Origin of the sequence: Sphingomonas sp. LT1P40 (assembly GCF_036663835.1) — a bacterium.
Classification (GTDB): Bacteria; Pseudomonadota; Alphaproteobacteria; order Sphingomonadales; family Sphingomonadaceae; genus Sphingomonas.
Window position 1 is genome coordinate 1,926,195 of record NZ_JAXOJT010000001.1, and the last position, 56,795, is coordinate 1,982,989.

Annotated in this window: 55 protein-coding genes (1 of these 55 only partly in view); 26 read left to right on the forward strand and 29 right to left on the reverse strand. The window is 64.8% G+C overall.

The annotated features are described in order from the left end of the window. Positions 1-459 (forward strand): transcription antitermination factor NusB, encoded by a 459-nt coding sequence (gene nusB, locus U1702_RS09630; protein ID WP_332723823.1) that lies wholly within the window; start codon positions 1-3, stop codon positions 457-459. A 184-nt stretch (positions 460-643) separates the two neighbouring features. On the opposite strand, the gene U1702_RS09635 is transcribed toward nusB, so the two are convergent. Together U1702_RS09635 and murA are read right to left on the reverse strand one after the other, a co-directional pair. Beyond that, on the reverse strand, positions 644-2,377 hold the full coding sequence (locus U1702_RS09635) for a bifunctional metallophosphatase/5'-nucleotidase (RefSeq protein WP_332723825.1): 1,734 nt from the start codon (positions 2,375-2,377) through the stop codon (positions 644-646). A 57-nt stretch (positions 2,378-2,434) separates the two neighbouring features. Next, positions 2,435-3,718, reverse strand: coding sequence for a UDP-N-acetylglucosamine 1-carboxyvinyltransferase (gene murA / locus U1702_RS09640; RefSeq protein ID WP_332723827.1), 1,284 nt, complete (start codon positions 3,716-3,718; stop codon positions 2,435-2,437). A 124-nt stretch (positions 3,719-3,842) separates the two neighbouring features. Between murA and U1702_RS09645 the strand changes: the two genes are divergently transcribed. Next, the gene (locus tag U1702_RS09645; RefSeq protein WP_332723829.1) at positions 3,843-4,577 is read left to right on the forward strand and encodes a Crp/Fnr family transcriptional regulator; all 735 of its coding nucleotides are present in this window, start codon (positions 3,843-3,845) and stop codon (positions 4,575-4,577) included. Between the two features lie 2 nt (positions 4,578-4,579). On the opposite strand, the gene U1702_RS09650 is transcribed toward U1702_RS09645, so the two are convergent. The 4 genes from U1702_RS09650 to U1702_RS09665 all read right to left on the reverse strand — a co-directional run bounded on the left by U1702_RS09650 (position 4,580) and on the right by U1702_RS09665 (position 8,258). Then, positions 4,580-5,131 (reverse strand): 2OG-Fe(II) oxygenase, encoded by a 552-nt coding sequence (locus tag U1702_RS09650; protein WP_332723831.1) that lies wholly within the window; start codon positions 5,129-5,131, stop codon positions 4,580-4,582. A gap of 22 nt (positions 5,132-5,153) precedes the next feature. Beyond that, on the reverse strand, positions 5,154-5,504 hold the full coding sequence (gene clpS, locus U1702_RS09655; protein WP_443026833.1) for an ATP-dependent Clp protease adapter ClpS: 351 nt from the start codon (positions 5,502-5,504) through the stop codon (positions 5,154-5,156). Between the two features lie 116 nt (positions 5,505-5,620). Further along, positions 5,621-6,433 (reverse strand): phasin family protein, encoded by an 813-nt coding sequence (locus tag U1702_RS09660; RefSeq protein WP_332723833.1) that lies wholly within the window; start codon positions 6,431-6,433, stop codon positions 5,621-5,623. Between the two features lie 94 nt (positions 6,434-6,527). Next, a complete protein-coding gene (locus U1702_RS09665; protein ID WP_332724670.1) occupies positions 6,528-8,258 on the reverse strand; it encodes a PHA/PHB synthase family protein in 1,731 nt (576 codons plus the stop codon). 229 nt (positions 8,259-8,487) lie between these two features. Here U1702_RS09665 and U1702_RS09670 point away from each other — a divergent pair, with 229 nt between their 5' ends. Further along, positions 8,488-9,693 carry an LL-diaminopimelate aminotransferase gene (locus U1702_RS09670; protein WP_332723834.1) on the forward strand — a complete coding sequence of 402 codons (1,206 nt, stop codon included), beginning with the start codon at positions 8,488-8,490 and terminating at the stop codon, positions 9,691-9,693. Positions 9,694-9,744: 51 nt separating this feature from the next. Here the strand turns inward: U1702_RS09670 and U1702_RS09675 are convergent, their stop codons facing one another. Then, positions 9,745-10,329: an outer membrane protein gene (locus tag U1702_RS09675; RefSeq protein WP_332723836.1), complete on the reverse strand. Its 585-nt coding sequence runs from the start codon at positions 10,327-10,329 to the stop codon at positions 9,745-9,747. Between the two features lie 172 nt (positions 10,330-10,501). Between U1702_RS09675 and U1702_RS09680 the strand changes: the two genes are divergently transcribed. Then, positions 10,502-10,918, forward strand: a complete 417-nt coding sequence (locus tag U1702_RS09680) for an acyl-CoA thioesterase (protein WP_332723838.1) — start codon at positions 10,502-10,504, stop codon at positions 10,916-10,918. A 98-nt stretch (positions 10,919-11,016) separates the two neighbouring features. Next, complete coding sequence (locus U1702_RS09685; protein WP_332723841.1) at positions 11,017-12,741, forward strand: sensor domain-containing diguanylate cyclase; 1,725 nt, start codon at positions 11,017-11,019, stop codon at positions 12,739-12,741. Between the two features lies 1 nt (position 12,742). Here U1702_RS09685 and U1702_RS09690 read toward each other — a convergent pair whose 3' ends face one another. Next, positions 12,743-13,237 carry a winged helix-turn-helix transcriptional regulator gene (locus U1702_RS09690; protein WP_332723843.1) on the reverse strand — a complete coding sequence of 165 codons (495 nt, stop codon included), beginning with the start codon at positions 13,235-13,237 and terminating at the stop codon, positions 12,743-12,745. A 147-nt stretch (positions 13,238-13,384) separates the two neighbouring features. Here U1702_RS09690 and U1702_RS09695 point away from each other — a divergent pair, with 147 nt between their 5' ends. The 5 genes from U1702_RS09695 (at position 13,385) to dacB (ending at position 20,362) form a co-directional block, all read left to right on the forward strand. After that, positions 13,385-13,696: a CC_3452 family protein gene (locus U1702_RS09695; RefSeq protein ID WP_332723845.1), complete on the forward strand. Its 312-nt coding sequence runs from the start codon at positions 13,385-13,387 to the stop codon at positions 13,694-13,696. Between the two features lie 101 nt (positions 13,697-13,797). Next, positions 13,798-15,888, forward strand: a complete 2,091-nt coding sequence (locus U1702_RS09700) for a RelA/SpoT family protein (protein WP_332723847.1) — start codon at positions 13,798-13,800, stop codon at positions 15,886-15,888. Positions 15,889-15,952: 64 nt separating this feature from the next. After that, positions 15,953-17,779 (forward strand): DUF885 domain-containing protein, encoded by a 1,827-nt coding sequence (locus U1702_RS09705; RefSeq protein WP_332723849.1) that lies wholly within the window; start codon positions 15,953-15,955, stop codon positions 17,777-17,779. Positions 17,780-17,903: 124 nt separating this feature from the next. After that, a complete protein-coding gene (locus tag U1702_RS09710) occupies positions 17,904-18,980 on the forward strand; it encodes a glycosyltransferase family 2 protein (RefSeq protein ID WP_332723851.1) in 1,077 nt (358 codons plus the stop codon). A 56-nt stretch (positions 18,981-19,036) separates the two neighbouring features. After that, positions 19,037-20,362, forward strand: a complete 1,326-nt coding sequence (gene dacB / locus U1702_RS09715) for a D-alanyl-D-alanine carboxypeptidase/D-alanyl-D-alanine endopeptidase (protein WP_332723853.1) — start codon at positions 19,037-19,039, stop codon at positions 20,360-20,362. Here the strand turns inward: dacB and U1702_RS09720 are convergent. Beyond that, on the reverse strand, positions 20,359-21,090 hold the full coding sequence (locus U1702_RS09720) for a class I SAM-dependent methyltransferase (RefSeq protein ID WP_332723855.1): 732 nt from the start codon (positions 21,088-21,090) through the stop codon (positions 20,359-20,361). The genes dacB and U1702_RS09720 overlap by 4 nt on opposite strands. 270 nt (positions 21,091-21,360) lie before the next feature. Next, positions 21,361-21,783, reverse strand: a complete 423-nt coding sequence (locus U1702_RS09725; protein ID WP_332723857.1) for a GtrA family protein — start codon at positions 21,781-21,783, stop codon at positions 21,361-21,363. Between the two features lie 62 nt (positions 21,784-21,845). Between U1702_RS09725 and U1702_RS09730 the strand changes: the two genes are divergently transcribed. Together U1702_RS09730 and U1702_RS09735 are read left to right on the forward strand one after the other, a co-directional pair. Beyond that, on the forward strand, positions 21,846-23,651 hold the full coding sequence (locus U1702_RS09730; protein ID WP_332723859.1) for an AcrB/AcrD/AcrF family protein: 1,806 nt from the start codon (positions 21,846-21,848) through the stop codon (positions 23,649-23,651). 492 nt (positions 23,652-24,143) lie between these two features. Continuing rightward, on the forward strand, positions 24,144-24,482 hold the full coding sequence (locus tag U1702_RS09735) for a DUF8220 family protein (RefSeq protein ID WP_332723861.1): 339 nt from the start codon (positions 24,144-24,146) through the stop codon (positions 24,480-24,482). Positions 24,483-24,499: 17 nt separating this feature from the next. Here U1702_RS09735 and U1702_RS09740 read toward each other — a convergent pair whose 3' ends face one another. Then, a complete protein-coding gene (locus tag U1702_RS09740) occupies positions 24,500-25,123 on the reverse strand; it encodes a MarC family protein (RefSeq protein ID WP_332723863.1) in 624 nt (207 codons plus the stop codon). Further along, positions 25,120-26,115, reverse strand: coding sequence for a UDP-glucose 4-epimerase GalE (galE, locus tag U1702_RS09745; RefSeq protein WP_332723865.1), 996 nt, complete (start codon positions 26,113-26,115; stop codon positions 25,120-25,122). Before galE ends, U1702_RS09740 begins: the two co-directional genes overlap by 4 nt. A 68-nt stretch (positions 26,116-26,183) precedes the next feature. Here galE and msrA point away from each other — a divergent pair, with 68 nt between their 5' ends. Genes msrA through U1702_RS09760 form a run of 3 tightly spaced genes read left to right on the forward strand, consistent with a single transcriptional unit; the run spans position 26,184 to position 28,537 of the window. Continuing rightward, on the forward strand, positions 26,184-26,729 hold the full coding sequence (gene msrA / locus U1702_RS09750; RefSeq protein WP_332723867.1) for a peptide-methionine (S)-S-oxide reductase MsrA: 546 nt from the start codon (positions 26,184-26,186) through the stop codon (positions 26,727-26,729). Positions 26,730-26,753: 24 nt separating this feature from the next. Continuing rightward, complete coding sequence (locus U1702_RS09755) at positions 26,754-27,797, forward strand: sensor histidine kinase (RefSeq protein WP_332723869.1); 1,044 nt, start codon at positions 26,754-26,756, stop codon at positions 27,795-27,797. A 2-nt stretch (positions 27,798-27,799) separates the two neighbouring features. Further along, the gene (locus U1702_RS09760; protein WP_332724672.1) at positions 27,800-28,537 is read left to right on the forward strand and encodes a LytR/AlgR family response regulator transcription factor; all 738 of its coding nucleotides are present in this window, start codon (positions 27,800-27,802) and stop codon (positions 28,535-28,537) included. 273 nt (positions 28,538-28,810) lie between these two features. Here the strand turns inward: U1702_RS09760 and aqpZ are convergent, their stop codons facing one another. Together aqpZ and U1702_RS09770 are read right to left on the reverse strand one after the other, a co-directional pair. Further along, complete coding sequence (gene aqpZ, locus U1702_RS09765; protein ID WP_332724674.1) at positions 28,811-29,557, reverse strand: aquaporin Z; 747 nt, start codon at positions 29,555-29,557, stop codon at positions 28,811-28,813. A gap of 256 nt (positions 29,558-29,813) precedes the next feature. Beyond that, positions 29,814-30,764: an L-threonylcarbamoyladenylate synthase gene (locus tag U1702_RS09770; RefSeq protein WP_332723871.1), complete on the reverse strand. Its 951-nt coding sequence runs from the start codon at positions 30,762-30,764 to the stop codon at positions 29,814-29,816. A gap of 47 nt (positions 30,765-30,811) precedes the next feature. On the opposite strand from U1702_RS09770, the gene U1702_RS09775 reads away from it, so the two are divergent. Beyond that, positions 30,812-32,518, forward strand: coding sequence for an acyl-CoA dehydrogenase family protein (locus tag U1702_RS09775; RefSeq protein ID WP_332723873.1), 1,707 nt, complete (start codon positions 30,812-30,814; stop codon positions 32,516-32,518). A gap of 5 nt (positions 32,519-32,523) precedes the next feature. Here the strand turns inward: U1702_RS09775 and U1702_RS09780 are convergent, their stop codons facing one another. The 4 genes from U1702_RS09780 to U1702_RS09795 all read right to left on the reverse strand — a co-directional run bounded on the left by U1702_RS09780 (position 32,524) and on the right by U1702_RS09795 (position 35,275). Next, on the reverse strand, positions 32,524-33,252 hold the full coding sequence (locus U1702_RS09780; protein WP_332723875.1) for an ATP-binding cassette domain-containing protein: 729 nt from the start codon (positions 33,250-33,252) through the stop codon (positions 32,524-32,526). Next, complete coding sequence (locus tag U1702_RS09785) at positions 33,249-34,169, reverse strand: hypothetical protein (RefSeq protein WP_332723877.1); 921 nt, start codon at positions 34,167-34,169, stop codon at positions 33,249-33,251. The genes U1702_RS09780 and U1702_RS09785 overlap by 4 nt, the downstream gene beginning before the upstream one ends. Positions 34,170-34,266: 97 nt before the next feature. Continuing rightward, positions 34,267-34,623 (reverse strand): GntR family transcriptional regulator, encoded by a 357-nt coding sequence (locus tag U1702_RS09790; protein WP_332723879.1) that lies wholly within the window; start codon positions 34,621-34,623, stop codon positions 34,267-34,269. A gap of 52 nt (positions 34,624-34,675) precedes the next feature. After that, the gene (locus U1702_RS09795) at positions 34,676-35,275 is read right to left on the reverse strand and encodes a nitroreductase family protein (RefSeq protein WP_332723881.1); all 600 of its coding nucleotides are present in this window, start codon (positions 35,273-35,275) and stop codon (positions 34,676-34,678) included. 185 nt (positions 35,276-35,460) lie between these two features. Here U1702_RS09795 and U1702_RS09800 point away from each other — a divergent pair, with 185 nt between their 5' ends. Together U1702_RS09800 and U1702_RS09805 are read left to right on the forward strand one after the other, a co-directional pair. Beyond that, complete coding sequence (locus U1702_RS09800) at positions 35,461-37,041, forward strand: peptide MFS transporter (RefSeq protein ID WP_332723883.1); 1,581 nt, start codon at positions 35,461-35,463, stop codon at positions 37,039-37,041. Between the two features lie 21 nt (positions 37,042-37,062). After that, entirely contained in the window at positions 37,063-37,755 is a 693-nt protein-coding gene (locus U1702_RS09805) for an NnrU family protein (RefSeq protein WP_332723885.1), read from the forward strand. Here U1702_RS09805 and U1702_RS09810 read toward each other — a convergent pair. Beyond that, positions 37,747-38,250: an O-acetyl-ADP-ribose deacetylase gene (locus U1702_RS09810; RefSeq protein WP_332723887.1), complete on the reverse strand. Its 504-nt coding sequence runs from the start codon at positions 38,248-38,250 to the stop codon at positions 37,747-37,749. The genes U1702_RS09805 and U1702_RS09810 overlap by 9 nt on opposite strands. Further along, positions 38,250-40,187 (reverse strand): acetate--CoA ligase, encoded by a 1,938-nt coding sequence (gene acs / locus U1702_RS09815; protein WP_332723889.1) that lies wholly within the window; start codon positions 40,185-40,187, stop codon positions 38,250-38,252. The genes U1702_RS09810 and acs overlap by 1 nt, the downstream gene beginning before the upstream one ends. A gap of 181 nt (positions 40,188-40,368) precedes the next feature. Between acs and U1702_RS09820 the strand changes: the two genes are divergently transcribed. From U1702_RS09820 to U1702_RS09835, 4 genes are read left to right on the forward strand one after another with little or no spacing between them, the layout of a single operon-like run. After that, entirely contained in the window at positions 40,369-41,853 is a 1,485-nt protein-coding gene (locus U1702_RS09820) for an efflux transporter outer membrane subunit (protein WP_332724676.1), read from the forward strand. Continuing rightward, complete coding sequence (locus tag U1702_RS09825; RefSeq protein ID WP_332723891.1) at positions 41,853-43,265, forward strand: efflux RND transporter periplasmic adaptor subunit; 1,413 nt, start codon at positions 41,853-41,855, stop codon at positions 43,263-43,265. Before U1702_RS09820 ends, U1702_RS09825 begins: the two co-directional genes overlap by 1 nt. Then, positions 43,258-43,968 (forward strand): ABC transporter ATP-binding protein, encoded by a 711-nt coding sequence (locus tag U1702_RS09830; RefSeq protein ID WP_332723893.1) that lies wholly within the window; start codon positions 43,258-43,260, stop codon positions 43,966-43,968. The genes U1702_RS09825 and U1702_RS09830 overlap by 8 nt, the downstream gene beginning before the upstream one ends. Beyond that, complete coding sequence (locus tag U1702_RS09835) at positions 43,968-45,176, forward strand: ABC transporter permease (protein WP_332723895.1); 1,209 nt, start codon at positions 43,968-43,970, stop codon at positions 45,174-45,176. Before U1702_RS09830 ends, U1702_RS09835 begins: the two co-directional genes overlap by 1 nt. A 130-nt stretch (positions 45,177-45,306) precedes the next feature. Here U1702_RS09835 and U1702_RS09840 read toward each other — a convergent pair whose 3' ends face one another. From U1702_RS09840 to U1702_RS09850, 3 genes are read right to left on the reverse strand one after another with little or no spacing between them, the layout of a single operon-like run. Continuing rightward, positions 45,307-46,164 carry an EamA family transporter gene (locus U1702_RS09840; RefSeq protein WP_332723896.1) on the reverse strand — a complete coding sequence of 286 codons (858 nt, stop codon included), beginning with the start codon at positions 46,162-46,164 and terminating at the stop codon, positions 45,307-45,309. Continuing rightward, the gene (locus tag U1702_RS09845) at positions 46,157-46,729 is read right to left on the reverse strand and encodes a nucleotidyltransferase family protein (RefSeq protein ID WP_332723898.1); all 573 of its coding nucleotides are present in this window, start codon (positions 46,727-46,729) and stop codon (positions 46,157-46,159) included. The genes U1702_RS09840 and U1702_RS09845 overlap by 8 nt, the downstream gene beginning before the upstream one ends. Beyond that, a complete protein-coding gene (locus U1702_RS09850; RefSeq protein ID WP_332723900.1) occupies positions 46,726-47,649 on the reverse strand; it encodes an XdhC family protein in 924 nt (307 codons plus the stop codon). The genes U1702_RS09845 and U1702_RS09850 overlap by 4 nt, the downstream gene beginning before the upstream one ends. 97 nt (positions 47,650-47,746) lie before the next feature. Here U1702_RS09850 and U1702_RS09855 point away from each other — a divergent pair, with 97 nt between their 5' ends. Genes U1702_RS09855 through U1702_RS09865 form a run of 3 tightly spaced genes read left to right on the forward strand, consistent with a single transcriptional unit; the run spans position 47,747 to position 50,193 of the window. Beyond that, positions 47,747-48,778, forward strand: a complete 1,032-nt coding sequence (locus U1702_RS09855) for a glycerophosphodiester phosphodiesterase (RefSeq protein ID WP_443026817.1) — start codon at positions 47,747-47,749, stop codon at positions 48,776-48,778. A 20-nt stretch (positions 48,779-48,798) separates the two neighbouring features. Continuing rightward, complete coding sequence (locus U1702_RS09860; protein ID WP_332723902.1) at positions 48,799-49,101, forward strand: hypothetical protein; 303 nt, start codon at positions 48,799-48,801, stop codon at positions 49,099-49,101. Positions 49,102-49,110: 9 nt separating this feature from the next. After that, positions 49,111-50,193 carry a JmjC domain-containing protein gene (locus tag U1702_RS09865; RefSeq protein WP_332723904.1) on the forward strand — a complete coding sequence of 361 codons (1,083 nt, stop codon included), beginning with the start codon at positions 49,111-49,113 and terminating at the stop codon, positions 50,191-50,193. A gap of 5 nt (positions 50,194-50,198) precedes the next feature. Here U1702_RS09865 and U1702_RS09870 read toward each other — a convergent pair whose 3' ends face one another. Beyond that, positions 50,199-50,921 carry an esterase/lipase family protein gene (locus tag U1702_RS09870; protein ID WP_332723906.1) on the reverse strand — a complete coding sequence of 241 codons (723 nt, stop codon included), beginning with the start codon at positions 50,919-50,921 and terminating at the stop codon, positions 50,199-50,201. Between the two features lie 85 nt (positions 50,922-51,006). Here U1702_RS09870 and phhA point away from each other — a divergent pair, with 85 nt between their 5' ends. Further along, positions 51,007-51,894 (forward strand): phenylalanine 4-monooxygenase, encoded by an 888-nt coding sequence (gene phhA / locus U1702_RS09875; RefSeq protein WP_332723908.1) that lies wholly within the window; start codon positions 51,007-51,009, stop codon positions 51,892-51,894. On the opposite strand, the gene U1702_RS09880 is transcribed toward phhA, so the two are convergent. The 5 genes in view from U1702_RS09880 to U1702_RS09900 are tightly spaced (at most 38 nt apart) and all read right to left on the reverse strand, a layout consistent with a single transcriptional unit that may run on beyond the window. Beyond that, positions 51,895-52,869 (reverse strand): 50S ribosomal protein L11 methyltransferase, encoded by a 975-nt coding sequence (locus U1702_RS09880; protein WP_332723910.1) that lies wholly within the window; start codon positions 52,867-52,869, stop codon positions 51,895-51,897. Beyond that, a complete protein-coding gene (bla, locus tag U1702_RS09885; RefSeq protein ID WP_332723912.1) occupies positions 52,866-53,726 on the reverse strand; it encodes a subclass B3 metallo-beta-lactamase in 861 nt (286 codons plus the stop codon). Before bla ends, U1702_RS09880 begins: the two co-directional genes overlap by 4 nt. Further along, complete coding sequence (locus U1702_RS09890) at positions 53,716-54,417, reverse strand: SDR family NAD(P)-dependent oxidoreductase (RefSeq protein WP_332723913.1); 702 nt, start codon at positions 54,415-54,417, stop codon at positions 53,716-53,718. Before U1702_RS09890 ends, bla begins: the two co-directional genes overlap by 11 nt. 38 nt (positions 54,418-54,455) lie before the next feature. Next, entirely contained in the window at positions 54,456-55,832 is a 1,377-nt protein-coding gene (locus U1702_RS09895; protein WP_332723915.1) for a methyl-accepting chemotaxis protein, read from the reverse strand. 15 nt (positions 55,833-55,847) lie between these two features. After that, on the reverse strand, positions 55,848-56,795 hold the 3' portion of the coding sequence (locus tag U1702_RS09900; RefSeq protein ID WP_332723917.1) for a methyl-accepting chemotaxis protein. The gene runs 378 nt beyond the window's last position; 948 of the gene's 1,326 nt are visible here — the last part of the coding sequence; its start codon lies off the right edge, out of view; it ends in the stop codon at positions 55,848-55,850.

Sequence of the window (56,795 nt, forward strand, 5' to 3'; positions counted from 1 at the left end):
ATGCCCAGCAACACTGCCAAAACCCGCTCCAAAGCCCGCGCCGCCGCGCGCCTCGCCGCCGTGCAGGCGCTTTATCAGCAAGAGATGGAGGGCATGCCCCTCGACCGCCTGTTGATCGAGTTTCACCAGCACCGGCTGGGCGCAACGATCGAGGGTGTTGAATATGCCGATGCCGACGCCGATTTCTTCGACGATATCGTCAAGGGCGTCGATGCCCGCCGCGGAGAGATCGACGCGCTGATTACCGCCAAGCTCACCGGCTGGACGCTGGAACGCATCGACCGCCCGATGCGCCAGATCCTGCGCGCCGGCACCTATGAACTACTCGCGCGGAAGGACGTGCCGACGGGTGCTGCGATCAGCGAATATCTCGACGTCACCGACGCATTCTACGACAAGCGCGAAAAGGGCTTCGTCAACGGCCTGCTCGACGCGATTGCGAAGGATGTTCGGGCCTGACGGTCTGTAGCCCTTGTAATGTTGGAACCGATTTGCTCGAATCAGAGTGCGCCAAACGGCCCGCTCTTTGACATCGAAACGCAAATTGTCGGCGGTTGACGGTCGCATGTGAAAACCGTGCAATGTGTCAATCGCCTCCCTCCAAGAGACGACAACTTCGTCAAACCAGGCAGGCGCGTTCCAGCTATTGTGGCGTGAGATTTTTCACCCGCCCCAGCGTCGCCGGACGCACCACTTCACCCCGCGCGAACCACGCTTCCAGCGCATCGAGATCGAGCATGCCGCCCGCCACGATCTTGCCGTCCTTGAACACGGTGAAGCCGTCGCCGCCGCTGGTCAGGAAACTGTTCACCGTCACGCGATAGACCGTCGCTGCATTCAGCGGCTTACCGTCCACCAGCGGCGCGATGATCCGCTGCCCCGCCGGTTTCGACCGGTCATAGCTATAGGTCAGACCCGCCGGAAACAGGATCATCGCGCTTGGCTCGCGTGCGAATTGCTGTTCCAGCACCGCCCGAATCTGCGCACCGGTCAGCTCGACCACCTGCACATTGTTGCCGAACGGCTGCACCACATACAGGTCGCCGAACGTTACGCTGCCATCGGCGGCAGGTTCGATCCCCGTGCGCACGCCGCCCGGGTTCATCAGCGCCATCTGCGCCCCGTTCGACCGTGTCGCCGCTAGCTGAGAATCGGCCACAAGCAGCCCGATCGTCGTTTCCCTGGTCACGTCCTTGTCCCAGACGAACGCCGCCGAAGCCTTGCCCACCACCCGTTTGGCCAGCGGTTCGGCGGCCTTGGCATAGCGAGCGACATGCGCCGCCACCGCCGGATCGGCGGCAAAGGTCGGGAATGCGGCGACCGGCTTGACCGGCCCCGCCGCGCTGGTCGCGCCGTCGCCCTGCACGATCACCTGTACCGCCCGCTTCGCCGTCACCCGCCTGGTGGCGGGGTCAAAGGTCAGGTCGATATCGGTCAGCATCGACCCGTTATTACCCGCGCTGGTCAGCAGCACAGGCCTGGCCGGATCGCTCGCGCCATAGTCGCAGATATAGGCCCGGTGGCTGTGCCCCGACACAACCAGATCAATCGCCGGATCAAGCTTCTGGACGATATCCACGATCGGCCCCGACAGTCCCTCGCACTTGCCCGGCTGGTCAGTGCGCGCCGGGTAGCCGCCCTCATGCACCAGCATCACGATCGCATCCGCACCCTGCGCCTTCAACGATTTCGCCAGCCGGTTCGCGGTCTCTGCCTCATCGGCAAAGGTAAAGCCCTTGATCCCGTCCGGGCTGACATAATTGCCGGTCAGCTTGGTCGTAATCCCGATAAAGCCGATCTTCACCGCCGCCTTGCCGCTGCCGAAGGTCCGCAACGTCGTTCCCGGCAACAGACTGCTGCCATCGGCCCGAACCGTGTTGCCCGCCAGATAGGCATAGGCCGCCCCCTTGAACGGCTCGAGCTGGCATGGCTTGACCTGAGTCAACTTGGCGCAGCCGCCATTCTGCAACCGTAGCAATTCTTCGGTTCCCCGATCGAATTCATGGTTCCCCGCCGCGTTGATCTCCAGCCCGGTCATGCTCAGCGCCTTGACCGTCGGCTCATCCAGAAACACCGACGACATAAGCGGACTGGCACTGGTCAAATCACCCGCCGCGACGACGACGCTGTGCGCCGCCTTCGCCTTCAGCGACTTCACCGCTGTTGCAAAATAGGCCGCACCACCCGCCGGCACCTTCACCACAGACCCATCGGCAATCTGCACGTCGATTGGCCGCCCCGGCGTTTCCAGCGCACCATGAAAATCATTGAACGCAATGATCTTGACCGTCAGCGGCGCGGGCGGACCATCAACCCGCTGCTGGGCACAGCCTGCCAGCGCCAGCGCCGCGAGCACCGTCAATCCAATCCGCTTCATTGAAATGCTTCCTGCGATTCGTCTGGCGCGACGGATAACAGGCCTATGTGACAGCCCCTAGCCGTCCCCGACCCGCTCGATATCCGCACCGACGCCCTGCAATTTCTCTTCCAGCCGCTCATACCCGCGATCGAGGTGATAAATCCGGCTGACCTGCGTCTCGCCCTCCGCCACCAGCCCGGCCAGGATCAAGCTCATCGAGGCCCGCAAATCGGTCGCCATTACCGGTGCGCCGACCAGATCGACCGATCCCCGCACCACTGCCGACCGCCCAGAAACGTGGATATCCGCCCCCATCCGCGCCAGTTCCGGCACATGCATGTAGCGATTCTCGAAAATCGTCTCGGTCAGCACGCTCGCCCCGTCCGCCTTGCACAGCATCGCCATGAACTGCGCCTGCATGTCGGTGGCAAAGCCCGGATAGGGCGCGGTCGACAACGTCAGCGGCTTCAGCGGCCCATTGGCGGCAACCCGCACCCCGGTCTTCTCCTCCTCGACCGTCACGCCCGCCTCGACCAGCGCGTCCAGCGTTGCCCGCATATCGTCGGCGTTGGCCCCGACCAGCTCGACATCGCCCCCAGTGATCGCCGCGGCACAGGCATAGCTGCCCGCCTCGATGCGATCCGGCATCACCTTGTGCGTCGTGCCGTGGAGGCGGTCGCGCCCTTCGATCGTCAGCGTCTCGCTGCCGATCCCGTCGATCGACGCGCCCATCGCCACCAGCAAATTGCACAGATCAACGATCTCCGGCTCACGCGCCGCATTCTCCAGCACGCTCGTTCCCTTGGCTGTCGCCGCCGCCATCAGCGCGTTTTCGGTTGCGCCGACCGACACGACCGGGAAGCGATAGCGTCCGCCCGCCAGCCGTCCGCCGGGTGCCGTTGCCTTTACATAGCCCGCCGCCAGCTCGATCTCCGCGCCCAGTGCCTCCAGTGCCTTCAGATGCAGGTCGATCGGTCGATTGCCGATGGCGCAGCCGCCGGGCAGCGAAACCGTCGCCTCCCCCGCCCGTGCCAGCAACGGCCCCAGCACCAGGATCGACGCCCGCATCTTGCGCACGATGTCATAAGGGGCCACGGTCGAGGTGAGGCGCGATGCGCGCACCGTCAGCACCCGCCCGAAATCATTCGGGCGCGTGCCCTCGATCGCGGTCGAAGCGCCAAGTTCGTTAAGCAGGTGGCCAAACCCGTCGGCATCGGCCAGCCGCGGCAGATTGCGCAGCGTCAGCGGCTCGTCGGTCAGCAATGCACACGGCATCAGCGTCAACGCGGCGTTCTTGGCGCCCGAGATTGCGATCTTGCCGGAAAGGCGGTTGCCGCCACGAATGAGAATACGGTCCATTTACGGGCTTCTACCGCCTCGCAATCCACACGCAAGCGCGGCAGACTGATTGGCGGCTTGATCGACTTTAATGCACTGATTCCATTGGACTGCTTTGCATCAACCATCAGGGGGAAGGTACAGCGTGTCAGGGAGTTGTTTCGCGGAGGTTCTCGGCGAGCTTGTAGCGCTTACGCCAGCGGAAACGGCTGCGCTTCAACGGCTTGAGGATCGTCAGCGCCACATCCGGCGCGGCGCGATCCTGTTGCGGGAGAATGAAGCGGGCGACGAGTTGTTCGTCCTGCGCAAGGGGCTGATGATGAGCTATGTGCTGCTGGACGACGGCAGCCGACAGATTCTGCGCTTCCTGTTTCCCGGCGATATGCTCGGCATTTCCAGCATGGTTTACCGCGAATCGCCCGAAACGCTTTGCGCACTGTCGGATTGCGTGGTCTGCCCGTTCGATCATTCGGCGTTTGGCGAGCTTATCACCGCCCATCCCCGGCTCTCCGCCCTGATCCTCGTGTTCAGCCAGATCGAACGCGTCGCGCTGACCGACCGTCTCGCCGCGCTCGGCCGCACCTCGGCCAAGACGCGCGTCGCGGCCCTCCTGCTCGATCTGCGCAACCGGCTCCGTTCGACCGACAAGTCGATCGACAAGGCATTTGCGCTGGGCTTGACTCAGGAGGAGATCGGCGACGCCACCGGCCTGACCTCGGTCCATGTCAACCGCATGCTCCGCCAGCTTGAGGAAGAGGGCATGATTGCCCGCGAGTCGGGCCGCGTCACGCTGCTTGACGACCGCGCCCTCGCCCGCGCCGCGAATTACGTGAACCGCTATGAAGGGCTTGACCTGAGCTGGTTGCCCGCAGCGCGATAGGCTTAGCCGCCGCGCAGTCCGGTCCACGCGACCAGCGCATGCCGAACCCCGCTGGTCACCGGCGTCACCCGATGGATCATCCGCGATGGAAATAATCGCGCGCCACCGCGCGGCAGGGTGCGCGGAACACCCATGATCGGCGCAATTTCGAGCGCGCCGCCACGATAGTCCGCAGCGTCAGACAGTTCGACCGACGCCGATATCCGCCGCGCCTCATGCCGGTCGGTGCCGGCATCCGAATGCCACTGCTGGAAATGCGCGCCGACGCCATAACGAAGGAACTGAATGTCCTCGAAAACCGGATCGACGGTCGTATCCAGCCGCGCCGCCGCATGCGAAAACAGCGCGTCGAGCCGGTCGTGGATCCAGTCATGGCCAGCGCGCGGCCAGTGGCAGCGTTCGGCCAGTCGTATCGCCGGATCGACATGGTCGCACGTTCCGCTCCACACCGTGGCAGGCGTCAGCGCATCCTTTTCGGCCAACGACAGCATCGCGTCGCACTCGGCGGACGTAAACGCGTCGGGATAGTCGAGCCAGGGAATGTTCAAGGCCACACCCACCCGCCGGTGACCGCGCTTAAGCCTTTTCCAGCGTGCATTGCAGCGGGTGCTGATTCTCGCGCGCGAAATCCATCACCTGCGCCACCTTGGTTTCCGCCACCTCGTAACTGAAAACGCCGCACACGCCCACGCCGCGCTGGTGCACCGCCAGCATCACCCGCGTCGCCTCTTCCATGTCCATCTTGAAGAAGCGCTGGAGCACCAGCACGACGAACTCCATCGGCGTGTAATCGTCATTCATCATCAATACGCGATACGGCGTCGGCTTCTTGGTCTTGGCGCGAGTGCGCGTGGCGACGCCGGTGACGTTGCCGCCATCCTCGTCGCGGTCGCCGTCCTCGGCCATCCGGATCTGCTGAAGGTTCATGGTCATCTAGGCTGCAAAAATATGTCAGCGCCCGTTCAAGGGCAAGTGCGCTAACCAAACAAAAAGGGCGGCTGCCGCAGCAACCGCCCCTTCTTGTTCCGTTAGCGCGGAAAGGTTCAGGCTGCTGCCTTCACCTTCTCGACTGCAACCGCGAAGCGGCTCGATACGGGCTGTGCGGCATCGCCGGCCAGCTTCATGAACGCTTCGGTGTTCTTCGTGCTCTCGGCAACCAGCGCGTCCATCGAGCTGCGAACGAAATCGCTCTGCAGCTTGAAGAAGTCGGCTGGCGACTTGACGGCCGACATGCTCTTCAGCGCGGCGGTCGCGCTCTCGAACGACTTGCGGCTATACTCGGCGGCGTCCTGACCGATGGTCTCAAGACCCTTGGCAGCGATCTTGCCGCTCTCGACCAGTGCTTCGACATTGCCCTTGGCGAACTCGGTCGCTTCGGCGACGAGCTTGGTATTCTTCTCGACCTGCACCTTGGCGCGGTCGTTCAGGTCGGCGAAAACGGCCTGGGTCTTTTCGATCGTTGCTTCCATGATATCAGTTCCCTTGTTTGCGACAGCCGCCAGTTCAGGAGCGGCATCCTTGATGAGGTTTTCGACGGGTTGAGCAACCTGCTCGACCGCCTCGGCTGCGGTTTCCGCCACGACATTGACGATTTCTTTGGAGGCGGTTTCTTCAACGGCTTCGATCGCAGCTTTCGGTGCGATTTCAGGCACGATGGCGGTCTTCGGCGCGGCCTCGACCGTCGCCGTCACTGCTTTGGCAACCGGCTCGATGGCCTTTGCCACGACCGGAGCCGCAACCACTTTGGGTTCCACCACAGCCTTCTTCTCCGCGACTGGCGAAGCGGTTGGCTTCGCCGGTGCGACGGTCTTCTTGAACGGCTTCTTGCCGCCGGCTTTTGATGCCTTGGTGACCATGTCACAGTCCTCGAAAAGCGTTGTTGCAATGCAGCATATACTGCACCAATAACGGGCTTTCAAGGGGTTTTTGTGCAGTGCAACAAAAATGCTTTTATCGGGTCGCTACGTAGCTTCCCGGTGCATCACCAAGCTCTTGATTTTCCTTTGGTTTCCGCGTTCCAATAGCCTTGACTCGGACATCGTCCAATGCCTCCAGCCAGTCGGACCAGTCGGGCCACCAGCTGCCTTTGGTCTCGCTTGCGCCCGCAACAAAATCGTCGAGCGATGCTGCACCCGCCTCATTGGTCCAATACTGATACTTCCCTGCCGACGGCGGGTTCACCACCCCTGCAATATGCCCCGATCCGGCGAGCACGAACCGCAACGGCCCGGTAAATTGTTCGGTGATCTTCCACACGCTTTTGGGCGGGGCGATATGATCCTCGCGCCCTGCCTGGACGTAGGACGGCGTCGCCACCTTGGTCAGATCGACGGGCGTTCCGCCGATACTCAGTGCCCCCGCCTGAACCAGCCGGTTGTCGCGGTACAAGTCGGTGAGATAACTCGCATGCCATTTCGCCGGCAGGTTGGTCACGTCCGAATTCCAGTGGAGCAAGTCAAACGGCATATAGTCTTCGCCGAGCAGGTAATTGCTAGTCACGTAATTCCAGATCAGGTCGCGCCCGCGCAGCAGGTTGAACGTCGCCGCCATATAGCGCCCGTCGAGAAACCCGTCGGTCGTCAGCGACTGGATCATCGCCAGCTGGTCGTCATCGACAAAGACGTTGAGGTCGCCCGCCTCGCTGAAATCGACCTGCGCGGTAAAGAACGTCGCGCTCTTCACCTTCGCCGCTTCACCCCGTGCCGCGAGCACGGCCAGCGTCGCCGCCAGCGTCGTCCCCGCCACGCAGTATCCGATCGTATGCACCGCCTCGACGTCCAGCAATTCGCGCACGGTATCGATCGCGTCGATCTGTCCTTGCTCAACATAATCGTCCCACACCACATCGGCCATCGTCGCGTCCGCCGACTTCCACGACACCACGAATACCGTCAGCCCCTGCTCCACCGCCCAGCGGATGAAGCTCTTCTCCGGCGTCAAATCGAGGATGTAGAAGCGGTTGATCCATGGCGGAAAGATGATCAGCGGCGTCTTGAACACGCTCTCGGTCGCGGGCGAATACTGGATCAGTTCGTATAAAGGCGTGCGCTTGACGACCTTACCCGGTGTCATGGCAAGGTTCCGCCCAAGCTCGAACGCGCCCTCTGCGCCCTGCGTCATCTGGCCCTTGCCCAGATCGCTCAGCATATGCTGCAGACCTTTGAGCAGGTTCTCGCCCTTGGTCGCAATCGTCTTTTCCAGCACCAGCGGATTGGTCATGGCGAAATTGGACGGGCTCATCGCGTCGATGAACCCCTGCGTCTTGAAGCGCAGCTGTTCCTTTTGCTTCGGCGGCATCCCGTCAATCGCCTCCACGCCCTTAAGCATATGGTCGGCGATTGTCAGATAGCTCTGGCGTATGAAGTCGAACAGCGGCTGTTCGCGCCATTGCGGTGCCTTGAAGCGCTTGTCGCGCGCCTGCTCGGGCGTTTCCTCGAACGGTGCCGCCTTGGCTGGGTCCAAGAAACGCTGCCACAAATTCATCGAATCAGCCCAGAAATCCGCCCCGGCGCGGATCATCGCGGCGGGATCGACCGGCAGGCTGGTCGGCATGGATGGCATTTGCGGCATTGGCGGCATTGGCGGCATTGGCGGCGTTGTTACTTTCAGGTCGAGCCCCTGCTCCATTATCATCTGCTGCGCGCGGCCCATCACCCAGGTCCAGTGCTGCAATTCCTCCAGCCCCGGAGCGGCGGCTTCAGCCTTTGGGGTTTCGACCTCGGGCGCGGCCTTCGCTTCGACCTTAGGCTTACGCGCAGTCGCCGGTTTACGCGGCTTTGGTGCAGCCTTCGGCGCTGCCTTGTTTTTCTTGTCCGCCGCCACGTGCCTCTCCTCTGGCTTGGTCGCCTGACCCCTGTATAACGAGCCCGCGCATCCCGCGCGACCACAGAGGAGCTCATCGAGCAAGAAGATGTCCGAAGAATTCTATCGCATGAAGCGCCTTCCGCCCTATGTCATCGCCGAAGTGAATGCGATGCGGGCCGCGGCGCGCGCGGGTGGAGAGGACATTATCGATCTCGGCATGGGCAATCCCGATCTGCCGCCGCCCGACCATGTCATCGAAAAACTGATCGAAGTCGCGCGCAAACCCAGCGCACACGGTTATTCGCAGTCCAAGGGGATTCCCGGCCTGCGTCGCGCGCAGGCGAATTATTATGGCCGTCGATTCGGTGTCGATGTCGATCCGGAAACCGAAGTCGTCGTGACGATGGGGTCGAAGGAGGGGCTGGCCAGCCTTGCCACCGCGATCACCGCACCCGGCGACGTCGTGCTTGCGCCGAACCCGTCCTACCCGATTCACACCTTCGGCTTCATCATCGCCGGGGCTACGATCCGCGCGATCCCGACCACGCCGGACGAGCGCTATTTCGAGAGCCTTGAGCGCGCGATGGCGTTTACCGTCCCGCGCCCCAGTATCCTGGTCGTCAACTATCCGTCGAACCCGACGGCGGAGACTGTCGATTTAGCCTTTTACGAGCAGCTGGTGGCATGGGCGAAGGAGAACAAGGTGTGGATCATTTCCGACCTCGCTTATTCCGAACTCTATTTCGACGGCAAGCCGACCGTCTCGATCCTTCAGGTGAAGGGCGCCAAAGACGTTGCGATCGAGTTCACCTCACTCAGCAAGACCTATTCGATGGCGGGCTGGCGGATGGGCTTTGCGGTCGGCAACAAGACGCTGATCGCGGCGATGTCGCGGGTGAAATCCTATCTCGATTACGGTGCATTTACCCCGATTCAGGCGGCCGCCTGCGCCGCATTGAATGGCCCGCAAGAGATCGTCGAGCGCAATCGCCAGCTTTATCACAAGCGCCGCGATGTGCTGGTCGAGAGCTTTGGTCGATCTGGCTGGGATATCCCGCCGCCCGCCGCGTCGATGTTTGCCTGGGCACCGCTCCCCCCCGCGCTCGCGCATCTCGGCAGTCTGGAGTTCTCGAAGCAGTTGCTCAGCCACGCCAAGGTCGCGGTCGCCCCGGGTGTTGGCTATGGCGAAAATGGGGAAGGATTCGTGCGCATTGCGATGGTCGAGAACGAACAGCGGCTGCGACAGGCCGCCCGCAATGTGAAACGCTATTTGCAATCGATGGGCGTCAACACCGGCGCAAAATCGGCCTGACATAGAAAAGGGGGCGTCCGCAGACGCCCCCTTCCCCGATTTGCATTCCGTTCAGAAGCGGAAGCCAACCCCGGCCGCGACATGGCGACGCTGCAGGTTGAAGCCGGTGCCATAGAAATCGCCATAATCGGCATAGGCCGCTTCGACGTTGACATAGACGTTGCTCGACACCGCGAATTCGGCACCCAGCGCGCCGTAAACGCCGCCCTTGTTGTCGGTGCCGGTGAAGCCGCCGCTCGCCGCCTTGAGCTTGAGGCTGGCATAGCCGACTTTGCCGTACAGCGCGGCCGTGGGGCTCAGCGCGACGCCAACGCGGCCACCAGCGCTCAGGTTGCTCTCGATCTCGAGGCAATCGCCGCCGTCGCACAGCTCGACGCCCGAGAATTCGTAATTGATATAGGGGCCGAACGTAACCTTGTCGCTGACTGCGAGATCATAGCCGATCTCGCCGCCATAAGAGACCGCGCTGCCGATCTTGTACACATCGCCGTCGCCGCTGACGGTCGGGGTTTCATAGCCCAGGCGCAATTCGGCGCGCAGACCGGCGAAATCACTCGGCGGTGCTGCCTCGTCCTGCGCAACAGCGATACCGGGCACGCACGAAAGGACCGCAACAGCGGCCAGAAGCTTCTTCATCTTGTCCCCCTTGGATGGCCGGATTGGCTTGAGATACCTGCCGTAACCCGTTGGATTCGGTGGGCGACGGCCGGATAGTTTCGGACACGATCCAAGTCCAGCAGGTTTTTTTGCGCGCGGATGATCGCAAGACGACGTTGCACCATCGAACGGGTTCCGCCACGGCAAGTGTATGACTCGCCCCGGCTTCGATTTCTCCACCCGTCTGCGCGTTCGCTATGCCGAAATCGACGGGCAAAAGGTCGTCTTCAATTCGCGCTATCTCGAATATGCCGATGTCGCGCTTAGCGAATATTGGCGCTGGCTGCGGCTGGCCGATCTGCCCGAATGGCGTAGCATGGAATTCCACGTCGCCCGCGCGACCGTCGATTACAAACTTCCCTTCCGCTACGATGACGAGTTCGACGCCTGGGCGCGCACCGATCGCATCGGCACCTCCAGCGTCACCAGTATTGTGGAGCTGTGCCACGCCGAAACCGGCGCGCTGCACACGGTGATCGAACTGGTGCACGTCAATGTTGATCTGGCAGCGGGACGCTCAGCGGCAATCCCGGAAGCGGTTCGACAGAGAATGCAGATAAGTGCCTGAATCAGACTAGGGGAAACGCGCCGTTAACGGTCTCGCCCTAATCTTGGGCGATGGACGGCAAGTCGCTGAAAAATATCGGAGTCGGGGTAGTTCTCGGCGTGGCGATCGCCTACTTCGCGCTGGCGGCGGCGGCGATCGAATTCACGCGCCTCAGCGGCAATGTCGCACTGCTATGGATCGCCAACGCGCCGCTGATCGCCGCGATGCTGACTCGTCCGGCGGTCGAGCGTCCGCTGCACCTGATGGCCTGCTTCGGCGCGACGATCGCCGCCAGCGTCAGCGTATCGCCCTACAGCGCGCTCTCCCCCCTGTTCGCAATCGCCAATATTGGCGAAGCATTGATCGCCTGGCTGCTCCTTCGGCGGTTTCTGGGCGAGGATCGCCTATTCGCCTCGTTGCGCTCGCTGGCGATCTTCATAGCCGTCGCCGGCCTTGCCGCTCCGTTCATCACGGGCATAATCCCCACATTGGCGCTATGGATGCTGCAGGGCACGGCACCGCTGGTGATCTGGTCGAACTGGATGCTGGGTCATGGCCTTGGCGCGCTGATCGGGACGCCGGTCGCGTTGTTGCTGATCGGCGGCACCGCCTATCGTGAACGGCTGGCGCGCAAGGGTGAGCCGTTGCGCATCCTGTGGGTCGCAACTCTCGTTATCGGCATCACCGGTTTCTGCTTCGCCCAGGATCGACTGCCGTTGCTCTTCCTGCCGGTGCTGCCGCTGATCGTTGCGACGATGATCTTTCGCCTTGCCGGTGCGGCGTTCGGGGTGTTTGCCATCGCCATGATCGGTGCCGGGTTCACCGTCGCGGGCCATGGTCCGATGCAGCTGATTCAGGGCAGCGAAGCGTTCCAGCTGCAATTCTTCCAATTCTATCTGGCCGTGCTGTTCCTGACCGCACACCCCTTTGCAACGATGATTACCGAAAAGCACCGGCTGGCGCTGGCAGTGGCCGAGAGCGAGGCACGCTACCGGCTGATCGCCGAACATGCGTCGGACGCGGTGCTGACGGTCGATCCGGCGGGCGATATCCTGTTTGCTTCCCCCTCGGTGCGCGAACTGGCCGGGTTCGATCCCGCCGCCCTGATCGGCAAGAGTACGTTCGCCTTCATTGCCGAGGGCGACCGCGAACGCACGCGAGCCGCGCACAAACTTGCCATCGCCCAGCCCGACCGCATTCACCGGTTCGAGTTCCGGGCCGCCACCGCTTCAGGCACGATCCGCTGGTTCGAATCGACGGCCCGTGCCGTCACCGGCGAGGATGGCGAAGTCGCGACCATCGTCACCGTCATCCGCGACCTCAGCCATCGCAAGGCGCGCGAGGCCGATCTGGAACGACAGGCAGCGACCGATCCGATGACCGGCGTGCTCAACCGGCGCGCATTCCAGGAACGCCTCGCCCGCTACCGCGATTCCGGCGACGGACCTGCCGCGCTGGCACTGTTCGACCTCGATCATTTCAAGCGCGTCAACGACAGTCACGGTCATGAGGCGGGGGATTCGGCGCTGCTGGTCTTCGCCGACGTCCTGCGCGGCAATTTACGATCGGAGGATGTGATCGGTCGTCTGGGCGGGGAGGAGTTCGCGGTCCTGTTCCCCGGTCGCACCGCATCCGACGCGCTCGCCGCGTGCGAACGCGTCCGCCGGTCGCTCGAAGACACACGCATCGGCACGCCGCCGGTCAGCTTCACGATCACGGTCAGCACCGGCGTCGCACCCGTTCGGCACGGCGAAACGTCCGAAGCGGTGTTCCGTCAGGCCGACGCCGCGCTTTATCGCGCCAAGGCATTGGGTCGTAACCGCAGCGAACTCGCGGCCGGGTAGGCTACTCGGCCGCCTCGGCCACGCCTTCGCCCACCACATCCTCGGGCAGCGACCACAAAAGGTCATGCTTGCCAAGCGCGCGGCCGTCATGGCTCATCACCTGCACCGGCGCGATCCGCCGCCGGTCGCGGGCATCGACCAGCACCGGGGTGGACAGCATGCCGGTCTCCCAGCGCTCACCCCATTGCCTGAGCGCAACCATCGTCGGTAGCAGCGCAAAGCCCTTGTCGGTCAACCGGTACTCAACCTTGCGCCGGTCGTCATCACAGGTCTGTCGCGCCAGGATGCCATGGTCGACTAGCCGTGCCAGCCGGTTCGCCAGGATATTGCGCGCAATCCCCAGTTCCGACTGAAACTCCTCGAAATGATAAAGGCCGTTGAAGGACCCGCGCAGGATCAAGAACGACCAGCGTTCCCCCATTGCCTCCAGCGCGGCCGGAAGGCTGCAGTTATTGGCCAGCTCGCGTAGCGGCTCTCGCAGTCCATTATGACCCATGACCGGCAAATCTACCCTAATTTCCCTGTTGCACAAACCACTTAGATTCTCGCACCCGCAGCAAGAGTTTTCAGTTGCAACTTAAACCGTAGAAATATAAGTAGCGATTCGCAACCTTTGTTGCATTGACCCCAGGGAGACTTCGCCATGACCCGCCTTGCCTCGCTCGCCGCCGCCGCGTTGACGGCCGCTGCGTTCATGCCCATCGCTGCGTTCGCCCAGTCGGGCGGCTATTATTCCGCGACCGCCGTTGAAGCGCCGAAAAAGGCCAGCTTCATCACCCAGAACACCGTGTGGAAGTGCAAGGACGGAACTTGCACTGCACCCAAGACGCCGATGCAGGACAAGGTGTTGTGCGAGCGCGTGGTCCAGCGCGTCGGTGCCCTTTCTGCCTTCACGGTTGGCGGTACGCCGTTCGATGCGGCGGCGCTGACGGCCTGCAACGCGCGCGCCAACTAAGTCACTCTTGCGCCACAGTCATGCGGGCATCGGCGTCGCCGGTGCCCGCTTCGCGTTGAAACTTATTGCAAAGCAACAGGCTCGCGCCCCATCTTGGTCACGTGTTGCGTCAATATGAACTTGTCGATCGGGTGTTGAGCTACGATCCGGACGCCGACGAGGCGCTGCTCAACCGCGCTTATGTGTTTTCGCTGCACGCGCATGGCAGCCAGAAGCGCGCCAGCGGCGATCCCTATTTCAGCCACCCGATCGAAGTCGCCGGCATCCTGACCGATCTGCATCTCGACGACGAGACCATCGCCACCGCGATCCTCCACGATACAATCGAGGACACCGTTGCGACGCCGGAGGAAATCCTCAAGCGCTTCGGCCCCAATGTCGCGCGGCTGGTCGACGGTGTGACCAAACTCAGCCGGATCGAGGCGCAGAGCGAGAATGAACGCGCGGCGGAAAACCTTCGCAAATTCCTCCTCGCCATGTCCGACGACATCCGCGTGCTGCTGGTGAAGCTGGCCGACCGGCTGCACAATATGCGGACGCTCCACCATATCCCCAAGCCGGACAAGCGCCGCCGCATCGCACGTGAGACGATGGACATCTATGCACCGCTGGCGGAGCGGATCGGCATGTACGAGTTCATGAAGGAGATGCAGACGCTCGCCTTCCAGCAACTCGAACCCGAAGCCTTTGAATCGATCACCAAACGGCTGGAAGCGCTGACGGTCGAGGGCGAAGACCGCATCGCCAAGATCGCCTCGGGCCTGAAACTCCTGCTCTCACGCGGCGGGATCGAGGCGGAGATTTCCGGCCGCGAAAAACACCCCTATTCGATCTGGAAGAAAATGTCGGAGCGCCATGTCAGCTTCGAGCAGCTCAGCGACATCATGGCGTTCCGCGTCATCGTCGATGGCGAGGAGGAATGCTACCGCGCACTCGGCCATATTCACCGCCGCTGGCCGATGGTGCCGGGGCGGTTCAAGGACTATATCTCGACGCCGAAGCGCAACGGCTATCGCTCGCTCCACACCAGCATCATCCATGCCGGCGACACGCGCGTCGAAATCCAGATCCGCACGCGCGCCATGCATGCCCAGGCCGAACACGGCCTCGCCGCGCATTGGTCCTACAAACAGAATAATGTCCGCCCCGACACGCAAGTCCGCTGGATTCAGGACCTGGTCGAAATTCTCGAGACCGCCGAAAGCCCGGAGGAACTGCTCGAACACACCCGCATGGCGATGTATCAGGATCGCATCTTCGCGTTCAGTCCAAAGGGGGAGCTGATCCAGCTGCCAAAAGGCGCGACGCCGATCGACTTCGCCTATGCCGTCCACACCGATCTCGGCGATCAGGCGGTGGGTGCGAAGATCAACGGTCGCGTCGTGCCGCTGCGTACCGAGATTCAACAGGGCGATCAGGTGGCGATTTTGCGTTCGAAGGCGCAGCACCCGCAGGACAATTGGTTGAACTTCGCGTTCACCGGCAAGGCACGCGCCGCGATCCGCCGCCATTTGCGGCACAAGGAGCGCGATGAATCGATTGCGCTGGGCCGCAAGCTTTACGACGACATCGTCCGCCGCCTGCCGGTCGAGATCGGCAAGGAGGCGCAAAAGGCCGCGCTGACGCGCCTCAAAATCGCGGACAGCGACGCGTTGATGGAAGCGATTGCGCGTCAGAAAGTCAGCGATGCTCAGGTGATGGAGGCGCTGATGCCCGGCTCCACCACCGGCGAGGACGCAGTCGCCCTGCCCGCACAGCGCGAACCGATCTCGATCAAAGGGCTCACTCCTGGTGTCGCCTTCAACCTCGCCCCCTGTTGCCACCCGATCCCGGGCGACCGCATCGTCGGCGTCCGCCAGCCCGACGCGCCAATCGAGATCCACCAGATCAGCTGTCCCAAGCTCGACGCGGTCGAGGATGAGGACTGGATCGACATTGGCTGGGGCGACAAAGCGGAAGGCGGCACCGCGCGCCTCGCCGTGACCGTCAAGAACGAGCCCGGCGCGCTCGGCGCGGTCGCCACGTTGCTCGGTCAGCACAAGGCGAACATTCTCAACATCCGGTTCGACACGCAGGACACGACCTTCCACACCAACATGATCGATGTGGAGGTGCGCGACGCTTCCCACCTGATGAAGCTGATCGCCGGTCTGCGCGCTGCCGATGCGGTGAGTTCGGCGGAGCGCGCGTGAACGCGGCTTGCATGACGAGTCCAGTGGTTTAGGTTGGCAGCACACCTTCCCGAAAGGATCCCCAGTGGACCGCCGTACTTTTCTCGCCTCCAGCACCGCGACCGCCGCCGTGACCCTGACCCCTGCCGCCCATGCGCTTCAGGCCGCGGCGAAGCCCGCCGCTGGTCCCGGTGACGCCGCGCTGAGCAAATTGTTCGATCAGCTGGTCCGCGACATGGTTCAGATGCAGCCGGAAATCGCCACCTATATCGGCTTCGACAAGGGTCCGGGGGCAGCGCTCAAGAGCCGACTCAACGATCGTTCGCCGGCGGGCAAGGCCAAAGTCCAAGCTGGCACCAAAGCCTATCTCGACCAGATCAAGGCGACCGATCCCGCAACGCTGTCCGAAACATCGAAGCTCGACCGCGAAGTCGTGAGCTATTCGCTCGAGGCGCAGCTGCTCCCCCGCGACAAATTCGGCATCGAATCGGTCAATCGTCCCTTCCCGATCTTTCAACAGGGCGGCGTCTATTTCGCGATGCCCGATTTCCTGAACACCAGCCACACGATCGAAACCAGGGCGGATGCCGACGCCCTGCTCGCCCGCCTCGAACAGGTCAGTGCCGCGCTTGACGCCGACACCGCGGAGCAGACCGAGCAGGCTAAGCGCGGTCTCGTCGCCCCGGACTTCTCGCTCGACCTCACGCTCGATCAGCTGCGCAAGCTCCGCGCACCCGCGCCGGTCGACAACAGCATCGCCAAATCGCTCGCCACCCGCACTACGGCCAAACAGATTGCAGGCGACTGGGCCGCGCACGCCGCCAAGATCATCGAAGCCTCAGTCTATCCCGCGCTCGACCGGCAAATCGCGCTGATCGAGCAGCTGCGCACCAAAGCCCGCACCAGTTCCGGCCTGTGGGGCGTCCCGCGCGGCGATGAAATCTACGCTGCTGCCGTCGCCGTATCGACCACGACCAATCTCTCGCCGGATGAAGTCCACAAGATCGGCCTCGACGAAGTCGCGCACATCACCGCTCAACTCGACACGATCCTGAAGGCGCAAAGTTTGACCCAGGGCGCGATCGGCGAACGCCTCGCCGCGCTCAACGTTCGCCCCGATCAGCTTTACCCCGACACCGCGGCCGGACGGGCAGAGCTGATCAAATCGCTCAATGTCGACAATGAAAAGGTCGGTAAGCTGCTGCCGAAGATGTTCAGCAACCCGGTCATGCCCCCGCTCGATATCCGCGCGGTCCCGGTGGAGATTCAGGACGGCGCGTCGAACGGCTATTACAATCTCGCAACCCTCGACGGCTCTCGCCCGGCTATCTACTTCATCAACCTGAAGAGCGTTGCCGACTGGCCCAAATACACGCTGCCATCGCTGACCTATCATGAAGGGCTGCCGGGCCATCACCTCCAGCTCAGCACCACGCTCGGCTCACCCAGCCCGCTGATTCGCAAGTTCAGCTTCTTCGGCGCGTACAGCGAAGGGTGGGCGCTGTACGCCGAACAGGTCGCCGACGAACTCGGTGCCTATGGGAACGATCTGGAGCGCGCGGGCTACCTCCAGTCCTTCCTGTTCCGCGCCGCACGCCTGGTCATCGACACCGGCATCCATCACAAGAAATGGAGCCGCGAACAGGCGACCGACTATATGGTCAAGACCGTTGGCTTCGCCCGTCCGCGCTCGCAACGCGAAATCGAGCGCTACTGCACCCAGCCCGGTCAGGCGTGCAGCTACAAGATCGGCCACACCAGCTGGGTCCGCGCCCGACAAAAGGCACAGGCGATCGCGGGCGACAAGTTCGACATCCGCTGGTTTCATGAGATCATCCGTCGCGGCTCGGTGCCGCTGACGATCCTCGAACGACTGGTCGAGGAAGACGCGCGCAAAATGGCCGCCGGCTGACGAGAAAGCGCCTGACCAAAATGCCCGCCCGGATTGCACTGGGCGGGCAGGAGCCGGCACACAAACATTGCCGCGCCGTCAAATCCCGCATGACGTTTCGCCCCCGCCACGCTAAACCGCCCCGATGCAACGCCCCAAACTCTCGGTCGTCGTGCCGTGCTATAATGAAGAGGCCTGTCTTGAGCTGCTGTACGGCCGGATCGCCGCCGCCGCGCGCGGTGCAGTGGGCGAGGATTTTGAGATCGTGCTGGTCAATGACGGCTCGCGCGACGGCAGCTGGGCGGTCATGCAGCGCCTCGCCGCCGCCGACCCGCACCTCGTCGCGGTCAATCTGTCGCGCAACCACGGGCATCAGCTTGCGCTGACCGCCGGTCTCGATTTGTGCGCAGGTGAGGAAATCCTCGTCATCGACGCCGATCTACAGGACCCGCCCGAACTGCTTGCCGACATGCGCGCCACCTTGCGCGAACAGGGTGCCGACGTCGTTTATGCCGTGCGCCGCAAGCGCGAGGGCGAGACGTTTTTTAAGAAAGCGACCGCCGCGCTGTTTTATCGCATGCTCGACCGGATCACCGATACACCGATCCCGCTCGACACCGGCGACTTCCGGCTGATGACGCGCCGCGCGCTCGACGCATTCCTGTCGCTTCCCGAACAGGCGCGCTTCATCCGGGGCATGGTCGCCTGGGTCGGCTTCCGGCAGGTACCGTTCGTCTATGACCGGCATGAGCGGCACGCGGGCGAGACCAAATATCCGCTGGGCAAGATGATCCGCTTCGCGCTCGACGCGGTCACCGGCTTCTCCACCGCGCCCTTGCGTTTTGCCAGCCATGTCGGCCTTGCACTGACCGGCCTGTCGGCGCTGCTCGTCCTCTACATCGCCTCTGCCTGGCTGTTCGGTCGCGCGATTCAGGGCTGGACCTCGTTGATGCTGGTCGTCGTCGTGCTGGGCGCGGTGCAGATGTTCGTGCTCGGCATGATCGGCGAGTATCTTGGTCGGCTCTATGTCGAGTCCAAACGACGCCCGCTCTATCTTGTCGCCGATGTCGCCGGGCCGGTGAAGGGCCATGCCTCGCTCGGCTATCGCTTCATGGATTCGGGCGAGGTTACCGTCTCGCCGCACGCGCCAGTCCGCGTCGATGCGCCGGAACCCGCACCAAAGCCGTCGCGGCGCAAGTCCGAACCGCCGACGCTCCTCTGAAGCACGCGTTCGCCCTTCTCGCCCTCGCGCTGGCGACCCCGCTCGCCGCGCAACAGGTGCCGCTGCAAGAGCGCGTCGAGGCGGAGCTGGCCAAAGCCGCGACCGGCACTCGGTTCGGCTTGGTCGTGACGGACGCACAGGGGCGAGAGATCGTCGCGGTGAACCCGGATGGTCGCTTCATGCCCGCGTCGAACACCAAGATCGTCACCACCGCCGCCGCCTTCGCCACCCTGCCCGCGCTCGACCAGCCGGACAACAGCGGCGGTGCGACGGTAGGGATCGAGGGGCGTGACGTCATCCTCACCGGCAACGGCGACGCCCGCCTCTCCAGCGCGCCCGATTGCATCGCCAACTGCCTGTCGCAACTCGCCGACGCCATTGCTGCAAGGACAAAGCGCGTCCGCAATATCACCGGCGACGCCACGCTGTTTGTGGACGAGCGCTGGAGCGCTGGCATGAGCTGGAACAACATCCCTACCCGCTCCGGCACCGCCATCGCCGCGCTGACGCTCGACGACAATGAGCTGGTGGCAAAAGTCACCCCCGCCGCTATCGGCCAGCCGCCCCGCCTCGACCATCTCGGCTATCTCGCTATCGACAACCGCGCCGTCACCGTCGCGGCGGGTGGCAAGACCGACCTGTCCTATGACCGCCTGCCGTTCGAGCGGACGATCCGCCTGACCGGCACCATCGCAGCCGATGCTGGCGAGCGGGCCTTGCGGTTCGGCATCGACGATCCGGCGCATTACGCAGCGTGGCGGCTGGCGGCGTTGCTGAAAGAGCGCGGCGTCAAGGTGACAGGCGCCGTTGCTTCCCGCTATCGCTCCACCACCCAGTCCACGGTGAGTCCAAGCCCGCTTGCCAAGCTGACCCCGCCGCCGCTGGTTGAGGACGTCCGGACGATCAACAAGGACAGTCAGAACCTCCATGCCGAACTGTTGCTTCGGCGTACCGGCGCCGGGTCGGTGGCCGGGGGCCTTAGCCAGGTCGAAGCGATGTTCGCCACGGCCGGTGTGCCCCGGACCGCCTGGGACTTTTCGGACGGGTCGGGAATGTCGACCTATAACCGCATTTCTCCTCGTGGTATGGTCAAGCTTCTCAACTGGGTTGCTGGCCAACCATGGTCTGCAACATTCCGCGACACGCTCCCGATCGGCGGCGTGGACGGCACCCTTGCTCGCCGGTTCAAGGGCACGGCGCTTGAAGGCCGCATCTTCGCCAAGACCGGGAGCATCAACGCGACCAGTGCGCTGGCCGGTTACTTCCTCACCAAGAGCGGCAGGACCCTGACCTTTGCCGCCTATGCCAACGACGTCCCTTCCGAGGCCAGTGCGACGCCAATGACGGACGCTGCGCTGGTGATGATCGCCGAGGCCAATTAGCTCTCCGGCTCGGCCACCACGATCAACGACAGGCCCGGTGGCAACGGCACGCGGCCCAGCAGGTACCGTTCAAGCCCGAAAATCTTTTCGAACGCCCAGTTCAGCGGCTTAGGCGGCGGGGAATCGTCGCTGTCGTCCTTGCCGGTCAGTTTCCCCGCGAGGCGCGCGGCGATGGCCGCCGGGAACAGCAGCGAGTTGAAATAGCCGAGTTTGCGCCATTTCAGACCGGCCTTGCGCAGCGCGTCGGTCAGCGTCGCCTTGGAATAACGCCGCTGATGGTGGTTGACCACGTCATGCGCGCTCCACATCCATTGATGCGCGGGGACGGCGATCAGGATCTTGCCGCCGGGCTTCAGCCGCTTTGCCATGCCCTGAAGCGCGGCAACATCGTCCGCGACATGCTCGATCACGTCGAGCACGGCGATCAGGTCGTACTGCCCCTCGGCCACACCGGTCAGTTCGGGCAAGGGCGCGGTGCCGACGTCGCGGCCCAGCCGCTTGGCCGCCACCGACGCCGCCGCCGGATCGATCTCGATCGCATCGACCGTCCCGAACGCACCCAGCATCGGGAGGTTATGGCCGGTGCCACAGCCGATCTCGAGGATTCGCGCACCCTTAGGCGGCTGGACATAGCGGGCGATATAGTCGGCGAGGATATCGCGGCGGGCGACATACCACCAATGGGTGGAATCATGCTCGGCCATGCGGTCGTAAACGATACGGTCCATACAGGGTCTAAACTCACTTATAACGAGGTCGTGACGGAGCCGAATTTGGCGCTAGGCAAGAAGCAAGGAGGGAGCGAGGGATTTCCATCGTGACCGACGCGCGACGCCGCATAGCGCCAAATTCGGCCCGCCGCTGCGCGGTTGCCGATGGAAGGTCACCGAACGGCGTCGTTTGCTTGCGCGTAGCTCCGCTACGCGACTGCGCTGCACTCCTTGTCGGTGACCTTCCATCGGCAATCACGATCCTCGTTATAAGTGAGTTTAGACCCTCTATCCGAAAACCCATTGGCGATTGAGGGCGAAAGTGGCGATCGGCGTGATCGTCACCACCGGGATCAGCGGCACCCAATCGGGAAAGTGCATCACATCCGCCAGCACCCATGTAAAAATCGCGTTGAGCAGCAGCCCGAACCCCTGCACCGCCAGAAACTTCAGATGCTGGCGCCCGCTATTCTCGCGCGTGCCATGCCCTTTGAAGCTCCATGCGCTGTGCAGGAAAAAGCCGCAGGTTACGGCCACGGCAAAGGCGAACGGCACCGCCATCACTGCCTGCGGGAACACCCACCACGCCAGCGGCAGATAGACTGCGGAATAGATGACAGTCGAAATCACGCCGGCAATGCCGAAGCGGACAAGCTGCCCCAGCACGCCGCTGCGTTGCAATTCGCCGAACCGTTGGATGATTGCTGTCACGCCCGCCTTGCCCTGAAGCCGCGCGTCGCACTAATGCCCATCCAACGACAGGGGAAGCGGTTTTGGAATCGAAGCGATTTTCGGGGTTTGATCTCGAAACCGAAATCTCCACGCACTGGCTGCGCTGGACGTTGCTCGTTTGGGGCGTGATCGTCGGCTGGTTCCTGTGGGACCGCTGGGGCGGGATCAACGGCCTCGCGCTCAGCGACACCGACGACAATATGCGACTGATGCAAGTGCGCGGGTTGCTCGCCGGACAGGGCTGGTACGATCTGCGGCAGTATCGGCTCAGCCCGCCGGAAGGGCTGGATATCCACTGGTCGCGGCTGGTCGACCTGCCGATCGCGGCGCTGATCCTGATCTTCAAGCCGTTCGTCGGCGTGCCGATGGCGGAGCGGCTGGCGTGCGGCATCGCCCCGCTGTTTCCGCTGGCGGTGACGATGGGTGCGATGGGCGCGACGGTGCGCCGACTGATTGCCCCGACCGCATGGCCGATCGCAATCATCATCCTGATGGGCTGCACCGCAACGATGATCATGTTCATGCCGCTGCGGATCGATCATCATGGCTGGCAGCTGGCCTTTCTGAGCCTGGCCGTGATGGGCCTGACCGATCCACGTCGGGCACGCGGTGGTCTTATCGTTGGGCTGTCCAGCGCCGCATCGCTGACCATCGGCCTCGAACTCCTGCCCTATTGCGCGATGGCCGGGGCAATCGTCGCTTTGCGCTGGATCTGGGACGCGGACGAAGTGCGGCGGATGCAGGGCTATGCGCTGGGTCTCGCGGGCGGCAGCACGGCGGGGTTCGTGCTGTTCGCGTCCAACGCCAATTACGCGATGCGCTGCGATGCGCAGACGCCGGTCTGGCTGTCGGTGACGATCACGGCGGGGGCATTGCTGTTCGCCCTGTCGCTGCTCAACCCGGCTAATCGCGCGGTCCGTGTGGGGTTGGCCGCCCTTGCCGGGGCCGCCATTGTCGGCGGCTTCGCCACACTGTTTCCGAACTGCCTGTCGCGGCCCGAGGGTGTGTCGCAAGAGCTGGCGGATACGTGGCTGAACAATGTCCGCGAAGCACGTCCGATCTATATGCATACATTCCGCATGGGCTTCCCGCTCGCGGTGCTGCCGATCATCGGCATCATCGGCGCGGGGGTTTCGGCGTGGCGGGCCAAGACCATCGACCAGCTGGTCGCCTGGGTTGCGATCGGCCTGTTCACCGCGTTCGCCGGCGCGATGCTGTTGTGGCAAGTCCGCGCCGGTCCTGCGGCGCAATTGCTCGCGGTTCCCGGCTCGACCGCGCTGGCGTGGATCGTGGTGCCGTGGTTCCTCAACCATAAATGGATGCCGGTCCGCATTCTCGGATCGGCGGCGGCGTTCCTGCTCGTCTCCGGCCTGTTTGCCGGGTTCGTGGTCAAGTACATCCAGGTCGACAAGCCCCAGCCCGCGCGCGCCACCGTCGCCCGCGCCAATGCCCGCTGTGCCAGCGCGGCCGGGATGGCGATGCTCAACCGCGCGCTGCCGCCATCGACATTGTTCACCCATGTCGACCTCGGGCCTCGTCTGATCGTGATGACGCATCATAACGGCATTGCCGGGCCGTATCACCGCAACGAGCGGGCGATATTGGACGTGCATCACGCGTTCACCGGCCCGGCGCAAGCGTTCCGGCCGATCGCCCGGCGTTATGGCGCGCAGTATCTGTTGGTATGCCCGAACATGGCGGAGTCGACGGTGTATCGGGCGCGCAATCGTGACGGCTTTTACGGACAGTTGGCGAAGGGCAAGGTTCCGAGCTGGCTGGAGCCGGTGACGCTGCCGGCAAAGGCGCCGTATCGGTTGTGGCGGATTCGGTACGATCAACCGGGGTGACGTTGACAGACTTGACGGTTTGACGGGGTTTGAGGGCGGATACGACGGGGAAGCGACGGGTTCGCATCTGTGAGGCGGCGAGAACGCGGCGGTGGCGCGCCATGCACGCGGCACCGGCGCGGCATTGACGCGGCAGATACGCGCCAGTGGCGCGACGGGTTGGCGGCAGGGAAGCGGCGGCGACGCGACGCCCGCGCGCCAGCGGCGCGGCAGAGTTGTCAGGCTTGAGGGTTCGCCGCCGTTGCATCGACGAGTTTAAAGCAGGCGAAATCCAACATTGCCAGTGGGTTTGCGCGTCTCAGCATTTATCCTCCCCGGCACGGGGAGGTGGCAGCGCATAGCGCTGACGGAGGGGGCTATCCGCACCGGAAGCCCTTGCCTCGCTCCCCCTCCACCAGCTTCGCTGGTCCCCCTCCCCGTGCCGGGGAGGATAAGACAGTTCGACCGCCGACCCCGTAGCCGATGCTTGGCTTAAATGGCATAATGCCCGTTATGAAAAATATTCAGATCGTCGACGGTGCATCGAACGCCACGCTCAGCATCTTCCAATCGACTGAGCAAGAGTTTGAAGTGATCTTCCCTGGTGGCCGGGACATGGAACTGATTGAAGACCTGATCGCGCGTGTCGGTGATGACGAAGCGGGTCGTGTGCTTACGCCGCTATGGAGCCGACCGATCCTAAAGCGAGATGCTGCAGGCATCCATGGAACGCTCTTTTATGACAATGAGGACCGCATAATCCCCGCGACAAAACGAGAGATCGATTGGGATGACAGTTCCATCAACCCGGCTCAACGAGAGCTATTCGCCCGCCATCGGGGTGACAGCTAACCGTCAATAGCCCTCCCCTAAACCCCAAAACTCTTCTTCACCCCGTCGATCACGAACTGGATCGCCAGCGCCGCGAGCAGCACGCCGAGCAACCGCGTGATGACCGACTCGATCTTCGCACCCAGCAGCCGCATCAGCGGCCCGGCTGCCAGCAGCGCGGCAAGCGTCAGGATCAGGACCAGCGCCAGCGCGCCGAATACCACCGCCGTTTCTGCCGGTCCCTCGGCGCGGGAGACGAGCAGCATGATCGTGGCGATCGAGCCCGGTCCGGCGATCATCGGCATCGCCATCGGGAAGACCGAGACGTCCTCCACTTCGGGCGTCTGGCGCACCTTTTCGGCGCGGTCCTCGCGGCGTTCCTGGCGCTTTTCGAACACCATCTCCAGCGCGATGATGAACAGCATGATCCCGCCCGCGATGCGGAACGCGTCGAGGCTGATGCCGAGCGTGCGCAACAGCGCCTCGCCCACCAGTGCGAACACCAGCAGGATGGCGCTGGCGATCATCGCCGCGCGGATCGCCATCGCGCGCTGCTGTGCCTGCGTCGCACCCTTGGTCAGTCCGGCATAAATCGGCGCGCAGCCGGGCGGATCGATCACGACGAACAGGGTGGCGAAAGCGGAAATGAAGATTTCGATCATGCGCGTTCCCCCAGCTTGCGCTCCCACGCGACGGCGTCGATCACGATGCGGTCGAGATCGTCATGCTGGGGTCGCCACGGCAACGCCGCCAGGATCGCGCGATTGTCCGACACCAGTTCGTCCGGATCGCCCGCGCGACGGCCTTCGAAGCGGCGCTCGATCTTGACGTTTGTGACCCGGTCGACCGCGTCCAGCACCTCAAGCACCGAATAGCCGCGGCCGTATCCGGCGTTGAGCGTGTGGCTCTTCGTTGGCTCCGCGATCAGCAGGTCCAGCGCATCGACATGCGCGGCGGCGAGGTCGCTGACATGGATGTAGTCGCGCACCCCGGTGCCGTCGCGCGTTGCGAAATCGGTGCCGAATATGCCGACATGGGGGCGCTTGCCGGTTGCCGCTTCGACCGCAACCTTGATGAGGTGGGTGGCACCCGCTGTGCTCTGGCCGCTGCGCCCCTGCGGGTCCGCGCCCGCGACGTTGAAGTAGCGCAGCGCGGCATAGTTGATCGGGTGCGCCGCCGCGACATCGGCCAGCATGAACTCGGTCATCAGCTTCGACATGCCATAGGGGTTGATCGGAATGCGCGGGGCATCCTCACGCACTGGCACGACCTCCGGGATGCCATAGGTGGCGGCGGTGGAGGAGAAGATGAAGTGCTTCACGCCGGTCGCCACCGCGCTCTCGATCAGGCTGCGGCTGGCGGCGGTGTTGTTGCGGTAATATTTGAGCGGGTCGGTGACCGATTCCGGCACCACCACCGATCCGGCGAAGTGCATGATCGCGGTCACATTATGATCGCGGATCGCGGTGCGGACGACCGCATCATCCTCGACGCTGCCGACCACCAGCTTGGCGCGCGGATCGACCGCCCAGTCGAAGCCGGTAACAAGGTTGTCGATCACGACAACCGACCAGCCCGCATCGAGCAGCGCCAGCACCGCATGGCTGCCGATATAGCCCGCCCCGCCCGTCACCATCACCGTACCGTCGCGCATTCTGATCCGTCCCGTTGTTCGCAAGCGGCCCAAACCCTATCTTAATGCGGTAAGCAAGGAGTTCCAAAATGACGAGCGAAACCGCAATCTTCGCGGGCGGATGCTTCTGGTGCGTGGAAGCGGTGTTTAAGGATCTGATCGGGGTCGAGACGGTCGAGAGCGGCTATATCGGCGGGCATGTCGACAACCCGACCTACAAGCAGATTTGCGGCGGCGATACCGGGCATGCCGAGGCGATCCGGGTGACGTATGATCCGGCAAAGATCGGCTATGGCGACCTGCTCGACATCCATTTCGCAACGCACGATCCGACGCAGCTAAACCGGCAGGGCAATGACGTCGGCACGCAATATCGTTCTGCGATCTTCCCGATCACGCCGGCGCAGGAGGCCGAGGCGAAAGCCGCGATCGAGCGCAATGCCGCCAGCTGGCCCGCGCCGATCGTCACGGCGATCGAGGCCAACGACACCTGGTGGCCGGCCGAGGATTATCATCAGGATTATTGGGACGGCGAAGGCCAGCGAAATCCCTATTGCCTTGCCGTGATCCCGCCCAAGCTCAACAAGCTGCGCAAGAGCTTTGCCGCGCGGCTGAAGGATGCGGCGACCGCCTGACATCATTTCGCAAAGGGGACGCAGATGACGGCACGACAGCGATCGACGCTGATCCTGATCGTCGCCTTCTGGGCGTTCACCTTTGCGATGCTGTCGATCCGCGCGGCGTTCGTCGAGTCGTTGCCCTTTTCCGTCATCGGCCCGCGCCGCGCGATCACGGCAGCGTTCGGCGTGGCGCTGTGCCTGGCGATGGTGTGGCTGCTGGCGCGGTTGCGGACGGGGGCGTTTTTCCGCTGGATCGCGTGGGGCGTGGGCGGGGCGCTGGTGATGGCGGTGGCGCTGACCAGCTTTGGATTCACGATGAACCGCGTGGTAGCACCGCTTCCCGGCCTGTCGGCGGTGACGCCTGGCGATTATGCGCAATGGGTGCTGATCTGGCTGGGCTATTGCCTTGCGTGGACCGGCACGCACCTGGCGCTCACCTATCACTGGGATGTGCAGGACGAACAGGCGCGCAGCGCGCGGATGACGGCGCTGGCGAGCGAGGCGCGGTTTGCGGCGCTGCGGTACCAGATCAACCCGCATTTCCTGTTCAACACGCTCAATTCGATCTCGGCGCTGGTGCTGGAGCGCCGCAATGACGAGGCGGAGCGGATGCTGCTCAACCTCTCCGCCTTTGTCCGCACGCTGTTCGCGCACGACCCCGGCAGCATGATCCCGTTGCGCGAGGAATTCGCCTTTCAGCGCCTGTACCTTCAGATCGAACAGGCGCGATTCGAGGCGCGGCTCACGGTCGTTTTCGACTTTGCGGAGGGGATCGGCGATATGCCGGTACCGACGCTGATCCTGCAACCGTTGGTCGAGAATGCGATCCGCCACGGGGTCGGTGCGGCCGAGCAACCCACGACAATCCGCATCTGCGCTGCCCGCAGCGGCGAGTGGGTCGAGCTGATGGTGGAGGACGATGCGATCCCGGTCGAACCGTCGGCGCCCGGGACCGGCCTTGGCCTGACCAACACCCGCGAGCGGCTGGCTGCGCATTACGGCAGCGCCGCCATCCTCGACGCCGCGCCGCGCACCCCATCGGGCTATTGCGCGCTGATCCGCATTCCGGCGGCGGCGGCGTGACAATGCTGCGCGCGATCCTGATCGATGACGAGGCGCTGGCAATCCGTCGGCTCGCGCTCGCGCTGAAACCCTTTACCGACGTCGAGGTCGTGGCGACCGGTGCCAGCGCGCGCCACGCCCGCCTGTTGATCGCCGAACACCGTCCGGATCTGGTGTTTCTGGACATTGCGATGCCGGGCACCAGCGGCCTCGACATCGCCGGCGAGATTGCGGGGTCGGGACCCGCCGTGATCTTCGTCACCGCGTTCGACAGTCATGGCGCGGCGGCGTTCGGGGTGGATGCAGTCGACTATCTGCTCAAGCCGGTCGCCCCGGAGCGACTTGCCGCCGCGATCGCCCGCGCGCGCACATGGATTGGCGGGCGCGCGAAGCTGACCGCCGATGCCACGCCCCCGGACGACAGTATCTGGGCCTATCGCCACCGCGAATATGTCCGCATCCGCATCGCCGACATCAGCTGGGCCGAGGCGGATGGCGACTATGTAAGGCTGCACACCGCGGACGGCACCGGGCTGGTGCGCGCGACGCTGTCGGCGATCGAGGCGCGGCTCATTCCCGCAGGCTTTATCCGCGTCCATCGTTCCGCTTTGTGCCGCCGCGAGGCGATTGCCGGACTGTTGCGTCGGCCCAGCGGCGCGCTCGCCATTCGCCTGAACACTGGGGCGGAGATTCCGGCCGGACGCAGCTATGTCGGCGGGCTGCGGGGGATGATCGACCGGCTTCAGGATCCGGCTCCATAAGCGCTGTGACGCTCGCCGCATCGGCGCGACGCCTGCCGCTTTCCGGATGGCACGACACCTGCCGCCGCCTACCCCGGTTGCGGGTCGAGCGTGGTACCTATCCCCCCGCCGTGCCGGCCCACATTCATTCGGCGACCGCGCGGAAAATCGTGGCGGCGCAAACGAACCCCGATAGGGGGAGGTCGGCGCCTCAGCACCTCGGGCGCTGGCCGGAAAGGGATCCCGCGCGTCGCATATTGCGGGATCCCGATCCGGCCAACCTGCCCGCCTGAATCAGTCCTCGCCACCCGGCAGCGGCGCACCCTCCACCGGCGGCCGCTTCGCTGCCTCGGCACCCAGAGTCTTGTAGATCAGCCCGCCGATCATCCCGCCGACGATCGGCGCGACCCAGAACAGCCACAATTGCTGAACTGCCCAGCCGCCGACGATCAGCGCCGGGCCGGTGCTGCGTGCCGGGTTGACCGATGTATTGGTGACCGGGATCGAGATCAGGTGGATCAGCGTCAGCGTGAGGCCAATCGCGATCGGCGCGAACCCGGCGGGTGCGCGGCTGTCGGTCGATCCCATGATGATGAGCAGGAACATCGCGGTCAGCACGACCTCGATTGTCAGCGCCGCGGTCATGTTGAACTGCCCCGGCGAATGCTCGCCAAAGCCGTTTGCGGCGAGGCCACCCGCGAGGTCGTATCCGCCCGGTGCACCGCTGGCGATGCAGTATAGCAGCCACGCCGCGACCAGCCCGCCGACGAGCTGTGCGGCGACGTAGAGCGGGATGTCCTTCGCGGCGAAGCGTCCGCCCGCCCACAGGCCGACCGTCACCGCCGGATTGAGGTGGCAGCCGGAGATATGTCCGATCGAATAGGCCATGGTCAGTACGGTGAGGCCGAACGCCAGACTGACGCCGAGCAGCCCGATCCCCACTTCCGGAAACGCCGCCGCCAGCACCGCGCTGCCGCAGCCGCCGAATACCAGCCAGAATGTGCCGATCAGCTCGGCCAGCCCGCGTTGCAAATTGGTCATCATGCCCCTCCTGCTATCGTGATCGAACAGGCCAGTTAAGCGGCAGGGGCAGCCTAGAACTCGTTCCGCCGGTGTAAAGACCTAGAAGGGCCGACATCCGGTTTCCATCCTCACCCCCCAGGGGGAGGTGGCGCGAAGCGACGGAGGGGGAGGAAGCAAGCCGCTGGCGGTCTGGCATCCGCCCCCTCCGTCAGCCTCGAGGCTGACACCTCCCCCTGGCGGGGGAGGATATGTTCCGACCGAATGGCGATCCGTCCTAGTCGTGCGCCGCCCGGTTCAACCGATCGTTGATCGCAATGCCGATGCCATCGTCGGGGACGGGCGCAACGGCGATGGCCGTGCGGTCGCTTGCGTCGGCACGGTGGAGCGCGTCGAACAGGCGGGTGGCGGCTTCGGTCAGGTCGCCCGATGCGGAGAGGGTGTCGTCGCCCGCTACTGCGCCGAAACCGATCAGCCATTCGCCTTCGCGCGCTTCGGTGGCATCGAGCCGGAGCGGCTTCGATGGGGCATAGTGGCTGGCCAGCTGCCCCGGCGCTTCCACCCCCTCGCCCGCCACGCCCAGCCACCGCCCGATCTCCCGCTCGATCGCGTCCGCCGCAATCGGGCCGGGGCGCAGCAGTCGTGCACCGCCCCCGAGTGCGACAATGGTCGATTCGATGCCGCCGCTGGTGGGGCCGTCGTCGACGATCAGCGGGATGCGCCCACCCAGACTCGCCGCGACATGTGCCGCGCGCGTCGGACTGATCGACCCGCTGGCATTGGCGGAGGGGGCGGCCAGCGGAACGCCCGTCGCCGCCAGCAACGCCTGCATCGCGCGATGTTGCGGCACGCGGATCGCCACAGTCGTCAGGCCCGCCGTCACCAGTCCGGCAAGCGTCGCATCGGGCCGGATCGGCAGCACCAACGTCAGCGGCCCCGGCCAGAAGCTATCCGCCAGCGCGCGCGCATCGCGGTCGAACATCGCGATCTTCTCCGCTGCCGCACGATCCGCGACGTGGACGATCAGCGGGTTGAACGATGGCCGGCCCTTCGCCGCGTAGATGCCTGCGACGGCCGCCGCGTGCGTTGCGTCCGCCGCGAGGCCATAGACCGTCTCGGTCGGCACCGCGACGCATTCGCCCGCCGCGATCAGCGTGGTGGCCTCGGCAATCGCGGCCTCGCCGTAAGGTAAGGTTCGCGTCTCGAAATGCGGGTTTGGTTCGCTCATGCAACCGTGGCTATAGCGAGCGCAAAATCGCGGCAAGAGAGGACGTCATGAGCTTTACCCCCGCCATCGCCGAACAGCGCTTTGTCCTAGAGCATATCGCCGGGATTTCCGAGCTGTCCGAAGCCGCGACGCCCGATCTGGTCGATGCTGTGCTGGAGGGGGTCGGTGCGTTTGCGGCGGGCGAATGGGCGCCGCTCGACCGTATCGGCGATACGGTGGGTGCGAAGTGGACGGCGGACGGCGTGGTGATGCCGGAGGGCTATGCCGCCGCGTACAAAGCCTATGTCGAGGGTGGCTGGGGCACGATCGGGTCGCCGGAAGCGTTTGGCGGACAGGGGTTGCCGTTCACGCTGGCGACCGCGGTGCTGGAGATGCTGGGCACCGCGAACACCGGGTTTGCGCTCTGCCCGACGCTGAATGTCGGCGCGATCGAGTCGCTGATGCATCATGGCACGCCGGAGCAACAGGCACTGTGGCTGCCAAAGCTGTCCACCGGCGAGTGGACCGGCACGATGAACCTGACCGAACCGCAAGCAGGCAGCGATGTCGGCGCGCTGAAATCGCGGGCCGAGCCGCGCGGCGACGGCACGTTCAGCATTACGGGCACGAAAATCTTCATCAGCTTCGGCGATCACGACATGGCGGACAATATCGTCCACCTCGTCCTCGCCCGCACGCCCGATGCGCCGCCGGGAACCAAGGGCATCTCGCTGTTCCTCGTCCCCAAATATCGGCTCGATGCCAGCGGCAAACCGGGTGCGTTCAACGATGTCCGCGTGGTGTCGATCGAGCACAAGATGGGCCTGCACGCATCGCCCACCTGCGTATTGTCGTTCGGCGATAACGGCGATTGCATCGGCGAGCTGATCGGTGAGGAGCTGGGCGGCATCCGCGCCATGTTCACGATGATGAACAATGCGCGGCTGAACGTCGGGCTTCAGGGGGTGCAGGTCGCCGAGCGTGCGACTCAGCGTGCCGTCGCCTTTGCCCGCGACCGTATTCAGTCAGCGCGGGCCGGCAAGGGTCGCGAGCCGGTGGCGATCATCGAGCATCCCGATGTCCGCCGCATGTTGCTGCGCATGAAGGCGCAGACGATGGCGGCGCGGGCTCTGGTGTATCTGGCGGCGTCGATGGTCGATCGGGCGAACGTGGGCGATGCGGCGGCGCGGGCACGGCTGGAACTGCTGACCCCGCTGGCCAAGGCGCATGGCACCGACATCGGCAACGAGGTCGCATCGCTGGGCGTGCAGGTGCATGGCGGCATGGGCTATATCGAGGAGACCGGCGCGGCCCAGCATTTCCGCGATGCGCGGATCACGCCGATTTACGAAGGCACCAACGGCATCCAGGCCGCCGATCTGGTCGGTCGCAAGCTGACCGGCGATGGCGGGGCGGCGTTGGCCGCGCTGATCGCCGATATGCGGGCCGATGCGGCGGACGCGGGCCTGGTCGCGCTGATCGACGCGTGCGAGGCGGTCGGACAGCATATGCTGGGTGCCGAAGTCGATGACCGGTTAGCGGGCAGCTATCCGTTTCTGACGATGCTGTCGGTCGCGGTGTGCGGCTGGCTGATGGAGAAACAGGGGCGAATTGCGGCTGGCTGTGAGGGCGATCCCGCGTTTCTGGCGATGAAGGCGGCGGCGGCGCGATTCCATGTCGAGCAGATCGTGCCGGAGGCGGTGGGGCTCAAGGCGGCGGCGATGGCGAAGGCGGAAGTGCTTTACGCCGTGGATGCGGAGACGTTTGCAGCCTGAAGCGATCAGCCTTCGCGCTTGGTGCGAAGATGCTCGATGGTGGTTCGTTCAAACGCCAGCGGATCGGATCGCGCGGCTAGAATCGCGTCTGCATCGATCTCGAACGCAACGCATCCTTCGGCGAGCAGCGCCCCGCTGTCGCACGATCCGGCGAGCGTGGTCAGGTCGTGCAGCGCGGTGACCAGCGTCAGCCCGTCATCGACGCGAGCCCGCAATGCGCGCCGCAGATCATAGGCCGCCAGCGGATCGAGCCAGTTGAACGGTTCATCCAGAATGACAATGTCCGTTGGGCGGGCAAAGGCACAAGCGATTGCGATCCGTTGCCGCATCCCGGCCGAACAGGCTCCGATACGGGTTTCGATCAGCCGCTCGATCTCCAGCGCGGCGGCCAGCGAGCCGAGCGTTGCCAAAGCGGGTTCGAGCGCACCACCGGCAATCGAGAGAATTTCGCGCGCGGTCAGCGCGTCCGGTAGCATCGCCGGGTCGGGCGCAAACCCGATCGCGCGGGCGCGGGCGGCGCGATCCGCCGACATATCGACGCCGCCGATCCGGATTTGCCCGCCCTGCGCGGCCAGCCGACCCGCGACGGCGCGCAGCACACTGGTTTTGCCCGATCCGTTCGCGCCGATCAGCCCGAACCAGGTTTGCGCGGGGACCGCCAGCGTCACCTCGCACACGGCCAGTGTCTGACCGCGCATGACCCGCAGCGCCTCGACTGCCAGTGCCGGATTCATGGCAGCATCCAGGTCACGGATCGCGCCCGACGGTAGAAGGTCACGCCGAGATACCCGATCACCAGCGCTACCAATGGCGGCATCAGCATCCCCACCAACCCGGCACCGAAAATCGAGAAAGTGAGGATCGTGTCGGCGCTTCGCCGGGAGTGCACGCGATACGCCCAGACCCGCAGCGCGACATAGCATCCGAACCCCAGACCGATCAGCGCTACGATCGCTGCCGCGCGTGGATCGAACAGCCCGGCGAGGAGGGCGACCGGCACCAGATAGGCCGCACCCGCCGCTAGATGCAGCAGCGCACTGTGTCCCGCGCCGTAGCCGGTGGCAGCGAGGAAGCGGACCACTTTATGGTCGACGCGCCCCAGCATCAGCAACGGTAACAAGGCTCCGGCGGCCAACGCGAACGGTGCCCAGCGTTCCCCAACCCAGCCGCTCACCCCCATCGCCGCGAGGATGACCAGCAAAATGCCGCCGCTGGCCGCAGACCAGCCGAACGGAAGCTGAGTTGCGACAATTGCTTTCAGCGGCGTTGTCCCACCGCCGCCGCCGCACCGGAGAGACCAAGCGGGCGACGCGATGAAAGGCGTCACGATGCCGAGTGCGGTTCCGCCCCCGAAACCGGTAAGAAGGAAAGGCAGCACACCGGGCCGGATGGCCAATCCCGCCACGGCCACAACCGCCAGACCCAACGTCGCGCCCAGGGCCAGAAACCGGCGTGCCGACACAGGCGTTAGAGCGTCCGCAGCCAGCACGCCGTCCGCACGATGCCAGTCCAGTCGGCGGATCGCGGTGCGTCCCGTCAACCATCCGGCGAGCGCCCCGACCGCCCCGGAAATTCTTTCATCGTCAAGCAGCGCCTGCGGCCCGCGCGCGTGCATCAATCCGATCGCCAGCGCACAGATTGCCGCCAGCATCAGCCAGTCGCGCCATTCGGGAAACGCTTCCGCGATCGCACGGCGCAGGACGAGTCGGTCGTGTCGGATCAGCGGCAGCGCACTGCTCCCGCGCGGTTCACGCGATCTCGCGGTCCAGCAGCTCGCTCGCGTTCAGCCCCAGCAGCGCAATATGCTCCCGCACCTTCGGCCAATAGCCGTTCAGGAAGCGGTCGCGCTCGGCCAGCTTCAGCCGTTCGACCGCGCCGGACAGCACGAACATGCCGACCCCGCGCCGCACCTCGACATAGCCGTCGTCCTGGAAACTCTGATACGCCTTCGCCACCGTCAACGGGTTCGCGCCATGTTCGGCGGCAAGCGCGCGCACCGATGGCAATTGGTCCCCGGCGCGATACTCCCCGCGCAGGATCGCGGTCGCAATAATCGCGCGCAGCTTCAGGTAAACGGGCGAGTCTTCATGTTCCAGCGCTGTCATGGTGCCTTAATACAGCAAGGGCGCGGCAAGTTCCACCATTTTGATGGTTTCGTCAGATACCAACCGACTCCGGTTCGCGCCAGATCGAGACGACGGCGTTCATGTCGGGCCGGGGGCGTTCTTCCAATGGCTTAGCGGGTGTGCCGATGAAGATGAATCCCGCGATCCGCTCCGGCGCAGCGCCGAACAGGTCGCGCACGCGGTCGCTGAATGCCGCCCAGCCGGTCAGCCAGCACGCCGCATAGCCGCTGGCGTGAACGGCATGCTCCAGGTTCATCGTCGCCGCGCCGACCGACAATTCCTGTTCCCACAAGGGGATCGAGCTGGCGGTCTTTGGCGAGAACAGCACGACCACCAGACAAGGGGCCTGACGCGCAAAGCCGTCCATCGCCTCGATCTCCAGCCGACCGGCCCCGGGCCGGTCGGCGCGATACGCCGCGACCAGTTCCGCCGCCAGTGCGTCGCGGGCGCCGTCCGGCACCACCACGAACCGCCACGGGGCCAGCTTGCCGTGATCGGGCGTGCGCGCCGCAATCTCCAATATGCGCGCGAGTTCGGCAGCGTCAGGGCCGGGCGCGATCATGTCGCGTGCCTTGCCCGAGCGACGGGTGGCAAGCAGCGAGAGCGGGGTTGAGCGATCGTTGAAGGTCATGGCCAGCGCCGATAGCGCGGCCCCGCCGCCACGCAAAGGTCCAATTGCGAACCGTTCGCAATGGTCCAGTCGAACCGATCACGGTTTCGCTTGTAACAATCATGCTTCACATGGGCGTTTTCGACGCTAGTCTCCCCGCCATCCGGCCATAGAGCCAATGAAATCAGTCAGGGAGCTTCGTGCCAATGGCACTTTCACCAGCAGCCGCACCGGGCGGCGAGCGAACATTTCTGGGCCACCCCGTTGGCCTGTTCATCCTGTTCTTCGCCGAAATGTGGGAGCGCTTCTCCTATTACGGCATGCGCGCGCTGCTCATTTTCTACCTGACGCAGCATTGGCTGTTCTCGGACGAGAAATCGGGCGTCATCTATGGTGCCTATACCGCGCTGGTTTACATCACGCCGGTGCTGGGCGGTTATCTGGCGGATCGCTATCTGGGCCAGCGCAAGGCGGTGACCTATGGCGCGGTTCTGCTGACGTTCGGCCATTTCCTGATGGGGTTTGAGGGAAGCGGCGGACAGGACCCGGCGTCGCTCAGCCTCTTCTGGCTGGCCTTGTCGTTCATCATTGTCGGATCGGGCTTCCTGAAGGCCAACATTTCGGTGATCGTCGGCCAGCTGTATCCGCGCACCGATGTGCGGCGCGATGGCGCGTACACGATCTTTTACATGGGCATTAACTTGGGCGCTGCGCTTGGCTCGTTGCTGTGCGGTTATCTGGGTCAGACCTATGGCTGGAATTACGGTTTCGGCGCGGCGGGCGTGGGCATGTTGCTCGGCCTGATCGTGTTCGTCATCGGCAAGCCGTTGCTGATGGGTCAGGGCGAAGCGCCCGACGCGGCACGGCTCAAGACGTCGGTGATGGGCATCAAGTTCGAGTGGCTGCTGTATCTGGTCGGCATCGCCGCCGTCATCGGCATCTGGCAGTTGATCCAGTATCAGGCGGTGATCGGCTATCTGCTGATGGTCGCCGGCGCGATTCTGGTCGGTTACGTGCTGCTGACCGCTGTAACCAAGTTGGAAAAGCATGATCGCGACCGCATCTTTGCGGCGATGTTCCTGATCCTGGGTTCGATCATGTTCTGGGCATTGTTCGAGCAGGCGGGTTCGTCGCTCAACCTGTTCACCGATCGCTATGTTGATCGTTCGGGCGTCCCGGCATCGATGTTCCAGTCGATCAACGCGATCTATATCGTGCTGCTCGCCCCGCTGTTCGCGTTGCTGTGGACCAAGCTGGGTCGCGCGGGCCTCGAGCCATCGACCCCGGCCAAATTCGGGCTGGCGATGTTGCAGCTGGGTCTGGGCTTCCTCGTCCTCGTCTGGGGATCGCAGGCGGCGGGGATGGAAAACCTCACCCCGGTGCTGTTCATTTTCCTGATCTATCTGCTGCACACCACCGGTGAGCTGTGCCTGTCGCCGGTCGGCCTCAGCGCGATGAACCGGCTTGCCCCCGCACATATGGCCAGCCTTATCATGGGCACGTGGTTCTTCGCATCGGCCACCGGCAATTTCGCCGCGGGCCTGATCGCGGCGGCGACGGGTTCGGAAGCGGCATCGGGCGATGGCGCGAACAAGGCGGTCGTGCTGGACGTGTACTGGACCGTCGGTCTGGTGGCGATCGGCTTTGGTGTGGCGGTGCTGGTCATTTCGCCGCTGATCAAGAAGCTGATGCATCTCGACACGCTGAAGGACAATGAGCTGGCGGGTGAAGCCCAGCTCGCCGAGCCGCAGGCGGCGGGCGTCAATACGACCGGGGAAACCCGCTGATCTGAAAACGGAGGACGGGAAATGGGTGAGTTGATCGCGGCGTGCGTCGCCTTTGTCGGCACCCATTTCCTGCTCTCGCATCCGTTCAGAAAGCCGCTTGCCGACCGGATTGGCGAGCGGCTTTTTCTTGGCGTCTATTCGCTGGTTGCCTTTGCCACGCTGGGCTGGATGGTGTGGGCGTATCGCGCGGTGCCCGATGCCGCACAGCTGTGGATTGTCGGCGACGGCCTGCGGGCGCTGGCCACGGCCATCACCCTGATTGCCTCGATCCTGCTGATCGGATCGTTGCGCGGCAATCCCGCCATGCCCGATCCGACTGGCGCGCCAAAGACAGTTCCTGCCCCACGCGGCGTGTTCGCAATCACCCGTCACCCGATGATGTGGGGCTTCGCATTATGGGCCGTGGCGCATGTGGCGGTCTTCCCCCAGCCCGCACAGATCGTGCTGGCCGCGACGATCGGCCTCCTCGCGCTGGGCGGCGCAGCGTTGCAGGACGCCAAGAAGCGCAAGCTCCAGCCCGATTTCTGGCCGCGTTGGCAGCGCGTGACGAGCTATTGGCCGCTCGCCGCCGTCGCGCGCGGCGATGCGCAGGGCGCGGCGGCGTGGCCCGGCACCTTCGCGACGGTGGGCGGCACGATCCTGTGGCTGGCGGCCAGTTGGGCGCATATCCCGCTGACCGGATGGGACGCGGGCGTGTGGCGGTGGTTAGGCTAAAGATTCGCGATAGGCGCGGCTGATATCGGCACCAAACGCGACGAGCGAAATCTCAAGGTCCATGCCGCTATCCAACGCCGTCCTACATTCGCGAACGGCAATCGCCGCGGCCTCACCGACCGGATAACCATAGACCCCGCAGCTGATCGCAGGAAATGCGATGCTCCGGACGCTATTCGCCCGCGCGATCTCGAAGCAGCGACGGTAGCAGCTTGCCAGCAACGCAGACTCGCCCTTGTCCCCGCCCTGCCACACCGGCCCGACTGTGTGGATGATAAAGCGCGCAGGCAGCCGATATCCGCCTGTCAACTTCGCGTCGCCGGTCTTGCATCCGCCCAGCGAACGCAGCTTGCGGCATTCGTCCAATAGCTCCGGTCCGGCTGCTCGATGAATCGCGCCATCGACACCGCCCCCACCAAGCAGCGACGAATTCGCCGCATTAACGATCGCATCTACCTTCAACCGGGTGATGTCCCCTTCGACGACTTGAAGCATTACCCTACCCGGTTCGCCACCAGATCGTCCACCACCGCGGGATCGGCCAGCGTTGAGGTATCCCCCAAGGACGACACGTCGCCTTCGGCGATTTTGCGGAGGATGCGCCGCATGATCTTGCCCGAGCGCGTCTTGGGCAGGCCCGGGGCGAACTGCACCGCGTCGGGCGTTGCGATCGGGCCGATTTCGGTGCGGACCCATTTGACGAGCTCGGCGCGCAAAGCATCGTCCGCGACACAGCCGGCGTTTAGGGTCACATAGGCGTAAATGCCCTGCCCCTTTACGTCGTGCGGCATGCCGACGACAGCGGCTTCGGCGACCTTGGGATGCAGCACAAGTGCGCTTTCCACTTCGGCGGTGCCCATGCGGTGGCCGGAGACGTTGATGACGTCGTCCACCCGCCCGGTGATCCAGTAATAGCCGTCCTGGTCGCGGCGACAGCCGTCACCGGTGAAGTATTTGCCGGGATAGGTGGTGAAATAGGTCTGGAAGAACCGCGCATGATCGCCCCACACGGTGCGCATCTGCCCCGGCCAGCTCTTCGCGATGACCAGATTGCCGTCGGTCGCGCCGTGCAGCACCTGCCCCTCCGCATCCACCAGTTGCGGATCGACGCCCGGCATTGGCTTGGTCGCGGACCCCGGCTTGAGGTCGGTCGCGCCAGGCATCGGTGCGATCATCGCACCGCCAGTTTCGGTCTGCCACCAGGTGTCGATGATCGGGCAGCGGCTTTCGCCGACGACCTCGTGATACCAGCGCCACGCCTCCGGGTTGATCGGCTCGCCGACCGTACCCAGCAGCTTGAGCGAGGAGCGATCGGTCTTGGTGACGAAATCGTCGCCGTCCTTCATTAGCGCGCGCAACGCCGTGGGGGCGGTGAAGATCGTGTGGACCTTGTGCCGGTCGACCACTTGCCAGATGCGGCTGGCGTCGGGCCAGTTGGGCAGCCCTTCATACATCAATGTCGTCGCGCCGTTCGCCAGCGGGCCATACAGGATATAGCTGTGCCCGGTGACCCAGCCGATATCGGCGGCGCACCACCACACGTTGCCGGGGCGATAGTCGAAGCAGAGTTCGTGCGTCAGGCTGGCCCAGAGCAGATAACCACCGCTGGTGTGCAGCACCCCTTTGGGCTGGCCAGTCGATCCGCTGGTGTAGAGCACGAACAGCGGGTCCTCCGCGCCCATCGGCTCGGCGGGACAGGTGTCGGCGACGTCCGCCGCAGCGTCATGATACCAGACGTCGCGGCCCTCGGTCATCGTCACGTCACCGCCGGTCGCCTTGACCACGATGACGGTCTGCAACGCCGGTGCCCGCGCCGCCGCCGCATCGACATTGGCCTTTAGCGGCACGCGCTTGCCACCACGGCGTCCTTCGTCGGCGGTCACCACCACCGCGCTGTCGCAATCGGTGATGCGTCCAGCCAGTGCCTCGGGCGAGAAGCCGCCGAACACCACCGAATGGATCGCGCCGATCCGCGCGCATGCCAGCACCGCGAACGCCGCTTCGGGAATCATCGGCAAATAGATGGTGACGCGGTCGCCCTTGCGGACGCCTTGTGCCTTCAGGACATTGGCGAACCGGCAAACCTCACGGTGCAATTCGGCGTAGGTGAACCGCTTCGGCTCTTCGGCGGGATCGTCCGGTTCCCAGATGATCGCCACTTGGTCGCCGCGCTTCGACAGATGCCGGTCGATGCAATTCGCCGCGACGTTCAGCTTGCCGTCGGCGAACCAGCTGATGTGGAAATCCGCCTCGTCGAACGACCAGTCGCCCGCCATTTCGGGGCGCTTGATCCAGTCCAGCCGCTTGGCCTGTTCCAGCCAGAAGCTGCCCGGATCGGCGATCGACCGGCCGTAAAGCTTCTCATATCCCGCTGAATCGTAACGCGCATTTCGCGCCCATTCGGTCGGAACCGGATAGATCTCGTCGGCCATCGGCTCTCCTCTCGCCGCGACCTTTACCGGGGCAATCGCGCGGCGCAAGCAAGCGCTGGTTCGTGACCGTAAACCCGCCGTGCAACCTTATCGTTTCGCAGGCATTCCACACGCAGCGCTTACAATTTGCGACAATATTCTGGTGGACGCAGCGCCCTTCGCGAACCATTTCGGAGCCATGATGAACCGTCCGACGATCTTGATGGCACTGATTGCCATGCCGCTCGCGGGGTGCACTGTGGGGCCCGACTATCGGCCCAAGGCTGCATCCGAGCTCGGTGTGCCCCCGGCCTATTCGGTCGCAGCGCGGCAAGAGGCGCAGGAAGATATCCGCGTGTGGTGGACAGCCTTCAACGATCCGATGCTCACCCGTCTGGTCGAACAGGCCGCGACCCAAAACCTCGATGTCGGACAGGCGGTGATCCGCTTGCGGCAAGCGCGTGAAGCTTTAGTCCAGTCGCGCGCGTCCCTGCTTCCCAGCATCAGCGCGGGCGGCAGCGCGTCGCGCAGCGAACCGATCCGGGGGAACAGCACGCAGGTCACGCTGCCGGATGGCACCGTGACCAGCATCTCGCAGGGCGGCAGCTCCAGCTTCTCGCTGGGCGCCGACGTCAATTATCAGGCCGACCTGTTCGGCGGCGTGCGGCGCGGTGTGCAGGCCAGCCGTGCCCAGCTCGACGCCAGCGGTTACGACTACGCCACCGTCCTGATTTCGACTCAGGCAGAAATCGCACGCAACTATATCCTCGCCCGCGCCGCGCAGACGCAGCTGGCCAATGCGCGCGACAGCCTGGCGATTCAGGACGACAATCTCGAAATCGCCGGCTTCCGCGTTCAGGCCGGGCTTGTCTCCTCGCTCGATCAGGAACAGGCGCGTGCCACCCGTGCGCAGACCGCCGCATCGGTGCCGTCGATCGAGGCCAGCTATAACAGCGCGGTTTCCCGCCTCGGTGTGCTGACCGGGCAAGCCCCCGGCGCATTGAAGGGCGAGATGGAGGCGGTGCAGCCCATCCCGCGCGGTCCCGCCAGCCTGACCGTCGGCATCCCCGCCAACACATTGCGCCAGCGCCCCGATGTGCGCAGCGCCGAACGCAACCTCGCCGCCGCCGTCGCGCAGATCGGCGTGGCGGAGGCGCAGCTTTACCCGCAATTGTCGCTGGGGGGCAGCATCGACGGCGGTGCGGGCAATCTCACCAGCATCTTCGATGTCATAACCGGCCGCATCTTCGCCAGCATCGCGCAGACGATCTTCGACGCGGGCCGCACCAAATCGCAGATCCGCTCGGCTCAGGCCGGGGCGGACGGTGCATTCCTCGCCTATAAACAGACCGTGCTGACCGCGCTGGAGGATGTTGAAAACGCCGTTGTCGCGCTGCGGACCGCACAGGAACGCGAGCGGCAATTCGTCATCGCGCTGGATGCCGCGAACAACAGCGCGATCCTGTCGCGCAGTTCCTATCGCGCCGGGCTCGCCGATTTCCTGACGCTGACGCAGAGCGAAGCGTCGCTGATTTCCGCGCGCAACGGCCTGCTTCAGGCGCGATCGGATCAGGCATCGGCACTGATCCAGCTCTATCTCGCACTCGGCGGTGGCTGGGATGCCGGCACCGTGCCGACCCCCGACACCGTTCCCGCCCCTGCTCCCCTTTCGACCGGACAAGATTGATGGCTGACGCAAATCCCCCTGCTGCCCCCGCGAAGATCGACGAGTTCCTCGGCGGCAAGGTGACGCCGCCATGGCAGCGTTACGCCAAATGGGTCGCGCTCGCGCTCGTGCTGATTGCCGTCATCTTCGGCCTGACAAAGCTGTTCGGTGGAGCTGAGGAGACCGGCTATGCGGTGCAGAAGGCGGAAACCGGATCGCTGACCGTCACCGTCTCCGCCACCGGCAAGCTCGCCCCGACCAATCAGGTGCAGGTCGGCTCCGAACTCTCGGGCCTCGTCACCCGCGTGCTGGTCGATGTGAACGACCGTGTCACGGCGGGTCAGTCGCTGGCGCTGATCGATCCGACGGTGCTCGACAACCAGATCACGCAGGGCCGTGCGTCGGTGTCTGCCGCACAGGCAACGGTCGCGCAAAATCAGGCGACGGTGACCGAGGCGCGCAGCCAGCTTGCCCGGTTTGAGGAAGTCAGCCGCCTGTCGGGCGGTCGTGTTCCCGCCAAGACCGAACTCGACAATGCCCGCGCCGCCGTCGCCCGCGCCGCTGCCACGTTGCGCGCCGCGCAGGCGCAGGTCGTCTCGCAACAGGCATCGCTCAATTCGACGATCACCCAGCGGAACAAGGCGATCATCCGCTCGCCCGTGAACGGCGTCGTGCTCGCGCGTCAGGTCGAGCCGGGGCAGACCGTCGCCTCGTCTTTCAATACCCCGACCCTATTCGTGATCGCCGAGGATTTGAGCGCGATGGAGCTGGAAGTGGCAATCGACGAGGCCGATGTCGGACAGGTGAAGGATGGGCAAAAGGCCAGCTTTACCGTCGACGCCTTTCCCGGCCAGACCTTCCCCGCGACGATCCAGCGCGTCGATGTCGGATCGAACCTGTCGGCACAGGCGACCAGCACGGCCTCGACCACCGCCACCACGGGTCAGGTCGTGTCCTATGCCGCAACGCTGAGCGTCGCCAATCCCGAACAGAAACTGCGCCCCGGCATGACCGCGACGGCGGAGATCGTGACGCTGGAGAAGAACAACGTCCTGCTCGTCCCCAACGCGGCGTTGCGCTTCACCCCTGCCGTGGCGGGGAGTGAGACCAAGGCCGGCGGCGGCATGGCCGGTGCGCTGGTCCCGCGTGGCGGTCGACGCGGACAGCGCGGCGGGGCGGAGAAGTCCGCCACCATCGGTCGCGGTGCACGCCAGACCGTCTATGTGAAGGGTGCGGACGGCCAGCCCAAGGCGATTCAGGTCACCACCGGCGACACCAACGGTCAGCTGACCGAAGTGCTCGCGGGCGATCTGAAGCCCGGCATGGAGGTCATCACCGGCCAGTTCGCGGGCGAAGCGTCGGACTCGGGCCAGCGTAAATCCGGCGGCGGCGGCGGTCAGCGCAAGAGCGGCGGCGGGGCCACCGGTGGCTGATCCCATCATCGCGCTGCGCGGCGTCACCAAAACCTATGGCGAAGGTGCCACTGCGTTTCAGGCGCTGAAGGGCATCGACCTCGACATCACCGGCGGCGATTTCGTCGCGGTGATGGGCCCGTCGGGCTCGGGCAAATCGACGACGATGAACATCCTTGGCTGTCTCGACGTGCCGAGCGCGGGTGAGTTCACGTTCAAGGGCGTGCATATCGAAACGCTCGACCGCGATCAGCGCGCGCTGCTGCGTCGCAAATATCTGGGCTTCGTGTTTCAGGGGTTCAACCTGCTCAGCCGCACCAGCGCGCTGGAGAATGTCGAACTCCCGCTGCTCTATCGCGGCGAGGACAAGAAGACCCGGCACGATATGGGCATGGCCGCACTCGACAAGGTCGGCCTTGCCGACTGGTGGGATCACACCCCGGCCGAACTGTCCGGCGGCCAGCAACAGCGCGTCGCCATCGCGCGTGCGATCGTCACCAACCCCGATGTGCTGCTCGCGGACGAACCCACCGGCAACCTCGACAGCGAACGCTCGGTCGAGATCATGAAGCTGCTCACCCGACTCAATCAGGAAAGCGGCATCACCGTCCTCATGGTCACGCACGAACCCGACATGGCGGCGTTCGCCAATACCATTGTCCATTTCAAGGACGGGCTGGTCGAACGGATCGAGACCGGCATGCTACAGAAGGCAAACGCCTGATGCTCGGCACGACCTTTACGCTGGCGATCCGTTCGATCCTGCGGCACAAGCTCCGCTCGTTCCTCACCACGCTTGGCATCATCATCGGCGTCGCTGCGGTGGTGGCGATGGTCACGCTGGGCAAGGCGACAACGGCGGCGGTGCAGGAACAGATCTCCAGCCTTGGCACCGGCATCCTTCAGGTTCGCCCGGGGCAAGGCTTCGGCCGCGGCGGCGGTGGCCCGCGTCCACCCGATTTCGAGGAACAGGACGTTCAGGCGGTCAAGGAACAGGTCGCCGGCGTCACCGCCGTCGCACCGCAAGCCCAGTCCACGGCGACCGCGATTTTCAACGGTGCCAACTGGTCGACCACGATCAACGGCACCACCAGCGACTTCTTCAAGGTCCAGCCGTGGCAGCTGACCGCCGGCCGGACCTTTGCGCCGGAGGAAGAGGCGGCGGGCAAATCGGTGTGCATCATCGGCAATACCGTGAAGCAGAACCTGTTCCGCGGCGGTCGTGCGGTGGGCCAGCGGATGCGGATCAACAACATTTCCTGCGACGTCATCGGCACGCTGGCCACGCGCGGTCAGGCTGGGTTCGGCGGCGATCAGGACGATACCGTCATCATGCCGATCAAGACGGTGCAGCGCCGCTTCACCGGCAATCGCGACATCCGCGTGATGCTGGTCGGCGTCGATCCATCCTATGATTCGGCGCAGGTCCAGTCGTCGCTGACCGACCTGTTGCGCGAACGACGTGGGGTAGAGGCTGGCGCGGAGGATAATTTCAACATCTTCGACACCGCTCAGATCAGCGCCACGCTGACCGGCACGACGACACTGCTGACCCAGATCGTCGCGGCGGTGGCGGGCATCAGCCTGCTGGTCGGCGGCATCGGCATCATGAACATCATGCTGGTGTCGGTGACCGAACGCACGCGTGAAATCGGCATCCGTCTGGCCATCGGCGCGATCGCCAGCGAAGTGCTGATGCAGTTTCTGGTCGAGGCGATCGTGCTGTCGATGCTGGGCGGCGTCATCGGGCTGGTGCTGGCGCAAATCGCCATCGCCATCCTCGTGCCGCTGATGCAGGTGCCGTTCGTGTTCGACGTCCAGATCAACGTCATCGCTTTTGCGATCTCGGCGGTGATCGGCGTGGTGTTCGGCTTCTTCCCGGCACGGCGCGCGGCGAGCCTGAACCCGATCGACGCGCTGCGGCATGAGTAGGTTTCAATCCTCCCCGCAAGGGAGAGGTGGCAGCCGCAGGCTGACGGAGGGGGCGGATACCAGAACGACCGTTGGGCTTCCTCCCCCTCCGTCGCTTCGCGCCACCTCCCCCTGGCGGGGGAGGATTAACTTACGAGAACTGCAACAGCACCAACCCACCCGCCAACACGACCGCCGCGGCGATGCGCCGTCGGCCAAACCCCTCGCCCAGCCAGCGCGATCCAATCAGTGCCGCCCACACCACCGCCGTCTCACGCAGCGCCGACACCTTCGCTACTTCGATCAGGGAATAGGCGTAGAGCGCCGATCCGAACGACGCGATCGACAGCGCGCCCGCGGCGGCACCAGTTCGCCATGTTTCGCCGATCGCACGACGCAATTCGCGCCGCCGCAGCACCAGTGCCGTCGTCGTCACGCACACCGCGTCGAGCATGAACAGCCACACGATATAGCTGAACGGATCGGGCGCGACCCGCACGCCGCGTGCGTCGGTCATGTTATACAACGCCACCCCGACCGCCGTGGCCAGCGCCCAGCCCATCGCCGCCTTGTCCGGATGATCGCCCAGCCGCACGCCGCGCGCTGGCAGCGCAAAGACGATCACCGCGCCGGTCGCCACGATCAGCCCGGCCCAGGCGATCAGCGGCAGATGCTCGCGGAGCACGACGACCGCAAACGCCGCCGTCAGCAGCGGCGCGGCTCCGCGCATGATCGGGAATACCAGGCTCAAATCGCCGCGCTGCATCGCGCGGATCAGGCAGATCTGGTACAGGAAATGTGCCGGGATCGCCCATGCCAGCGCGTGCCATGTCGCGGTATCTGGGAAGGGCACGAACAGGGCGGCGGGTGCGACCATCAGCGCCGCGCTGGACGACAGCACCGCGCGCCCGACCAATATGTCCTGCCCGCGCTTCACTGCGGTATTCGCCAGCGCCAGCGTCAGCGCCGAGAACAGCCCCAGCGCAATCGCCAGCGCGCGATCATCCATGAAGCAGCTTTGCCAGATCCTCCGGCGTATCCACATCCACCAGTTCGGCGGGTGAGGTCACGACATGATGCCCACGCTTCACCATTTCGCGGGCGCCCATATCGCCATCCGCCGCCAGCAACGCGTTCAGATGCGCACAGCCGAACAGGGCGGGCGGACGTGGGTTGGTGCCGTCGCTGGATGCCACGATCGCATCCGGCCCCTCGGCCCGGTCGAGCAACCGATAGATATGCGTCGCCGTCACCTTCGGCATATCGGCCAGCGCGATCAGCACCGACTTTGAACCCTCGTCCAGCGCCGCCTGCACGCCCAATCGCAACGACCGCCCCATCCCCGCCGCCGGATCGTCGTTGGTGACGATGCGATAGCCGCAACTCGCCAGATCGAGCGAAGTCTCCGACACCACAGCAATACGCTCGCGGAATGGCACCGCCTCCAGTGCCACGACGACATGCAGCCCCAGCGGGCGACCGAGATAGAGTTGAGTTAGCTTGTCGGCCTCACCAAAGCGCTGCGAACGGCCCGCCGCCAGCAGCACCAATGTCACATCCTCAGCCGCGATCATGCGCTTTCTCCGACATGCAGAGCCCTCACCATTCCCGCCGCGATCGACAGCGCGATTTCCGCTGGTCCGATCGCGTTGATGTCGATCCCCGCCGGACCCTCGACCCGGTCGATCTGCGCCGCGCTCAGCCCCGCCGCCGCCAGCCGTTCGCGCCGCGACGCATGGCTTTTGCGCGAACCCAGTGCCGCGACATAACCAGCACCCGCCCGTAACGCCGCGATCAGCGCGGGGTCGTCGATCTTCGGGTCGTGGCTCAACGTCACCACCGCCGTCGCACCATCGGGCCTGAGCGCCGTCACCGCCTCGTCGGGCCAGCGATCGTCCAGCATCACGCCGGGAAACCGCTCCTCGGTAAGGAACCGCGCGCGCGGATCGATCACGACGCACGATATGCCCAGTTCGCGCGCCAGCCCGGCAAGCACCTGTGAAATCTGCACCGCCCCGACGATCAGCAAGCGGCGCGGCGGTTCGTAGCGGTTGACGAACCCTTCGCCTTCCACCGCAGTCCCGCTTTGCCCGTTCGCCAGGTTGGTAAGGACCTCGATCGTTCGACCGTCGCTTCGCGCAGCCGCAACCGCGTCGAACAGCGCCGGATCGAAGCCGCCGGCCGTCACCGGCTGCACCATCACCTCGATCTCGCCACCGCACGGCAGCCCGACTTCCCACGCCGCCGCATCGGCCACGCCATAGCGCCGCCGCTGGAACCCCGCGCCCGCGATCACTTCCGCCGCGACGGCCATGATATCCGCCTCGACGCAGCCGCCCGACACCGACCCCTCGAACCGCCCGTCGCCATGCACCAGCAGATGCGATCCGCGCGGACGCGGTGCCGACCCCCAGGTCGAGATCACCGTCGCCAGCGCCATCGGTTGCCCGGCCCAGTCGCGTGCCGCCGCGATTACACTGTCATTATCCGCCAAATTCGCCTCAAACTGTCATCCGAATCGACTAGCCGATCGTCTTTTCGCAGGAGATAGGGTGATGGCGCAGATGTGGCGAGCAGTCGTTGCCCTGTTTATGATCGCGACGCCCGCGCTCGCTAAGGACGTAAAGATGACGACCGCCAAGCCCCCAGAGGCACCTATCGTCATCGCGCATCGCGGGGCCAGCGGCGAACGGCCCGAACACACGCTGCCCGCTTATCAGCTCGCCATCGATCAGGGGGCGGATTTCATCGAACCCGATCTGGTGATGACGAAGGACGGCCAGCTGGTCGCCCGCCACGAAAACGCCATCGCCGACACCACCGATGTCGCCAGCCGCCCGGATTTCAAGGACCGCAAGACCACCAAGACGATCGACGGCACGAAATATAGCGGCTGGTTCACCGAGGATTTCACGCTGGCCGAGTTGAAGACGCTGCGCGCGAAGGAGCGGCTTCCGCTGCTGCGTTCGGGCAACAAGGCCTATGACGGGCAGTTCGAGATTCCCACGCTCCGCGAAATCATCGCGCTCGCCAAATCCGCCACTGCAAAGACCGGGCGCACCATCGGCATTTATCCCGAAACCAAGCACCCGACCTATTTCGCTTCGATCGGCCTGCCGCTTGAGGCAGTGCTGGTCGCCGAGCTGAAGGCGGCGGGCTGGGACCGCGCCGATGCGCCGGTGTTTATCCAGTCGTTCGAGGTGAACAATCTCAAGGCACTGAAGCAACTGACCAAGGTTCCACTGATCCAGCTGCTCGCCTCCGAAGGTGCCCCCGCCGATGGCGCACATGCCAGCTACGCCGCGATGGTCACGCCCGACGCGCTGAAAGCCATTGCCGTCTATGCCACCGGCATCGGCCCGCAAAAGGACATGGTGGTGAAGAATGGCGGAACCGTTACGCCGCTGGTTGCGGATGCACATGCGGCGGGTCTGAAAGTCCACCCGTGGACCTTCCGCGCGGAAAACTTCTTTCTGCCGTCCGGTCTGCGCACGGGCATCAATCCGGCAGGCCATGGACGCTTGACCGAAGAGATTTCGCGGCACATCGCGGCGGGCGTGGATGGTTTCTTCACCGATTACCCTTATCTGGGGGTTCAGGCACGTGATCAGCGCTCCCGCTGACCCGCCCGGAGGGATGCGCTATGCTCAAAAAGTTGGGGCGCAAGGGGATTGTTCTAGCCGCAGCGATGCTGCCCTTGCTGTCGGGCGGCTGCGTCGCCAAGACCGCGTTCGACATCGTCACGATGCCGGTCAAGGCCGCCGGACAGGCCGCCGACTGGGCGACCACCAGCCAGGACGAGGCCGACCGCAACTATGGCCGCAAAGCGCGCAAGGAAGAGGCCAGGGAAGGCCGCGAGCGCAAGAAGCGCGAGGAAGCCTGTCGCAAGAACCGCGAAGATTGCGCGCCCTATGACGGTTATCGTGCAGGCGAACCCAACGACTGAGGTTCAGCGATGAGCGGGGTGACACTCGCCGACGCGCTCGGCACCGTACCGCTCGCCACGATCCGTGAGCATCTCGAATCACGCACGGTGTTCCACGCCCCGTCGCCAGGTATCGCCCTCGCTCGCCTGTTTACGCTCGCCGATCTGGAACGCCTGCTCGCGACCGGCCTGTCCGCCGACGACGATCTGCGCATCACGCTGAAAGGGACGCCGGTCGATCTGGCCAAACTCGGCGCGATCGATGCCAAGGGGCGCACCCGCCCGCTGGTGCTGCAAAAGCTGTTGCGGCAGGGTGCCAGCGTCATCGTCAACAACGCCCAGCGCCGCGTGCCGCACCTCCACGGCCTGGCCGCCGATGTCGAGGCGACAACCGGCGCGCGCTGCACCATCGGCATTATCGCATCGTTCAGCGAAATGGTCGCGCTGCCGGTGCATTACGACCGACAGGATCTGATCCTGATCCAGCTCGACGGCGCGAAGAGCTGGCGCTTCCTCGGGCACCCCGTCACCGGCAGTGGGATGCGCCCGCTGCCCGGCGCGGCATTGCCCAACGATGTCGTCCACACTGTCGATCTGCGCCGCGGCGATTTGATGTTCGTCCCCTCGGGCCAGCATCACCAATGCACGTCGGACGGCTGGTCGATGCATATGGGCATCCTGCTGCACCATCCCAGCGGCCTCGACCTGCTCGAAGACCTGTTCGCGCAGAACCGCGACCTCGCCATCCCCTTCCCCGCGTTCGAGGGCGAAGCGGCAAGGGCGAACCGTCAGCGCGCCTTCAAGGAAACCCTGACCGCCGCGATCCGCGATGCCGATATCGACGACTGGCTCGCTCGCTGGAGCGCCAATGCGGCAAAGCCCGCGTCAATCGCATTGCGCCCTGTCGATCTCGACACGCCCGGTGCCACCGCCAGCCTGATCGTCCGCCCCGCCCAGCGCGCGGATGGCAAATGGGAAGCATCGGGCAGCGTATTTACGCTGGGCGAGCAGGCCGTCGCCACGCTCGCGCAACTGCCCTGTGCGGTCGCGGGCCTGCATGACAAGACTGGCCTGAAACAATTGCTGAAAGAGGGCATCGCCCGGATCGACTGACGTCGCTACCCCGTCGTATCGCGCCCCAGCGTGTCGGCAATCGCGCGCAACACCTCGGGCTTCATCTGCACCCATAAATGCCCGCTATTGACCTCGATCGAGCGGGCGCTTTCACAGTCCTCCTCGTGGCAGCACTCGCCATTGACCAGCCCGTCGCTGCGGCTCCAGATCGCGGTCGCGGGGACCGGGAGCGGCGACGACGCCTCCTCCAGAAATGCGCGCACTGCCGGATCGTCCGACCGCTGGCCGCACGCAAACTCGAACACACGCCACACATTCGTCGCCTGTGGCAGTCCGGCAAAGGGCGAGCTGACGGTAATCACCTCGCGCACCCATTCGGGGTGCCGGTGTGCTGCGACGCGCGCCATGATCCCGCCCAGGCTTACCCCGATCAGCGTCACCGGCTCGCCGGTCGCCTCGTAAATCGCCGCGATCCGCTCGAACAGCCGCTCACCTTCGACTCCGATCGAGCGCGGCCCCAGATTCGCGCCCAATTCCCATTTGAACGCGCGATAGCCGAGCGACTCGAGATAATGCCGCATCACGATGTTCGACATGTCGCCATTGACGAGGCCAGGCAGCAGCAGCACCGGCCGCCCGTCGCCGCGCGGCGCGGTCATCAACTCGCGCCAGGCGAAGGGCAAGCTGCCCAAGCTCCACGCCGCACGCGGCCATTCAGCCATCATCACCGATTTGGGGGGCGCCTTCGCGTCGGGGTTCAAAGCCATTGCATCACTCTACAAAAGAAATGGTGTGGGATTTCGAAATGTCACCCCATTTCCCGTCACACCGCCGTCATGTTATGATCGTTACATGAGTAACGATAGCCACGTCCTCGACCGCCCACCCGAAGGCTCCGCGCCTGACTGGACGATCCCGCAAAATTGGGAAGCGTTCACGCGTGAGGAACATGCGGTGTGGGACACACTCTACGAACGTCAGGTAAAATTGCTCCCCGGCCGCGCGTCGCAGGCCTATCTGCGCGGGCTCGATCAGCTGAAGCTGTCCGAATCCGGCATCCCGAATTTCGAGGAGCTGTCCGAACGGCTGATGAAGCTCACCGGCTGGCAAGTCGTCGCCGTCCCCGGCCTCGTCCCCGATGACGTGTTCTTCGACCATATGGCCAATCGCCGCTTCGTCGCGGGCAATTTCATTCGCCGCCCGGACCAGCTCGATTATTTGCAAGAACCGGATGTTTTTCACGACGTGTTCGGCCATGTCCCCATGCTCGCCGACCCGGTGTTCGCCGATTATATGGAGGCCTATGGTCGCGGCGGCGGTCGCGCGATGGAACTGGGTGCGCTCAAACAGCTCTCGCGGCTCTACTGGTACACGGTCGAATTCGGCCTGATCGAGGAAGCCGGGGACCTGCGCATCTACGGCTCGGGCATCGTCTCCAGCTTTGGCGAAAGCCGTTTCGCGCTGGACAGCGACAGCCCCAACCGCATCGGCTTCGATCTGAAGCGCGTGATGCGCACCGAATACCGGATCGACGATTTTCAGCAGAATTACTTCGTCATCCCCGATTTCGAGGAACTGCTGCGCGCGACCGTCGAGACCGACTTTGCCCCGCTTTATGCGGAGATTTTGGCGCAACCGGATATTCCGGTGGCGACGATCGTCGAAGGTGACCGGATGATTACCCGTGGCACGCAGGAATATGCGCTGGGCAAAATTCCTCTCCCATTGGGAGAGGGATAATTACCAGCTGCCGAATCCCGGTGCCTCGCCTTTCCCGCCGCGCCCGCGCGTCACGCGGTCCGCACCGTATCGCCGCCGCTTGACCAGCCGCAGCGTCGGCCACGCACCATTGTCGATCTGCCCGGCAAGCCGCAGCCCCTGTCGCCGATAGGCCGTCGCCACGGTCTCCGCCTGCCCCTTCAGCAACCCGGCGACGATCAGCGTCCCGCCCTCGGCAAGCGCCATCGCCACGCCGGGGGCCAGTTCGACCAGTGGTCCGGCCAGGATGTTGGCGATAATGAGGTCATAGGGCGCGTTGACGATCAGCAGCGGATGTTCCAGCCCCGGTGCCGCCGCCAGCGCGAGTTCCCCCGCGCCGCTCCCCAGCGCAACCCCGTTGATCCGCGCATTCTGGGCCGTCACCTCGATCGATCGCGGATCGATGTCCGACGCGGTGGCAAAGGCGCGCGGCCACAAATGCATCGCGGCAAACGCCAGCAGCCCGGTTCCGGTACCGAGGTCCAGCAGATTGCGGTATTTCGCCCCAGACACCCGCAACGCATCCAGCGTCATCAGGCATCCGGCAGTGGTCTCATGCGTCCCCGTGCCGAACGCGAGGCCCGCGTCGATGCGGAACGCCCGCGCGTCCGGCGGCACGGCACCCTTGTTGGTTTCGGTGTGCACGTAAAACCGCCCGGCACGGACCGGCTCGATCCCGGCCTGGCTCATCGTCACCCAGTCCGCGTCGCGGATCTTCTCGACCTTGGCGCGCACCCCCGCGCTACTCGGCACCAGCCCCTGCACCGCCGCGACCGCGCCGCTGTTGGGCTTGCCCTCGAAATAGGCCTCCAGCTGCCAGCTCGTCACATCGTCAGGGATTGTCTCGCTGGTGAGCAGCACCGGCGACGGGTTCAGCGCGAGCAGGTCCGCCCCCTCAAAATCGATCGCCTCCGCCTCGTCACGCGTGCACGGCAGGGTGACTTTCCACGAACTCATCGTCCCGTTTCCTTTGCCAGTCGCGCATCCAACCGTTTCGCGGCCCCAGCCGCATAAGCCTCGCACGCCCCGCGATCGGCCACCTTCTGTTTGCCTGCGAAACGCTCGAACATGTCGCTGCCGCCGGGGTGACCGGTCAGCAGCAATCCGCAGTCGAGCGCCGCGACCTTGACGAAGCTCCCCCGGAACATGGCGGCGCGCTTCGGATTGGCGCTGAACCGGTAATCGTCGGCGGACACCGCGTTCAGGCTGTCGGCAAACACGATCCGCAAACATTCGCGCTTCTCGCACGACCGCCAGCTCCAGCTGGTGCCGCCAGATGTGTGGCCGGGTGTGGCGATTGCCGTGAAGCCGTGCTTGCCGAGCCGAACCACCTCACCATCGGCGACGATGCGATCGACCTTTACGCCGGGAAAGCGCGACGCGATCGCCGCCTGCGGATCGTCGGCATCGACACGACCGGACTCCAGCGCGCGCCGCGCCGCCGCCCGCGCCAGCACCCGTGCACCGGTCGCCGCCTTCAACGCAGCGAGGCCCGCGACATGGTCGTCATGCTCGTGCGTGCTCAGGATCAGCTTCACGTCCCTGGGATCGAAACCCAGCTTGCGGATGTTGGCGAGCACATAGGGGGCCGCCTTCTCCGTCGCGCCGTCGATCAGCACATGGCCGCTCGGCGTGGCGATCAGCAACACGGTGATGCCGCAGGTCCCGACATACCAAGTCTGGCCATGAATACGCGCGGGCGGTGCGGGATCGCTCCAGCCGTCCTTCTCCGCACACGCCGCCGCCAGCGCACGCTGTCCGCTATCCGGCGCGCCAAGCAGCATCAAAAACGCAGCCGCCGCTTCAACGAACATAGCTGGCTCCGTTCACGTCGAGCACCGCGCCGGTCATCGACGCCGGCGCCTCCAGCGCGCAGAAACGCGCCATCACCGCGACCTCTTCGGGGTGGGCCACGCGCCCCAGCGGGATGTCGGCCAGCAATTTGTCGCCACCCCGGCTCTCCAGATAATCGTCCGCCATCCCGGTCATCGTAAAGCCGGGACAGATCGCAAAGGCCAAAATGCCGTCCTTCGCATAGCCGCGCGCGATGCTCTTGGTCATGCCGACCATCCCCGCCTTCGACGCGGCATAATGCCAGTGCGCCGGGCTGTCGCCGCGATAGGCGGCACGGCTGGCGATGTTGACCAGCCGCCCCCCGGCCCCGCGACCCTGCCAGTGCTTCACCGCAAAGCGCGACAGTTCGGCGGCGGCGGTCAGGTTGATGCGCATCGTGCGCTCCCACGCGGCAACCCATTCGTCGTCGTCCAGCTCGATCGGTGCCGCCTCGAACACCCCGGCATTGTTGACCAGCACGTCGATGCGACCGTCCAGCGCGGCCAGCGCTGCGTCCCACAGCGCCCGCGGGGCCGCCGGATCGGTGAAGTCGGCCGGAATACCGAACCGCGTCCCCTGCCCCACCGCGTTCACATCGGGGCGGTCGAATGCTTGCAAAATGGCGGCGCCGATACCCCGGCTGCTGCCGGTGACGAGAATGTTCGTGGTCATTGCCACCGACTAGGGTCCATGCCCCTAAACGGCAACGGTCAGGCGGCAATCTCCGACGAAAACACCGTCGTGGTCTCGTTCAGCTGGGTCAGCTGTTCGTCGATCTCGCCGAACTCGCGCTCCAGCGAGTCGATCTCGTCCGCCACGCTCTTGGTATCTTCGCGTACCGCGCCGATCGTCGCCGACATCGAATCGGCGGCCAGTGCGGTCTCGTCCACCGCCGCCGTGATCGCGGTGACCGTCTGCGCCTGCATCTCCATCGCAATGCGGATGCGGTCGGCGCTGGTCTGCACCTCCAGCACGGTGTCGCGGATCGAAGCATTGGTTTCGACCGTGCGCCGCGTCGCCGACTGGATCACGGCGATCTTTGACGCGATATCGTCGGTCGCGCGCGCCGTCTGGTTTGCAAGGCTTTTCACCTCCTGCGCCACCACGGCGAAGCCGCGCCCGGCGTCACCCGCACGCGCCGCCTCGATCGTCGCGTTCAGCGCGAGCAGATTGGTCTGTCCGGCAATGTCGCGGATCAGGCCCAGGATCGATTCGATCGACTTGGCGTGATCGCTCAGCATCTCGCTGATCGTCACCGCGTCGCCCGCCTGATCGGATGCGCGCGTCGCAATCTCAGCCGCCGCCTCAACTTGTGTCCGTGCATCGTCGATCGCGCGGATCAAGCCGGCGGCAGTATGCGCCGCCTCGCGCATCGCCAACGCGCTCTGTTCGGCGGCGGCGGCGACTTCGCTGGTCTTGCCCAGCATGCCCCGTGCCGAACCCGCCGCACCCTGTGCCTGCAACCGCACCCGCGCGCCGCGTGCGCTGGTCGCCTCGATCGTCCCGGCGATATCGGCACGAAACCGCGAAAACCGTTCACGCCGGTCGCGCGCCGCCAGATCGGCATCGCGCGCCCCCAGCTGCGACGCCATGAAATCGGATTCGAGCATCGACATGCGCTGCGACACATCGCCCAGCCGCCCCAGCGTCGCCGAATCGCCCTTCAGCCGCTCCTCCAATATCCGATAGGTGCAGCTATGCGCATAGGCGAACCCGGCCAGCAAAGCCGACAGCGGGATGCGGGCGCGGTGCGCATCGTCGGCATGTTTCGACGCCATTTTCAGCCATGCATCGTCCAGCGGCCGCCGAAACTTCGCCGCCATATAGCCGGTACTGGCGCGAATCTGCTCGGCCATGCGCTCACCCGTGAAATAGTCACGGATATGCGCGGTCGAAGGCAGACTCAGATAATGCGACCAGAAGCCAGTCGAGATCAGCTCGAAATCGTCATCGATCAACGCGGAAATCTCCGCGCAGCCCGGTGCGATCGCGCCGTCCCAGTCATAGTCGCGGACTCGATCGATCAGCGGGCGATCGTTGATGCTCCACTGGCCGACCGCGCGTTCAGCTCGGGCAGTCTCCGCCATGAATGATCCTCTCCATTACGCAGCGACCTTGGCGACGAATTCGCCCGCGCTGTTCTTTAATGTTCCCAATTGCCCGTCGAGCGCGGCAAAGCCCTGCCCGACCCGGTCGATTTCGCTGGCGACGGTTTCGGTATCCTCGCGGATCGCGCCGATCGTCGCCGACATCGAATCGGCGGCGAGCGCGGTCTCGTCGACCGCCGCCGTGATTGCGGTCACGGTCTGTGCCTGAACCTCCATCGCAATGCGGATGCGGTCTGCGCTGGCCTGAACCTCCCGCACGGTGTCGCGGATCGATGCGTTGGTATCCACCGTCCCCTTGGTCGCGGACTGGATCGCCGCGATCTTGGCGGCGATATCGTCGGTTGCGCGTGCGGTTTGGTTGGCGAGGCTCTTCACCTCCTGTGCCACCACCGCGAACCCGCGTCCGGCATCGCCCGCCCGCGCCGCCTCGATCGTCGCGTTCAGCGCCAGCAAATTGGTCTGTCCGGCGATGTCGCGGATCAGGCCCAGGATCGATTCGATCGACTTGGCATGATCGCTCAGCATCTCGCTCATCACCACCGCCTCGCTCGCCTGGCTCGACGCGCGCGTCGCAATCCCGGCGGCGGCTTCGACCTCGGTCCGGGCATCCTCGATCGCGCGGATCAGCCCGGCGGCGGTGTGCGCCGCCTCGCGCATCGCAACCGCACTCTGCTCGGCCGCTGCGGCGACTTCGCTCGCCTTGCCCAGCATGCCGCGGGCGGCTGCCGACGTATGCGCCGCCTGTGCACGCAATGCCTGGCCTTCGCTCGATGCCTGTTCGACCGACCGGCCGATCGACTCGCGGAACTCACCCGACAGCCGGTCCCGCGCCACCTGGGCGCTATGTTCGCGGTACAGATTATAGATTTCGACGGTGATATCGCTTTCCAGCGCGGACAGCCGCATCAACGTGTCGATCAGCGCGGGCAGCCGTGGCTCGCC

Bases quoted from the DNA above. Each gene is read 5' to 3' on its own strand.
- U1702_RS09835 (WP_332723895.1), top strand. From the start codon at position 43,968: ATGCTCGGCACGACCTTTACGCTGGCGATCCGTTCGATCCTGCGGCAC.
- U1702_RS09785 (WP_332723877.1), bottom strand. From the start codon at position 34,169: ATGCTGGCGGCAATCTGTGCGCTGGCGATCGGATTGATGCACGCGCGC.
- clpS (WP_443026833.1), bottom strand. From the start codon at position 5,504: ATGAACCTTCAGCAGATCCGGATGGCCGAGGACGGCGACCGCGACGAG.
- U1702_RS09635 (WP_332723825.1), bottom strand. From the start codon at position 2,377: ATGAAGCGGATTGGATTGACGGTGCTCGCGGCGCTGGCGCTGGCAGGC.
- U1702_RS09880 (WP_332723910.1), bottom strand. From the start codon at position 52,869: ATGAGTTCGTGGAAAGTCACCCTGCCGTGCACGCGTGACGAGGCGGAG.
- U1702_RS09740 (WP_332723863.1), bottom strand. From the start codon at position 25,123: ATGATCGAAATCTTCATTTCCGCTTTCGCCACCCTGTTCGTCGTGATC.
- U1702_RS09840 (WP_332723896.1), bottom strand. From the start codon at position 46,164: ATGGATGATCGCGCGCTGGCGATTGCGCTGGGGCTGTTCTCGGCGCTG.
- U1702_RS09735 (WP_332723861.1), top strand. From the start codon at position 24,144: ATGAAAAATATTCAGATCGTCGACGGTGCATCGAACGCCACGCTCAGC.
- U1702_RS09855 (WP_443026817.1), top strand. From the start codon at position 47,747: ATGATCGCGACGCCCGCGCTCGCTAAGGACGTAAAGATGACGACCGCC.
- aqpZ (WP_332724674.1), bottom strand. From the start codon at position 29,557: ATGACCAATTTGCAACGCGGGCTGGCCGAGCTGATCGGCACATTCTGG.
- U1702_RS09865 (WP_332723904.1), top strand. From the start codon at position 49,111: ATGAGCGGGGTGACACTCGCCGACGCGCTCGGCACCGTACCGCTCGCC.
- U1702_RS09790 (WP_332723879.1), bottom strand. From the start codon at position 34,623: ATGACAGCGCTGGAACATGAAGACTCGCCCGTTTACCTGAAGCTGCGC.
- U1702_RS09710 (WP_332723851.1), top strand. From the start codon at position 17,904: ATGCAACGCCCCAAACTCTCGGTCGTCGTGCCGTGCTATAATGAAGAG.
- U1702_RS09760 (WP_332724672.1), top strand. From the start codon at position 27,800: ATGCTGCGCGCGATCCTGATCGATGACGAGGCGCTGGCAATCCGTCGG.
- U1702_RS09800 (WP_332723883.1), top strand. From the start codon at position 35,461: ATGGCACTTTCACCAGCAGCCGCACCGGGCGGCGAGCGAACATTTCTG.
- U1702_RS09805 (WP_332723885.1), top strand. From the start codon at position 37,063: ATGGGTGAGTTGATCGCGGCGTGCGTCGCCTTTGTCGGCACCCATTTC.
- U1702_RS09660 (WP_332723833.1), bottom strand. From the start codon at position 6,433: ATGGTCACCAAGGCATCAAAAGCCGGCGGCAAGAAGCCGTTCAAGAAG.
- U1702_RS09860 (WP_332723902.1), top strand. From the start codon at position 48,799: ATGCTCAAAAAGTTGGGGCGCAAGGGGATTGTTCTAGCCGCAGCGATG.
- U1702_RS09780 (WP_332723875.1), bottom strand. From the start codon at position 33,252: ATGAATCCGGCACTGGCAGTCGAGGCGCTGCGGGTCATGCGCGGTCAG.
- phhA (WP_332723908.1), top strand. From the start codon at position 51,007: ATGAGTAACGATAGCCACGTCCTCGACCGCCCACCCGAAGGCTCCGCG.
- U1702_RS09870 (WP_332723906.1), bottom strand. From the start codon at position 50,921: ATGGCTTTGAACCCCGACGCGAAGGCGCCCCCCAAATCGGTGATGATG.
- msrA (WP_332723867.1), top strand. From the start codon at position 26,184: ATGACGAGCGAAACCGCAATCTTCGCGGGCGGATGCTTCTGGTGCGTG.
- U1702_RS09895 (WP_332723915.1), bottom strand. From the start codon at position 55,832: ATGGCGGAGACTGCCCGAGCTGAACGCGCGGTCGGCCAGTGGAGCATC.
- U1702_RS09670 (WP_332723834.1), top strand. From the start codon at position 8,488: ATGTCCGAAGAATTCTATCGCATGAAGCGCCTTCCGCCCTATGTCATC.
- U1702_RS09675 (WP_332723836.1), bottom strand. From the start codon at position 10,329: ATGAAGAAGCTTCTGGCCGCTGTTGCGGTCCTTTCGTGCGTGCCCGGT.
- U1702_RS09845 (WP_332723898.1), bottom strand. From the start codon at position 46,729: ATGATCGCGGCTGAGGATGTGACATTGGTGCTGCTGGCGGCGGGCCGT.
- U1702_RS09720 (WP_332723855.1), bottom strand. From the start codon at position 21,090: ATGGACCGTATCGTTTACGACCGCATGGCCGAGCATGATTCCACCCAT.
- murA (WP_332723827.1), bottom strand. From the start codon at position 3,718: ATGGACCGTATTCTCATTCGTGGCGGCAACCGCCTTTCCGGCAAGATC.
- bla (WP_332723912.1), bottom strand. From the start codon at position 53,726: ATGTTCGTTGAAGCGGCGGCTGCGTTTTTGATGCTGCTTGGCGCGCCG.
- nusB (WP_332723823.1), top strand. From the start codon at position 1: ATGCCCAGCAACACTGCCAAAACCCGCTCCAAAGCCCGCGCCGCCGCG.
- U1702_RS09810 (WP_332723887.1), bottom strand. From the start codon at position 38,250: ATGCTTCAAGTCGTCGAAGGGGACATCACCCGGTTGAAGGTAGATGCG.
- U1702_RS09695 (WP_332723845.1), top strand. From the start codon at position 13,385: ATGACCCGCCTTGCCTCGCTCGCCGCCGCCGCGTTGACGGCCGCTGCG.
- U1702_RS09890 (WP_332723913.1), bottom strand. From the start codon at position 54,417: ATGACCACGAACATTCTCGTCACCGGCAGCAGCCGGGGTATCGGCGCC.
- U1702_RS09770 (WP_332723871.1), bottom strand. From the start codon at position 30,764: ATGAGCGAACCAAACCCGCATTTCGAGACGCGAACCTTACCTTACGGC.
- U1702_RS09755 (WP_332723869.1), top strand. From the start codon at position 26,754: ATGACGGCACGACAGCGATCGACGCTGATCCTGATCGTCGCCTTCTGG.
- U1702_RS09795 (WP_332723881.1), bottom strand. From the start codon at position 35,275: ATGACCTTCAACGATCGCTCAACCCCGCTCTCGCTGCTTGCCACCCGT.
- acs (WP_332723889.1), bottom strand. From the start codon at position 40,187: ATGGCCGACGAGATCTATCCGGTTCCGACCGAATGGGCGCGAAATGCG.
- galE (WP_332723865.1), bottom strand. From the start codon at position 26,115: ATGCGCGACGGTACGGTGATGGTGACGGGCGGGGCGGGCTATATCGGC.
- U1702_RS09820 (WP_332724676.1), top strand. From the start codon at position 40,369: ATGAACCGTCCGACGATCTTGATGGCACTGATTGCCATGCCGCTCGCG.
- U1702_RS09680 (WP_332723838.1), top strand. From the start codon at position 10,502: ATGACTCGCCCCGGCTTCGATTTCTCCACCCGTCTGCGCGTTCGCTAT.
- U1702_RS09690 (WP_332723843.1), bottom strand. From the start codon at position 13,237: ATGGGTCATAATGGACTGCGAGAGCCGCTACGCGAGCTGGCCAATAAC.
- U1702_RS09825 (WP_332723891.1), top strand. From the start codon at position 41,853: ATGGCTGACGCAAATCCCCCTGCTGCCCCCGCGAAGATCGACGAGTTC.
- U1702_RS09775 (WP_332723873.1), top strand. From the start codon at position 30,812: ATGAGCTTTACCCCCGCCATCGCCGAACAGCGCTTTGTCCTAGAGCAT.